The organism is Pseudomonas sp. zfem004 (assembly GCF_032621715.1).
Classification (GTDB): domain Bacteria; phylum Pseudomonadota; class Gammaproteobacteria; order Pseudomonadales; family Pseudomonadaceae; genus Aquipseudomonas; species Aquipseudomonas sichuanensis.
Genome location: NZ_JAVYJF010000002.1, coordinates 1 through 57,671, shown reverse-complemented (window position 1 = coordinate 57,671; position 57,671 = coordinate 1). Strand labels below are relative to the sequence as shown.

Here is a 57,671-nt window from a genome sequence, read left to right as displayed (position 1 = left end):
GCGACGCGGAAGGCTTCCAGCTCGGTGATGTCGGCCGAGTCGAACTGAGTGACGTGCGGCACGTTCAGCCAGCTGCGGTGCAGGTTGGCGGCGCCGACCTGCATCAGGCGGGTCAGGGCCACTTCTTCCACTTCGCCGAACTTGCTGAAGTCCACGGCCGGGATCGGCGGAATGCCTGCACCACCGGTGGCACCGGCGGCTGGAGCTTCCTTGGCCTTCTGCATCATGGCCTTGACGTAAACCTGAACGTCTTCTTTCAGGATACGGCCGTGCGGGCCGGTGGCGGCGACCGCACCCAGGTCGACGCCGAATTCACGGGCCAGCTGGCGAACAGCCGGGCCTGCGTGAACTTTGGCGTTGCTGCCGGCTGCCGGCGCGGTCGCGACCTGAGCAGGGGCGGCAGCAGGGGCCGGAGCAGCGGCTGGAGCGGCGGCCGGTGCAGGAGCGGCAGCCGGAGCAGCAGCGGCCGGAGCCGGTGCTGCAGCAGGGGCGGCGCCTGCGGCCTTGATCTTGAAGATCAGATCGCCGGTGCCGACTTCGTCTTCGAGCTTGCACAGCACGGCTTCGATCACGCCGGCGCTAGGCGACGGGATTTCCATGGAGGCCTTGTCGGACTCCAGGGTGATCAGCGACTGGTCGGCTTCGACGGTATCGCCGACCTTGACCAGCACTTCGATGATCTTGGCCTTGCCCGACGAGCCGATGTCCGGCACGTGGATGTCCTGCACGCTGGCAGCCACCGGGGCTGCTGCGGCTGGCGCGGCAGCAGGGGCGGCTTCGGCAGCCGGCGCCGGTGCGGCAGCCGGGGCAGCGGCGGCCGGAGCCTCGGGCGCCGAAGCGGCACCCTCGACTTCCAGTACCAGCAGCTCGTCGCCTTCTTTCAGGCGGTCGCCCAGCTTGACCTTCAGTTCCTTGACGATGCCGGCCTTGGGGGCCGGGATCTCCATGGAGGCCTTGTCGGACTCCAGGGTCAGCAGGCTCTGGTCGGCCTCGATACGGTCACCGACCTTGACGAACAGCTCGATGATTTCACCTTCACCGCTGCCGATGTCAGGTACGCGAATGAGTTCGCTCACTTAAAAATACTCCTCAGCAGTCCAGTGGGTTGCGCTTGTCCGGGTCGATGCCGAACTTGACGATGGCGTCAGCCACAACCTTGGGTTCGATCTCGCCACGGTCAGCCAGGGCTTCCAGGGCAGCCAGCACCACGAAGTGGCGGTCGACTTCGAAGAAGTGACGCAGCTTCTTGCGGCTGTCGCTGCGACCGTAACCGTCGGTACCCAGGACTTTGAATTCTTTGCTCGGTACCCACTGGCGAATCTGCTCGGCGAACAGCTTCATGTAGTCGGTGGAAGCGATGACCGGGCCTTTGCGGCCGGCCAGGCACTCTTCCACGTAGGTGGTCTGAGGCTTCTGGCCAGGCTTGAGGCGGTTGGCGCGTTCCACGGCCAGGCCGTCGCGACGCAGTTCGTTGAAGCTGGTGACGCTCCACACGTCGGCACCGACGTTGAACTCTTCACGCAGGATCTTCGCAGCTTCGCGGACTTCGCGCAGGATGGTGCCGGAGCCCATCAGCTGTACGTGGTGCGCGGCTTCGCGGGTGTCTTCCTCGAGCAGGTACATGCCCTTGATGATGCCTTCCTCGACACCGGCCGGCATGGCTGGCTGCTGGTAGGATTCGTTCATCACGGTGATGTAGTAGAAGATGTCCTGTTGCTCTTCGGTCATCTTCTTCATGCCGTCCTGGATGATCACCGCCAGCTCGTAGCCGTAGGTCGGATCGTAGGTGCGGCAGTTCGGGATGGTGCCCGCCATCATGTGGCTGTGACCGTCTTCGTGCTGCAGGCCTTCACCGTTGAGGGTGGTACGGCCGGCGGTACCGCCGATCAGGAAGCCACGGGTGCGGCTGTCGCCAGCGGCCCAGGCCAGGTCGCCGATACGCTGGAAGCCGAACATCGAGTAGAAGATGTAGAACGGCAGCATCGGCTGGTTGTGGCAGCTGTACGAAGTACCGGCAGCGATGAACGACGACATGGCGCCGGCTTCGTTGATGCCTTCTTCGAGGATCTGGCCCTTCTTGTCCTCGCGGTAGAACATCACCTGGTCTTTATCGACTGGCTCGTAGAGCTGACCGACCGACGAGTAGATGCCCAGCTGGCGGAACATGCCTTCCATACCGAAGGTACGGGCTTCGTCCGGGATGATCGGGACGATGCGCTGGCCGATTTCCTTGTCCTTGACCAGCTGCGCCAGGATGCGCACGAAGGCCATGGTGGTGGAGATTTCACGGTCGCCCGAGCCGTCGAGGATCGCCTTCAGGGTTTCCAGCGGCGGGGTCGGCACGCTGAAGCTCTGGGCACGGCGCTGTGGCACGAAACCACCCAGGGCGGCGCGGCGCTCGGCCAGGTACTTGGCTTCGGCGGAACCTTCTTCCGGCTTGAAGAACGGCAGGTTCTCGAGGTCGGCATCCTTGACCGGGATGTCGAAGCGGTCACGGAAGTGACGCAGGCTGTCGACGTCGACCTTCTTGGTATTGTGCGCGGTGTTCTTGGCTTCGCCAGCACCGGTGCCGTAACCCTTGATGGTCTTGGCCAGGATGACGGTCGGCTGCTCTTTGTGGTTCACAGCCTGGTGGTAAGCCGCGTAGACCTTGTACGGGTCGTGGCCGCCACGGTTGAGCTTCCAGATCTCCTCGTCGGACAGGTCTTCGACCATGGCCTTGAGCTCTGGGGTGTTGAAGAAGTTCTCACGAACGTACGCGCCGTCTTTGGCTTTGTAGTTCTGGTACTCGCCGTCGATGACTTCGTCCATGCGGCGCTGCAGGGCACCGTTGGTGTCCTTGGCCAGCAGTGGGTCCCAGAAGCGGCCCCAGACGACTTTGTTGACGTTCCAGCCACCGCCGCGGAACACGCCTTCGAGTTCCTGGATGATCTTGCCGTTGCCGCGAACCGGGCCGTCGAGGCGCTGCAGGTTGCAGTTGATGACGAAGATCAGGTTGTCCAGCTTCTCGCGGCCGGCCAGGGCGATCGCGCCCAGGGATTCCGGCTCGTCGCACTCGCCGTCGCCCATGAAGCACCAGACCTTCTGCTTGCCGGCCGGGATGAAGCCACGGGCTTCCAGGTACTTCATGAAGCGTGCCTGGTAGATCGCCTGGATCGGGCCCAGGCCCATCGAAACGGTCGGGAACTGCCAGAAGTCAGGCATCAGCCATGGGTGCGGGTACGAAGACAGGCCGTTGCCGTCCACTTCCTGACGGAAGTTGTTCATCTGGTCTTCGCTGATGCGGCCTTCCATGAAGGCGCGGGCGTAGACGCCTGGCGAGGCGTGGCCCTGGAAGAAGATCAGGTCGCCGCCGTGTTCTTCGGTCGGGGCCTGGAAGAAGTAGTTGAAGCCGATGTCGTACAGCGTGGCGCTGGAGGCGAAGCTCGAGATGTGGCCACCCAGGTCCGAGTCTTTCAGGTTGGTGCGCATGACCATGGCCAGGGCGTTCCAACGCACCATCGAGCGAATGCGGCGTTCCATGAACAGGTCGCCAGGCATGCGTGCTTCGTGGGTGACAGGGATGGTGTTGCGGTACGGCGTGGTGATGGCATACGGCAGCTGCGAACCACTGCGGGTGGCCAGCTCGCCCATACGGGTCATCAGGTAATGAGCGCGGTCTTCGCCTTCTTTGTCGAGGACCGACTCCAGGGCATCCAGCCATTCCTGGGTTTCGATTGGATCGAGGTCTTGCATGGCTTGCTCCAGGGCGGAAAGGCCACCAGAATCGGGGGCCTGAGTTTGCGACTGGCCTTATGGGCAGACGTCGTGAATTCTTGGATTACCGGACAGTCATCCGGCGCGGTGTAGTTTTACTACAAATGCTTTCGGATTTCATGCTTTTGCACGGCATGGGTAGTAGTAAAACTACACAAATGCGACGGTTTGTCGCATCCCGGGTTGTGGGGAAAAACGTTCCCGTCGGTTGAATCTGTGTTCGAGTTAGGTGTTTGTTGATGTTTCTTACTAGAAATTCAGAATTTTCAGCTATTTCTAACTTTTGTATGACAGTCCAACCGTGGTCCGGCCCCCGTTCGACCGCTCCAACCCCTCTCTTTCACGCCGATCAAGGATAGACCATGCGCCTGCCTTTGCCGCTCGATCTGCCTGCCGCCCTGCAACCGCTGGTTGCCCGCAATCAACAGTTCCTGCGCGATGCGCTGGCCGGGCACCCTGGGCTGAACCCGGACAGCTGGAGCGCCGAGCAGCGACGGCAGTTCGACCAGGTGTGCGCAGCGAGTGACTTCGTGCTGGCCCAGGCCCAGCGCGACCCGGCCATGCTGTTCGGCTTGCTGCAAGGTGGCGAGCTCGATCGGCCCTATGCCCCCGGCGAGCTGCGCGGGCAGATCAACGCCGTAACCCAGGCCGCCCAGAGCGAGGACGAACTGGCGCGCAACCTGCGCCGTGAGCGCAACCGCCAGCAGCTGCGCATCATCTGGCGCGACATCACCCGCAGTGCGGCCCTGGGCGAAACCTGCCGTGACCTGTCCGACCTTGCCGATGCCTGTATAGATGAAGCCTATGCCTGGCTTTACCCGCGCCACTGCCAGCAGTTCGGCACGCCCATCGGCAACCGCAGCGGCGAAGTGCAGCACATGGTGGTGCTGGGCATGGGCAAACTGGGCGCGGTGGAGCTCAACCTGTCTTCCGACATCGACCTGATCTTCGCCTTCCCCGAAGGCGGCGAGACCACCGGGGTCAAGCGTTCGCTGGACAACCAGGAGTTCTTCACCCGCTTGGGCCAGCGCCTGATCAAGGCGCTCGACCCGGTCACCGTCGACGGCTTCGTGTTCCGCGTCGACATGCGCCTGCGCCCTTATGGCTCGGCCGGCTCGCTGGTGCTGAGCTTCAATGCGCTGGAGCAGTACTACCAGGACCAGGGCCGCGACTGGGAACGCTACGCGATGATCAAGGCGCGGGTGGTGGCCGGCGACCAGGCGGCCGGCGCGCAGCTGCAGGAGATGCTGCGCCCGTTCGTGTACCGGCGTTACCTGGATTTCTCCGCCATCGAAGCGCTGCGCACCATGAAGCAGCTGATCCAGCAGGAAGTGCGGCGCAAAGGCATGGCCGACAACATCAAGCTCGGCGCCGGTGGCATCCGCGAGGTGGAGTTCATCGCCCAGGCCTTCCAACTGATCCACGGCGGGCGCGACCTGAGCCTGCAGCAACGGCCTTTGCTCAAAGTGCTGGCGACCCTGGAGGGGCAGGGCTACCTGCCGCCAGCGGTGGTCGCCGAGCTGCGCGAGGGCTATGAGTTCCTGCGCTACACCGAACATGCGATCCAGGCCATCGCCGACCGCCAGACCCAGATGCTGCCGGATGACGACACCGACCGTGAGCGCATTGCCTACATGCTCGGCTTTGCCGACTGGGCCAGCTTCCACGCGCAGCTGATGGAGTGGCGCGGGCGCATCGACTGGCACTTCCGCCAGGTGATCGCCGACCCCGATGAAGACGAAGCCGAAGGCGAGCTGGTGGTGGGCGGCGAATGGTCGCCGCTGTGGGAACAGGCCCAGGATGAAGAGGCGGCCTGTCGCCAACTCGAGGAAGCCGGCTTCAAACAGCCCGCCGATGCCCTGCGCCGTCTGACCGCCCTGCGCGTCAGCCCGTCGTTGCGCTCGATGCAGCGTATCGGCCGCGAACGCCTGGATGCCTTTATCCCGCGTCTGCTGGCCCAGGCGGTGGAGCACGACAACCCGGACCTGGTGCTGGAGCGGGTGCTGCCACTGGTCGAGGCCGTGGCCCGTCGTTCGGCCTATCTGGTGCTGCTCACCGAAAACCCTGGCGCCCTGCGCCGCTTGCTGACCCTGTGCGCGGCCAGCCCGTGGATCGCCGAGCAGATCGCCCGTTACCCCTTGCTGCTCGACGAACTGCTCAACGAAGGCCGCCTGTTCAGCCCGCCCCTGGCGCCGGAGCTGGCCGCCGAGCTGCGCGAGCGCCTGACCCGCATCCCCGAGGATGACCTTGAACAGCAGATGGAAGCGCTGCGCCACTTCAAGCTGGCCCACAGCCTGCGCGTGGCGGCGTCCGAGATCACCGGCAACCTGCCGTTGATGAAGGTCAGCGACTACCTGACCTGGTTGGCCGAAGCCATTCTCGACCAGGTGCTGGCCCTGGCCTGGCGCCAGACCGTCAGTCGCCATGGCCAGCCCAAGCGCAGTGATGGCAGCCTGTGTGACCCGGGCTTCATCATCGTCGGCTACGGCAAGGTCGGTGGCATCGAGCTGGGCCACGGCTCGGACCTGGACCTGGTGTTCATCCACGATGGCGACCCGCAGGCCGAGACCGATGGCGCCAAGCCCATCGACAGCGCGCAGTTCTTCACTCGCTTGGGCCAGCGCATCATTCACCTGCTGACCACCCAGACCAACTCCGGGCAGCTTTACGACGTCGACATGCGCCTGCGCCCGTCCGGCGCCTCGGGCCTCTTGGTCAGCTCGCTCGGCGCCTTCGAACGCTACCAGCAGAACGAAGCCTGGACCTGGGAGCATCAAGCGCTGGTACGCGCCCGTGTGCTGGTGGGTTGCAAGCAGGTGGCGGCGGCGTTCGAGACGGTGCGCGCGGGGGTGCTGGGCAAGGCCCGCGACCTGGACAAACTGCGCGCCGAAGTGAGCGAGATGCGCGCCAAGATGCGTGACAACCTGGGCACCAAGGGCACCGCTGCAGGTACCGCGGGCAACGCTTTCGATGCCGGGCAACCCTTCGATATCAAGCAGGATGCCGGCGGTATCGTCGATATCGAATTTATGGTGCAATACGCCGCTTTGGCCTGGTCCCACGACCACGCGGCCATACTGCGCTGGACCGACAACATCCGCATCCTCGAAGAGCTGGAGCAGGCCGGGCTGATGCCCGCCGCCGACGCCGTGCTGCTGCGCGAGGTGTACAAGGCGTTCCGCGCGGCCTCGCACCGCCAGGCCCTGCAGAAGCAGGCCGGGGTGATCGATGCGGCGCAGTTCGTCGATGAGCGCCGCGAGGTGCGGCGGATCTGGGGGGAATTGGGGTTGAGTTGAAGCATCGCGGGGCAAGCCCGCTCCCACGCTCTGTGGGAGCGGGCTTGCCCCGCGATTCGGACCCCAGTGGTACACTGCACGCCACATAGCCTGAATATAAAGAGGGGAGGCCAGGTTGTAACGCAGCCTGCAGCCTCCCCGAATGTTTCTGGATAAAGCATGAAAATACTGATCATTGGCCCCAGCTGGGTCGGCGACATGGTGATGGCGCAGACCTTGTTCCAGTGCCTGAAACAGCAGCACCCCGACTGCGTGATCGATGTGCTGGCCCCCGAGTGGAGCCGGCCGATCCTCGAGCGCATGCCCGAAGTGCGCCAGGCCTTGAGCTTCCCGCTCGGCCACGGCGCGCTGGAACTGGCTACCCGCCGGCGCATCGGCAAGTCGCTGGCCGGCCAGTACGACCAGGCGATCCTGCTGCCCAACTCGCTCAAGTCGGCGCTGGTGCCGTACTTCGCCGGCATCCCCAAGCGCACCGGCTGGCGCGGCGAAATGCGCTACCTGCTGCTCAACGACGTGCGCAAGCTGGACAAGGCGCGCTACCCGCTGATGATCGAGCGCTTCATGGCCCTGGCCTACGCACCGGGCACCGAACTGCCGCAACCTTACCCACGCCCCTGCCTGCAGATCGAGGCCCAGAGCCGCGACGCGGCCCTGGCCAAGTTCAACCTGCAACTGGACCGCCCGGTACTGGCCCTGTGCCCCGGCGCCGAGTTCGGCGAAGCCAAGCGCTGGCCGGCCGAGCATTACGCCGAAGTCGCCGATGCCATGATCCGCCAGGGCTGGCAGGTGTGGCTGTTCGGCTCGAAGAACGATCACCCGGTGGGCGAGCAGATTCGCGAGCGGCTGATCCCGGGCCTGCGTGAAGAGTCGTACAACCTGGCCGGCGAAACCTCGCTGGCCGAGGCCATCGACCTGATGTCCTGCGCCAATGCCGTGGTCTCCAACGACTCCGGCCTGATGCACGTGGCCGCGGCGTTGAACCGCCCGCTGGTGGCGGTGTACGGCTCGACTTCGCCGGGCTTCACCCCGCCGCTGGCCGAGCAGGTCGAGGTGGTGCGCACCGGCATCGAATGCAGCCCCTGCTTCGACCGCACCTGCCGCTTCGGCCACTACAATTGCCTGCGTCTGCTCGAGCCGGCCAAGGTGATCGCCGCCCTGCACCACCTGGGCGGGCCGAACCTGATCGATAGCGTGGCAGAGGTCGACTAGTGCGGGTCCTGATCATCAAGACGTCGTCCCTGGGCGACGTCATCCACACCCTCCCGGCGCTCACCGACGCCGCCCACGCCATCCCCGGCATCCGTTTCGACTGGGTGGTGGAAGAGGGCTTTGCCGAGATCCCCAGCTGGCACCCGGCGGTCGACCAGGTGATCCCGGTGGCCATCCGTCGCTGGCGCAAGAACCTCTGGCAGACCATCAAGAGCGGCGAGTTCAAGGCCTTCAAGCAACGCCTGCGCGAGCGTAAATACGACCTGGTGATCGACGCCCAGGGGCTGGTCAAATCGGCCTGGCTGACCCGCTACGTGAAAGCGCCGGTGGCCGGGCTCGACCGCTATTCGGCCCGTGAAGGCCTGGCCAGTCGCTTCTATGACCGGCGCCTGTCGGTCGCCGTCGGCCAGCACGCCGTCGAGCGCGTGCGCCAGCTGTTCGCCATGGCCCTGGCCTACGACCTGCCCGAGGGCCTGGGCAACTACGGCCTGGACCTCAACCGCCTGCAACTGCCGCCAGCGGCGCCCTACGTGGTGTTCCTGCATGGCACCACCTGGGCCACCAAGCACTGGCCGGAAGCCTACTGGCGCGAGCTGGCCGAGCGCATGGGCCGGCGCAAGCTGCAGGTGATGCTGCCGTGGGGCAACCCGGCGGAGAAGGCCCGCGCCGAGCGCATCGCCCAGGGCTTGAACAACTGCCAGGTACTGCCCAAGTTGAACCTGGTCGGCGTCGCCCGCGTGCTGGCGGCCGCCAAGGCCTGCGTGGCGGTCGATACCGGCCTGGGCCACTTGGCCGCTGCGCTGGATGTGCCGACCATTTCGCTGTTCGGCCCCACCAACCCTGGTTTGACCGGTGCCTACGGACGCGCCCAGATCCACCAGGCGAGCAACTTCTCCTGCGCCCCGTGCCTGCAGAAGAAGTGCACCTACAAACCGAGCGCCGAGGACCTGCGCCGGTTCGATCTCAAACGCGAGTGGCCGCTGTGCTTCACTCGCCTGAATCCCGAGCATGTAGCGGGCCGCTTGAGCGCGCTGCTGCTGGCTGAGGATGTTCGTTGATGCAACTGGCTTTCGTACTCTACAAATACTTCCCTTTTGGCGGGCTGCAGCGCGATTTCATGCGCATCGCCCTGGAGTGCCAGAAACGTGGCCACCAGATCCGCGTGTACACGCTGATCTGGGAAGGTGATATTCCGCCGGGCTTCGAGGTGCTGGTGGCGCCGGTAAAAGCGCTGTTCAACCACCGGCGCAACGAGAAGCTCAGCGCCTGGATGGCGGCGGACCTGGCCAAGCGCCCGGTCGACCGCCTGATCGGCTTCAACAAGATGCCTGGGCTGGACGTGTACTACGCCGCCGACGGCTGCTTCGAGGACAAGGCCCAGACCCTGCGCGGCGGCCTGTACCGCCGCTGGGGCCGCTACCGCCATTTCGCCGAGTACGAGCGGGCGGTGTTCGCCAAGGATGCCCGCACCGAGATCCTGATGATCTCCGAAGTGCAGCAGCCGCTGTTCATCAAGCACTACGACACCCCCGAGGCACGCTTTCACCTGCTGCCGCCGGGGATCTCCCAGGACCGCCGTCGCCCGGCCGATGCCGACGCCATCCGCGCCGACTTCCGCAAGGAATTCGGCCTGGCCGACGACGAGCTGCTGCTGGTGCAGATCGGCTCGGGCTTCAAGACCAAGGGTGTGGATCGCAGCCTCAAGGCCCTGGCCGCGCTGCCTTCGGCCCTGCGCAAGCGCACCCGGCTGATGGTCATCGGCCAGGACGACCCCAAGGTGTTCCAGCTGCAGAGCGCCACCCTGGGCCTGGGCGAGCAGGTGCAGTTCCTCAAGGGCCGCAGCGATATTCCGCGCTTCCTGCTGGGGGCCGACCTGCTGATCCACCCGGCGTACAACGAAAACACCGGCACCGTGCTGCTCGAAGCGCTGGTCGCCGGGTTGCCGGTGCTGGTCTCGAAGGTGTGCGGCTACGCCCACTACATCGCCGAGGCCGACAGCGGCCTGGTGCTGGACGACCCCTTCGAGCAGGAGCAGCTCAACAGCTACCTGCAACGCATGCTCGAAGACGCCGAGGCCCGCGCGGCCTGGTCGCGCAATGGCGTGGCCTTTGCCGACAGCGCCGACCTGTACAGCATGCCGCAGCATGCCGCCGACGTCATCCTCGGCCAGGAGACCGCATGAAGCTGATACTGGCCGAACCGTTCAAGCGCCTGTGGGCCGGGCGCGACCCGTTCGAGGCCGTCGAGCAGCTGCAGGGCGAGGTGTACCGCGAGCTGGAAGGCCGCCGCACGCTGCGTACCGAGGTCGATGGCGAGGGCTTTTTCGTCAAGATCCACCGTGGCATCGGCTGGGGCGAGATCTTCAAGAACCTGTTCAGCGCCAAGCTGCCGGTGCTCGGCGCCGGCCAGGAATGGCGGGCCATCCAGCGCCTGCACGAGGTCGGTGTGCCGACCATGACCGCAGTCGCCTACGGCGAGCGCGGCAGTAACCCGGCCACCCAGCACTCGTTCATCGTCACCGAAGAGCTGGCGCCGACCGTCAGCCTGGAAGACTTCAGCCTCGACTGGGTCCGCCAGCCGCCCGAGCCACGGCTCAAGCGTGCGCTGATCGCCGAGGTGGCGAAGATGACCGGCGGCATGCACCGCGCCGGGGTCAACCACCGCGACTGCTACATCTGCCATTTCCTGCTGCACACCGACCGCCCGGTGACGGCGGATGACTTCAAACTGTCGGTGATCGACCTGCACCGGGCACAGACCCGGGCGACAATCACCCGGCGCTGGCGCGACAAGGACCTGGCCGCGCTGTACTTCTCGGCACTGGACATCGGCCTGACCCGCCGTGACAAGCTGCGCTTCCTGCGCGGCTACTTCCAGCGCCCGTTGCGCGAAGTGCTCAAGGAGGAAGCCGCACTGCTGGCCTGGCTGCAAAGCAAGGCGCAGAAACTCTACGAACGCAAGCAACGCTATGGGGATGCGCTCTGATGGCGGGTTGGATACTGGCGCCGGGCTACGAATGGCTGGCGGCGGACTTCGGTAGCCTGGACACGGTATTCGCCCTGCAGGGCGAGCACCTGACCCGCGACCCGCTCAGCGAGGTCATCCGTGTGCAGCGCGACGGCGTCTGGTATTACGTCAAACGCTACACCGGTGCCGGCAAGCACATGCGTCGCTACCTGGGGCGCCCGCGGATCAAGGCCGAATGGCAGAACCTCAAGCAGTTCGCCAAATGGGGCATCCCCACCGCCGAGGTGGTTGCCTGGGGCCTGGAACGCAACGGCCTGGCCTTTGGTCGCGGGGCTATGATCACCCGCGAGCTGCCTAATACCGAAGACCTGTCGGCGCTGGCCGAGCGCAACGACCCACGGTTGAAAGATCGCGTCTGGGTCGACCATGTCAGCCGCCAGCTGGCCCGGCATACCCGCGAGATGCACGACCATCACTTCGCTCACAACGACCTGAAATGGCGCAACCTGCTGGTGGACGACCAAGGCACGCTGTTCTTCATCGACTGCCCGACCGGTGATTTCTGGCGCGGTTTCATGCTCCGTCACCGGCTGATCAAGGACCTGGCGTGCCTGGACAAGGTCGCCAAATACCACCTGTCGGCGACCCAGCGCCTGCGCTTCTACCTGCAGTACCGCCGGCACGCGCGCCTGACTGCCCGCGACAAGCGGCGCATTCGCCAGGTGCTGAGCTTTTTCGAGGGAAGGGAATGACCGATTACCTGGCCAGCGCCGACCAGGCGCTGCTCAAGCGCCATGGCCTGAGCGATTTCGAAGCACTGTGGGCCCTGCAGCTGGACGCCGTGGACGAGCCCAACACCGGCCGTGGCGGCTGGAGCAGCGTGTTCCGCCTGGAGCTGGAGGGCAAGGGCTACTACCTCAAGCGCCAGTGCGACTACTTGACCCGCAGCCTGCAACGGCCGTTTGGCGAACCGACCTTCGCCCGGGAATTTCGCAACATCAGCCGCTACCAGAAGCTGGAAATCCCGGCGTTGCAGGCGGTTTTCTTCGGCGAGCGCAAGCAGGCCGGCCAGCACCGGGCGATCCTGATGACCCGCGCGCTGGACGACTGGAGCGACCTTGAGCGTTTGCTGGAGCAATGGCCGCAGCTGCCCGAGGGGCAGCGCCGGGGCATCCTGCAGGCTTGCGGCCAACTGGCCCGCACCCTGCACGGCGCCGGGCAGATGCATGGCTGTTTCTACCCCAAGCACATCTTCCTGCGCGAGCGCCGCGAAGGCTGGCAGGCGCAGCTGATCGACCTGGAGAAGACCCGCCCGCTGCTGTTCGGTCAGCGCGACCGGGTCAAGGACCTGGAGCCGCTGTTGCGTCGCGCCCGTGCCTGGAGCGAGGCGGACGTGCGCGAACTGCTCGGTGCCTACCTGCAACAGCCGGTGGACAGCGCCCAGGTGAATGCCTGGCTGCAACGCCTGACGCAACGCCGTCGCCATAAAGAGGCCCGCTGATGCAACTGTCCGAATTGAAGGGCCTCGGGCGCAGCCCGTCGTTGCCGCTGACCGTCACCCTCGCCGATGCTGCGGGCAAAGCCGACCTGCAACTGCTCAGCCTGCTGCGCGTGCTGCCCGGCCAGCGCTATGTCGGCGCCGGTATCTGGCGCGGCACCCCGGTGCTGGCCAAGTTGCTGGTGGGTGGTAACGCCGCTCGGCATTTCCAGCGTGAGCTCGATGGCGTGCGCCTTTTGGCCGAACAAGGCCTGACCACGCCGCAATTGTTGGCCGATGGCCTGAAGGACGGCGAGGGCGGCTGGTTGCTGTTCGAGTTCCTCGATCACGCCGAAAGCCTGGCCGACGCCTGGGCCGCCGTTGAGCATCTGCCGATGCTCGCCGACGAGCAGCACGCGGTGCTGGGCGAGGCGCTCACGGCAGTGGCGCAGATGCACGCCAAGGGCCTGTGGCAGGAAGACCTGCACCTGGACAACCTGCTGCGCCAGGCCGGCCGGGTGTACCTGATCGATGGCGCTGGCATCAAGGCCGAAACGCCTGGCCAGCAACTGTCGCGTCAGCGTGTGCTGGAAAACCTCGGGGTGCTGTTCGCCCAATTGCCCAAGCGCCTGGAGCCGTTCATCGAAGAGGCGCTGGTGCATTATGTGATGGCCAACGCCGAGCACGCGCTGCCGCTCGAAGCTCTGCAGAAGCAGGTGGACAAGGTGCGCAACTGGCGCCTGAAGGATTACCTGGAGAAGGCCGGGCGCGAGTGCACGCTGTTCAGCGTCGCGCGCACCCTGTCGGGATTACGCGCGGTGCGTCGCCCAGAGGCCGAGGCACTGCTGCCGGTGCTGGAGCAGGCCGATGCGCTGATCGACCAGGGCCACCTGTACAAGACCGGTGGTGCGGCGAGCGTCGCGCGGATCGAGGTCGGCGGGCGCACGCTGGTGCTCAAACGCTACAACATCAAGAACACCGCGCACTGGTTCAAGCGCTTCTGGCGCCCGAGCCGAGCCTGGCATTCGTGGATCGAGGGCCACCGCCTGGAATTTCTCGAAATCGCCACGCCGCGCCCGCTGGCAGTGCTGGAAACCCGCACCCTGGGCCTGCGCAACCGCGCCTACCTGCTGACCGAGTATGTCGAGGGGCCGGACCTGACCGCGTGCTTTGCGCCGTTCGTGGACAGCGGCGAGGCGCCGGATGAGCAGGTCGAGGCGCTGGTGCAGCTGATGCAGCAGCTGATCCGCGAACGCATCAGCCACGGTGACTTCAAGGGCCACAACCTGTTCTGGGACAACGGCCGCTGGTCGCTGATCGACCTCGACGCCATGTGCCAGCACGCCACCCAGCTCAGCTTCGCCCCGGCATTCGGCCGTGACCGCGCGCGGCTGCTGCGCAACTGGCCGCGCAGCAGTGCGCTGTATCAGCGGCTGGACAAGGTGTTGCCGCGTTTGACGGAACACTGATCGAAGATCGTGGGAGCGGCGGTTCGGCGCTCCGACTTGCCCCGCGAACACCGGCTTAGCCGGTGCCATCCAATGTGCTGGCAGCATCGCGGGTCAAGCCCGCTCCCACGTCAAGCCCGCTCCCACGATCAAGTCCGTCGCCAGAACCCGCTCAGGCCCAGCACGGCCGAAGCCCCCAGGCCGATCCAGGCCAAGCTGTCCCAGATCCCATCCCCGAGCAGCGCGGCGAACAGCCCGACGACACTCAGCAACGCCACCAGCGCCGGCCAGGCGAAGATCCGCCCGGTGCTTTGCGAGTTGTGGCTCATGCCCGCGCCTCCTTCGGTTTGCGCTGCTTGCCCCACCACAGGTACAGGCCACTGCCGAGCACGATGATGGTCAGCACGTCGAGCACGGCCCAGAGAATCTGCATCGGCCGCCCGCCGTAGTCACCGAAATGCAGCGGCTGCGACAGGCCCATGGCGTCCATGTACCACGGACGCTCGCCGACGGCGGTCACCTGGAGCGTGCGGGCGTCGATCAGCACTGGGGTGAACAGGTGCGAGGTCAGCGGCGTGGCGCCGTTCATGAACACCGCGTAGTGGTGCTCGCTGGAGAAACGTGTGCCGGGGAAGGCGATGAAGTCCGGACGCATGCCAGGAGCGGCCTGTTCGGCGATGCGCAGCAGGTCCGTGGCAGGTGCGCGCTCGGTGAGGGGCGGCGCATCGCGGTAGGGCGCGACCATGGCCGCCAGGCTGTCGTTGCGCCAGGCGGCGATGACCAGGTCGGACAGCGCGCTGATCACCCCGGTGACGCCCACCACCAGCGCCCAGCTGAGGGTGACCACGCCGATCAGGTTGTGCAGGTCGAGCCAGCGCAGCCGTGATGATTTTTCGTGGCGCACGGTGGCGAACTTCAGGCGGCGCATGAACGGCGCGTAGAGCACGGTGCCGGAGATGATCGCCAGCACGAACAGCACGCCCATGAAGGCCAGTAGCAGCTTGCCCGGCAGCCCGGCGAGCATGTCCACGTGCAGGCGCAGCATGAGCATCATGAAGCCGCCGTTGGCCGCCGGCATGGCCACCGCCTCGCCGGTGCGGGCGTCGAGCATGAAGGTGTGCGAGTCGTTCGGGTCGGTGCCGGCGGTGGCGGCGGTGATCGCCACCACGCCGTTGGGTTCGTCCTTCTCGTAGCCGAAGTACTGCATCACCTCGCCGGGGCGGTGCTGCTCGGCCTTGAGCACCAGTTGCTGCAGGTCCAGGTGCGGAGTGCCCGGGGGCATTTCACGCAATTCGGGGGCTTCGCCCAGCAGGTGCTCGATTTCGTGGTGAAAGATCAGGGGCAGGCCGGTGAGGGCGAGCAGCAGCAGGAAGAGGGTGCAGATGAGGCTGGTCCAGGTGTGGATCGTTGACCAGCGGCGGATGGTTTGGCTTTTCATCACGGTTGAGCCTTTTGTCTCTATGTAACGCAATCGCGGGGCAAGCCCGCTCCCACGCAGGTGTTTTCATGCGTGGGAGCGGGCTTGCCCCGCGATGGCCATTACCACTTATAGGTGGCGCTGGCGACGACGCTGCGCTGGTCGCCGTAGTAGCAGTAGAAGCTGTCGCAGGTGGAGATGTAGTCCTTGTCGAACAGGTTGGTGGCGTTGAGCGCCACCGACGCGCCCTTGAGGCTGTTGTCCAGGCGGCCGAGGTCGTAGTGCACCGAGGCGTCGAACACCGTGTAGGCGTCGGCCTTGCCCAGCCAGGTGTTGCCCTGGTCGCCATAGGTATTGCCGGTGTAGCGCGCGCCGGCACCGATGCCGAAGCCATCGAGCACGCCGCTGTGCCAGGTGTAGTCGGCCCACAGCGAGGCTTGCTGGTTGGGCATCAGTTGCAGGCGGTTGCCTTTGTACTGGCCTTCCTGCACTTCGGACTTGGCCAGGGTGTAGGCGGCGATCACCTTGAGGTTTTCGGTCACGTCCGAGGTGGCTTCCAGCTCGAGGCCGCGCACCTTCACTTCGCCGGTCTGGCTGGTGACCGGCACCGCGCCGACGAAGCTGGTGACCGAGACGTTCTTCTGGGTCAGGTCATACACCGCTGCGCTGAGCAGGGTATTGGAGCCGGGTGGCTGGTACTTGATGCCCAGCTCCCACTGCTGGCCTTCGGTTGGCTTGAGCGAATTGGTCGAGGTGACGTCGGCCTTGCTGGTGGGCTGGAACGACTCGGCGTACGACAGGTAGGGCACGAAGCCCGAGTCGAACACGTAGCTGATCGCCGCGTTGCCGCTGAACTTGCGGTTGAGCTGGCTGTTGTCGGTGTCGTCCTTGATGAAGTGGGTATCGGTCTTCACCCAGTCCTGGCGCCCGCCCAGGGTCAGGCGCCAGTTGTCCAGGGCCATCTGGTCCTGGATGTACAGGCCGGTCTGGCGGGTTTTCTGGTCGTAGTCGTAGAACGCGTCGGAACGTGGCGGGCGGGTGATGGGCGCGCCGGTCACCGGGTTGTTCACATTGATGTTGGTAGCGGCGCCGAAGATCGCCGTGTAGTTGTTGTTCATGCGCTGGTGGTCCAGGCCGAGCAACAGGGTATGGCTGATGGCGCCCGTGTCGAAGTCGCCCTGCAGGTTGTTGTCGACGGCAAACTGGCTGATGTCCTCGTCGACGTTGGTGGTGCCACGGCCGGTGTTGCCTTCGTCGTCCACGACAAAGCCAAAGGCGGCGAAGGCCGGGTTGTAGCTGCGCACGGTGACGGTCTGGAACGACAGGTCCGACTTGGTGTAGCGCAGGTTCTGGCGGAACTGCCAGACATCGTTGATGCGGTGTTCGAACGCATAACCCAGGGCGTAGTAGGTGCGGTCGTAGAAGTCGTAGTCCGGATCGCCGAGGTTCTTGTGGTGGGAGATATCACCGAACGGCATCGAGATCTTGGTGCCCTGGATCGGGTAGAACTGGCTGGTGACGCCGGTGTCGTCACGGGTGAACTGGCTGAGGAAGGTCAGCTTGGTGTCGTCGTCGATGTTCCAGGTGAGGCTCGGTGCGATGTTGTAGCGCTTGTTCTCGATGTGGTCGATCTGCGTGTCGCTGTCGCGCACCACACCGCTGACGCCATAGAGGAACTGGCCCTGATCGTCGATCTTGCCGGTGCTGGCGAAGTTGATCTGGCGATGGTTGTCGCTGCCGTACTGCACCTGGATCTCGTGGGCGCTTTCGGCTTGCGGGCGGCGGCTGACCATGTCCAGCAGGCCGCCGGGCGGGGTCTGGCCATACACCGACGAGGCCGGGCCGCGCAGCAGGGCCAGGCGGTCGAGGTTCCAGGTTTCGGCTTTCGGGTTGGCGTACACGCCGCGGGGCAGCGGCAGGCCATCGAGGAACTGGGTCGGCTCGAAGCCGCGCACCAGCATCCAGTCATAGCGGGTGTCACTGCCGTAGCTGGCGGAGACGATGCCCGGCATGTATTTCACCGCGTCATCGAGGCTGTGCACGCCGCGGTCGTTCATCTGCTGGCGGGTGGCAACGGAGATCGAACGCGGAGCTTCCACCAGGGCGGTGTCGGTCTTGGTACCGGCGGCGGTGCGCTTGGCGAGGTAGCCGTCCACCGGGCCCCAGGCGCTTTCGCTGTCGCTGGCGGCGTTCACGGTGGTTTCCGGCAGGGCCAGGGCACTGTCGGGGACGGCCGCCAGGCTGTAGCTGCCGGCGCTGCTCTGTTGCAGTTGCAGCCCGGTGCCGCGCAGGGCGGCCTGCAGGGCGCCGAGGGCGTCGTACTGGCCGTTGACCGGGGCCGAGGTACGGCCGCTGACCAGTGCCGGGTCCAGGGCCAGGGTGATACCGGCCTGGCTGGCGATCTGGTTCAGGGTGCTGGCCAGCGGTGCGCCGGGCAGCGCATAGGTGCGCAGGGCCGACTGTTCGGCAGCGAACAGGGCAGGGCTGGCCAACGGGGCGGCCAGGCCGATGGCCAGGGCCATCAGGCTGGGGCGAAGCAAGGTATCAACAGCGCGGGACATGCGGCGGCTCCTCGACGGATAAGTGCTATCTGCTTCCTTGCCGAGTGAGTTTTGAAAAGTGACAGGGGGCTTTGAAAAAAAACCTCAACGGGCCATCGCGGGGCAAGCCCGCTCCCACGCGATGAACCTCAAGGCCGCTCCTGCAGGGGTTGCATTCAGCGTGGGCTGACGGTTACCCACCACGGCGTATGCCGCTCGATCTTCACCGGCAGGACCGGTTGCAGCGAGGCCAGCGCCAGGTCGGTGTTGGTCAGCGGGAAGCTGCCGCTCACGCGCAGGTCGGCGACCTCGTCGGCCACCCCCAGGTGGCCACTGCGGTACTGGCCGAGGGTGGCCACCAGGTCGGCCAGGCGCACGTTGTCGACCACCAGCATGCCGCGGGTCCAGGCATCGGCGCCGACCGCTACCGGGCCGACCGCGCCCAGGCCCTCGGTGCTCATCAGCACTTGCTGGCCTTCGCGCAGGACCTGCTCGTCGCCGCTGTCGCGGGGCTTGGCGGCCACCGACGATTGCAGGACTTCCAGGCGGGTGCCGTCGGCTTCGCGCTTGACCAGGAAACGTGTGCCCAGCGGGCGCAGGCGGCCATCGGCGGTGCGCACTTGCAGTGGGCGGCTGTCCTCGTGCCCGGTTTCCACGGATATCTCGCCCTGGTGCAGCACGATCAGCCGCTGTTCGCCCTTGAAGTCGATATCCACTGCGGTGTGGCTGTTCAGGCTCAGCAGCGTGCCGTCTTCCAGGCGCAGGGTGCGCAGTTCGCCGGTGGCGGTACGTTGGTCGGCCAGCCAGTAGTCCGGCGACAGCGAGGGCATGCCGGCCCAGGCCAGCACACCGCCGAGCAACAGCATGCCGGCCAGCCCGCCGAGGCGTCGGCGCATGCCGGTACGCGACTGCAACAGGGCATGGCGAGCGGGGCCGGCGGCGTTGTTGAAACGCTGGTCGAGCAGGCCCAGTTGCAGCCAGGCGCGGGCATGCTCTTCGTGGGCGGCATGCCAGCGCATGAATTCGTTGCGTTCGTCGGGGCTGCCGCTGCCTTCGTCCAGGCACAGCTTCCAGGCGATGGCGGCGTCCAGCACGGTGCTGGAAACGGGGGTGTTGTTCATGTCGGCTGCCCGTACAGGGCGATGTAGCACTGGCGCATGCCTTGGGCGATGTACTGGCGCACCCGGGAAACCGAAACCCCCAGGCGCTGGGCGATTTCGGCATGGCCGAGGCCGTCCAGGCGGTTGTGCAGGAACGCGGCGCGCGCCTTGCTCGACAGCTTGCCGAGCAGGCGGTCGATGGCCTTGAGGTCTTCGAGGATCAGGTGTTGCAGTTCTGGCGAGGGCTGCTCGGCTTCGGGCAGCAGCGCCAGTTCGGCGAGGTAGGCCTGTTCCAGTGCGGCGCGGCGGAAGTGGTCGAACAGCAGGCCCTTGGCCACGGCAACCAGGAATGCGCGGGGTTCGCGGGGGGCGTCCAGCTGTTCACGGCCGAGCAGGCGCACGAAGGTGTCCTGGCTCAGGTCTTCGGCGCGCTGGCGGCAGGCCGTGCTGCGTTGCAGCCAGGCCAGCAGCCAGCCGCGATGGTCGCGGTACAGCGCGCTGACCAGGTCGGCGTGTGGGCTTTGCGCAGACGTCAAGGAACGTCCCCCGATAAAGAATGCGTTAACTAACGATAATTATTCGCGATTGTGGCAGAGGCAGGGGTGGGGACGCAATTGACGCTTATCGGATTGCCATTACGGTTGGTGGGTTGCCGATGATTTGTGTAGGAGCGGCCTTGCCGGGGCGCCGGACCGGCCGGAAAGGGCTGCGTAGCAGCCCCGGCGATTCTGCATGATGCCGAGATCCTGGGGCCGCTGCGCGGCCCTTTCGCGGCACAAGGCCGCTCCTACAGTCCGTGACTTTGCACTTTGCGCCGACGCCACTGTTTGAGGCGCTGATCCAGCTGCAATGGGCTGTCCAGCTGCTGGCGGCGGGCCTGGCTGAACAGGATCAGGGCCAACTCGGCGGTGACCTGGGCGTCGGCACTGGCATGGTGGCGCGCGGGGACTTCGAGGCCGAAGCGGGCGATCCAGTCATCCAGCCCGGCCTCGCGCAACACGGTGTCGGGGTTGAGCATGGGGGCCAGCTCGGCCACATCGAAGAACGGGTGCTGCAGACGCAGGCCGAGGCTGTCCTTCAGCGCTCGCGCCAGCATGTGCTGGTCGAATGGAGCGTGGAAGGCCAGCACAGGGCTGTCGCCGATGAACGCCATGAGGTCGAGTAACGCTTCGGCCGGGTCACTGCCGGCGGCCAGGGCGCTGGGGCCGAGGCCGTGGATCAGCACGCTGGCGTTGGTCTTCTGCTCGGGGCGGTGCAGGGTGCGCTCGAACTGCTGGCCGAGGTCGATGGCACCGTCCTCTATGGCCACCGCGCCGATCGACAGCACCTGGTCGCGGTTGAGGTTCAGGCCGCTTGTCTCCAGGTCGAGCACCACCCAGCGCTGCTCACGCAGCGAGCATACGGCCAGTGGCGCAGGCCCAGGCAGGCTGGCCAGGCGCTGGCGCAGGTGCTCGTCCAGCGTGGGCGCCGGTGGGCGCAGCCAGGCGAACAGGTTCATAGCTGGTACCGCAAGGCCAGGTTGCTTTGCAGGCGCTGGGCCTGGCGCAGGGATTCGCGCAGGATGCGCCGGTCCAGGTGGTTGAGGCTGTCCGGGTCGAGGCGGTTGGAGTAGGCCAGGTTGGCGCGGGTCTGGCGCTGGTGCTGCTGCATGCGGGTCTGCTGGATGAAGTGGTAGGCCTCTTCGAAGGCGGCGCCGTCGAGGGCGTCGATGACGCCCTTGGCGACCAGCTCGCGCAGGCGCTCGAGGGTGTTGCAGGCCTTGATGCCATGGGCCAGGGCCAGCAGCCGCGCCCCGTCGACGAAGGGCGTCAGGCCCTGCACCTTGAGGTCGAGGGTGGCGGCCTTGTCGTCACCCTGGCGGGTCAGCACGAACTCGCGCAGGCGCCCCACCGGCGGGCGCTGGCGCAGGGCGTTGTCGGCCATCATGCGCTGGAAGATGCGGTTGTCGGCCACCTGCTCCAGCACGCCCTGGCGCAACTGTTCACAGCCCTGTTCATCGCCCCACACCACGCGCAGGTCGAAGTAGATGCTCGAGCCCAACAGGTTCTCTGGGCTGGCCTCGCGCACGAAGCCGGCGAAGCGCCGCGCCCACTCGCTGCGCGACAGGCACAGCTCGGGGTTGCCGGCCATCACGTTGCCCTTGCACAGGGTGAAGCCGCACTGGGCGAGGTTGTGGTTGATGTACTGGGCCAGCGGCAACAGCTTGGCGCGGATGGCGTCGGCCTCGGCGCGGTCGCGGGCTTCGAAGAGGATGCCGTTGTCCTGGTCGGTGTGCAGGGTCTGTTCGCGGCGGCCTTCGCTGCCGAAGCACAGCCAGCTGAACGGCACGCCGGGGTCGCCGCGCTCGGCGATGGCCAGTTCGATCACCCGGCACACGGTGTGGTCGTTGAGCAGGGTGATGATCTGGGTGATCTGGGTCGAGGAGGCGCCGTGGGCGAGCATGCGTTCGACCAGTTGGCCGATCTCGCCACGCAGCGACACCAGGCTGTCCAGCCGCGGGGCGTGGCGGATGGTGCGCGCCAGGTGCACCAGGTCGACCCGTTGCAGGGAGAACAGGTCGCGCTCGGAAATCACCCCGCACAGGCGCTGGTTGTCCACCAGGCAGACGTGGGCGATATGCCGTTCGGTCATGGCCATGGCGGCGTCGAAGGCGCTGGCCTGGGGGCTCAGGTAGAACGGCTTGGCGGTCATGTAGCGTTCGATCGGCGCAGTCAGCTCGGCGCTGGCATCGGCCACCACCTGGCGCAGGTCGCGCAGGGTGAAGATACCGGTGGGGTAGCGTTGCGGGTCGACGATGACGATGCTCCCGACCTGGTGTTCGTGCATCAAGCGCACCGCTTCGCGCAGGGGCGTGTCGGGGCTGCACACCACGGGATGGCGCATGGCCAGTTCGCCCAGCGGGGTGTTCAGCGAGTACTGGGTGCCCAAGGTCTCGACCGCTTTCTGGCGCACCTGCTGGTTGACCTGGTCGAGCAGGCTGCTGACCCCGCGCAGGGCGAAGTCGCGGAACACGTCGGACAGCGAGAACACGCGGATGAACGCGGCTTTGTTCAATTGCAGGCAGAAGGTGTCTTCGCCCGCCAGGTGCTCGGTACGGGTGGCGCGCTCGCCCAACAGCGCGGCCAGCGGGAAGCACTCGCCGCCGGTGATCTCGAAGGTGGTCTCGGTGCCCGGCCGGGTGACATGCTGGCGCTCGCCGACCACACGGCCCTGCTTGACGATGTAGAAGTGCTCGACCGGGCCGTCGCTGGGCTTGATGATACTTTCGCCAGCCGCGTAGAAGCGCAGCTGGCACTGCTCCACCAGGTAGGCCAGGTGGCTCTGTTCCATCTGGTTGAACGGCGCAAAGCGCTGCAGCAACTGCAGGGTGCCCTGGATGTTCTGCTGCACTGCTGTCCTGCCGGCCTGGGTGTAGGCGTCCTTTTTGCTCATGAAGCTGACCGTTTCGCTACGCCGAACTATATATATCTATCTATAGGGCTCGGCTTTGTTGTTCTCGGCCTCCATGGTCGGCTGGCCGCCTTTTGGTGCCCATTGGACGTAAGTCTAGAGGCACTGATGGCAAGGCCCCGACGAAAGGCGAACCGGGTGGTATGGGTTTAGGGTCTTAAGGTTTGAGCGAGATTTTCGACGAGACGACCATGGCTGAGCATGACGACATTCTGAGTGACGCCGAGCGTGAGGCGTTGGCCGTGGTGAGCGCGCCGGTGGCGCCCAAACCGGTGGTGCTGGTGGTGGATGACAACCCGGTGAACAGCCAGGCGCTGAGCTTGTACCTGAAAAGCCGGGGCATCGACTGCATGACCGCCGACGGCGCGCAGGAGGCAATGTTGAAGCTGCATTACGAGCGTCGGATTGCGCTGATGATCACTGATTTGCGCATGGAGCCGAAGGATGGCCTGGAGTTGATCCAGCAAATCCGGGCGTCGACGCGGGCTGACTTGCCGATCGTTGTGGTGTCTGGGGAGTCGGAAGTGTCCGAGGCCGTCAAGGCAATGCACTTGGGCGTGGTGGACTTTCTGGTGAAACCCCTGGATGGCGACAAGTTGCAGGCGTTGCTTGGGCTGGTCAAGCGGGAGCTGAAACTGGAGCAGGGTTGAAAACGATCGCGGGGCAAGCCCGCTCCCACGCCATTACCCCATTTTCAGGATTGGGCGTGGGAGCGGGCTTGCCCCGCGATGCGTTGCTGGCTAGTTACAGCCCGTTACGCGCCTTGAACTCGCGGCGACGACGGTGCAGCACTGGCTCGGTGTAGCCGTTCGGCTGCTTGGCGCCTTCAACCACCAGCTCGATCGCTGCCTGGAACGCGATGTTGTCATCGAAGTTCGGCGCCATCGGGCGGTACTGGGCATCGCCGGCGTTCTGCTTGTCCACCACCGCGGCCATGCGCTTGAGGCTTTCCAGCACCTGCTCCTGGGTGACCACACCATGGCGCAGCCAGTTGGCCAGCAGTTGGGCCGAGATGCGCAGGGTGGCGCGGTCTTCCATCAGGCCGACGTCGTTGATGTCCGGCACCTTCGAGCAGCCCACGCCGTGGTCGATCCAGCGCACCACGTAGCCGAGGATGCCCTGGGCGTTGTTGTCCAGCTCGTTGCGGATCTCGTCGGCCGACCAGTTGGTGTCGGCGGCCAGCGGGATGGTCAGGATGTCGTCCACCGAAGCCGGGGTGCGCTGGGCCAGCTCGCGCTGACGAGCCTGCACGTCGACCTTGTGGTAGTGCAGGGCGTGCAGGGTGGCGGCGGTCGGCGATGGCACCCAGGCGGTGTTGGCGCCGGCCAGTGGGTGGGCGATCTTCTGCTCGAGCATCGCGGCCATCAGGTCGGGCATGGCCCACATGCCTTTGCCGATCTGCGCACGGCCTTGCAGGCCGGTGGCCAGGCCCACGTCGACGTTGTTGTTCTCGTAGGCGCCGATCCACTTCTCGTTCTTCATGGCGCCCTTGCGCACCACGGCGCCGGCTTCCATGGAGGTGTGGATTTCGTCACCGGTGCGGTCGAGGAAGCCGGTGTTGATGAACACCACGCGCTCGGCGGCGGCCTTGATGCAGGACTTGAGGTTGACCGTGGTGCGGCGCTCCTCGTCCATGATGCCGACCTTGACGGTGTTGCGCTTCATGCCCAGCAGGTCTTCGACGCGGCTGAAGATTTCGGCGGCGAAGGCCACTTCTTCCGGGCCGTGCATCTTCGGCTTGACGATGTACACGCTGCCGCTGCGGGTGTTCTTGCGGCTGGTGTTGCCGTTGAGGTTGTGCAGGGCGATCAGGTTGGTGAACAGGCCGTCCTGGATGCCTTCGGGGATTTCGTTGCCCTGGGCGTCGAGGATCGCCGGGTTGGTCATCAGGTGACCGACGTTGCGCACGAACAGCAGCGAACGGCCGTGCAGGGTGACGCTGCCGCCGTTGGGGGCTGCGTACTCGCGGTCCGGGTTCATGGTGCGGGTGAAGGTCTTGCCGCCTTTGCTCACGTTCTCGGCCAGGTCGCCTTTCATCAGGCCCAGCCAGTTGCGGTAGACGATCACCTTGTCGGCGGCGTCGACGGCGGCGACCGAGTCTTCGCAGTCCATGATGGTGGTCAGCGCCGATTCCATCAGGATGTCCTTCACGCCGGCGGCGTCGGTGCTGCCGACCGGGGTGCTGGCATCGACCTGGATCTCGAAGTGCAGGCCGTTGTGCTTGAGCAGCACGGCGGTCGGTGCGGCGGCATCGCCGTGGAAACCGATCAGTTGGGCGTCGTCACGCAGGCCGCTGTTGCTGCCGCCCTTGAGGGCCACGACCAGCTTGCCGGCTTCGATGCGGTAGGCGGTGGAGTCGACGTGAGAGCCTGCCGCCAGCGGCGCGGCTTCGTCGAGGAAGGCGCGGGCGAAGGCGATCACTTTGTTGCCACGCAGCTTGTTGTAGCCCTGGCCCTTTTCAGCGCCGCCTTCATCGCTGATCGCGTCGGTGCCGTACAGCGCGTCATACAGCGAGCCCCAGCGGGCGTTGGCGGCGTTCAGGGCGAAACGCGCGTTCATCACCGGCACCACCAGCTGTGGGCCGGCCATGTGAGCGATTTCTTCGTCGACGTTTTGCGTGGTGGCCTGGAAATCGTCTGCTTGTGGCAGCAGGTAGCCGATTTCCTGGAGGAATGCTTTGTAGGCTGCGGCGTCATGGGCCTGGCCTTTGCGTGCCTGGTGCCAGGCATCGATCTTGGCTTGCAGCTCGTCGCGCTTGGCGAGCAGGGCTTTGTTCTTGGGAGCGAGGTCTTTGATGATCTCTGCCGCCCCGGCCCAGAACTTTTCGGCTTCGATGCCGGTTCCAGGGATCGCTTCGTTATTGACGAAGTCGTACAGGGCCTTGGCGACCTGAAGGCCACCGACTTGAACGTATCCAGTCATTGCTTGCCTCACCTCTGCTCAGCTATTTCGCTTTCGCTCTTCTGTATTAAGCCTGTAGCGCTTCTCTAAACACGGCACCAGTGCATGCACTCGCTGGGCGAGCGCGGCTGGGTGCGGCTCGCCAGACTGGCTGGCGGGCGGTTCGCGTATTTTCACAGGCGCCTTGGCAGACATCCAAACGACGCTTTGTAGTCCGCGTCGACGCATACTACATGAAGCAGCAGGCAGGTAAACATCAGACTAAAAGCGTCGCTGCGTGACCGATAAGTCGCGTATGGTCACGCCGGGAGAGAGTATGTTCGCAAAAAACAGGTGGATTGTTCCAGATAAATCTTGAAACAGTACACGATTGGTCGGCGAGACTGTCCTGCGGCAGGTTGCCGCGCCTTGCCTATACTGATTCGGTCCCTGTTGTTCGGCCGTTTGACACGGCCCTGACCGAACCTGAAGGAGTGGCCTGTGGACCATCTCGTACTCACCGTGATCGCCCCCGACAAGGCCGGGCAGGTCGAACGTATTGCCCAGTGCATCGCCGATCACAGCGGCAACTGGCTGGAGAGCCGCATGTCGCGCATGGCCGGGCAGTTCGCCGGGATCCTGCGGGTGGCGGTGCCTGCAGAGAACTACGACGAACTGGTCGAGTCGCTCAATAAACTGTCGAAATACGATATTCGCGTGCTGATCGCCGAGAGCGGCATCGAGCCGTCCTGCACCTGGAGGCCGATCGCCATGGAGCTGGTGGGCAACGACCGGCCAGGCATTGTCCGTGATATCACCCGCTTGCTGGCGGAGCAAGGGGTCAACGTCGAGCGTTTGAGCACCGAGGTAAGGCCGGCGCCGATGAGCAGCGAGCCGCTGTTCCATGCCGATGCCCTGCTGGCGTTGCCGTTGACCTTGTCGTTGGATGATTTGCAGAAGCGGCTGGAGAGCCTGGCGGATGATTTGATGGTGGAGTTGAAGTTGCGGCCGGAGGATTGACTGCAGGCCATCGCGGGGCAAGCCCGCTCCCACAAGTGCCCCCGTGATCGGGTTATCCCGATTTAACGGGGACGCTCCTGTGGATAACCTGGGGGCGCTACGCTGGAGGCCAGTAACGGCAAGGCCTGGCGATATTTGAGCAAAAAACATCCACTAATCAGTAGCTTGTGCACAAACCACGGGGACGAGGGTGTGGATAACCTCTGGAGCGCTTGCTGCAGGCCGCGCACCGCATGGCCTGCAGGGGTTTGAGCATTATTTGATCAGCCGCGCTTGCGCAAACTGATCCAGGCATCGACGCTGTAAACGGCCAGGCCCGCCCAGATACAGGCGAAAGCCATCAACGTGCTCGGCGACAAATGCTCGCCAAACAGCAGCACCGCCTGCAGCAGCACCAGGGTCGGCGCCAGATACTGCAGGAAGCCCAGGGTGGTGTACGGCAAGTGACGGGCGGCGGCGTTGAAGCACACCAACGGCACCAGGGTCACCGGGCCGGCGGCGATCAGCCACAGCGCTTCGCTGCTGCTGAAGAAGTCCAGGCTGGCGCTGTTGGCGGTAGGGTGCAGCAGCAGCCAGCCGATGGCCAATGGCACCAGCATCCAGGTTTCCACCACCAGCCCCGGCAACGCGGCCACTGGCGCCTGTTTACGAATCAAACCATAGAAGCCGAACGACAGCGCCAGTGCCAGCGACACCCATGGCAGGCTGCCGACCTGCCACACCTGCTGTGCCACACCCAATGCCGCCAGCCCTACCGCCAGCCATTGCAGACGGCGCAGGCGCTCGCCGAGCAGCAGCATGCCCAGCAGTACGTTGATCAGCGGGTTGATGTAGTAGCCAAGGCTGGCTTCGAGCATGCGCCCGTTGTTCACGGCCCAGACGTAAGTCAGCCAGTTGCCGGCGATCAGCGTGCCGCTCAGGGCCAGGATGGCCAGGCGGCGCGGGTTGTCGCGCAGTTCGCGCCACCAGCCGGGGTGTTTCCACACCAGTAGCAACAACGAGCCGAACAGCGCCGACCACAGCACCCGGTGGACGATGATTTCCACCGCCGGGACGCTCTGGATGGCTTTGAAGTACAGGGGGAACAGGCCCCAGATTATGTAGGCGCCGAGGCCCAGAAGGTACCCGCGGCGCGGGTTGGCGGCGTGCATGCAGAATCCTTGCTTAGGTAGCTAAATAACGCGACGCCTATTGTAGGCAGAGGCGGCTGCGCTTCTAGAACAATTTCAACGGTTGTTCATCCAGCGCAGCCATCTGTTCGCGCAGAGCGAGGATCTGGTCGCCCCAGTAACGCGGCTGGCCGAACCAGGGGAAGCTCGGCGGGAACGCCGGGTCGTCCCAGCGCCGCGCCAGCCAGGCACTGTAGTGCAACTGGCGCAGGGCGCGCAGTGGCTCGATCAGGGCCAGTTCGCGCGGGTCGAAATCGTGGAATTCGTTGTAGCCGTCGATCAGTTCGGCCAACTGGCCCAGGCGCTCTTCGCGGCTGCCGGCGAGCATCATCCACAGGTCTTGTACCGCCGGGCCCATGCGGCAATCGTCGAGGTCGACTACGTGGTAGGCCTCGTCGCGGTGCATCAGGTTGCCGGGGTGCAGGTCGCCGTGCAGGCGGATGGTCTGGTGAGGGGTGCGGGCGTAGATGTCCTCGACTCTTTTGAGCAGGTCGCGGGCCACGGACTCGAAGGCCGGCAGCAATTCACGCGGGACGAAGCCGCCGTCCAGCAGGGTGTCCAGCGAGGCATGGCCAAAGTTATCCACCGCAAGGTGTTCGCGGTGCACGAACGGCCGGGTGGCGGCGACGGCGTGCAGGCGCCCGAGCAACTGGCCAAGGCGGTAGAGCTGGTCAAGGTTGCCGGGCTCCGGGGCATGGCCGCCACGGCGTGGGAACAGGGCAAAGCGGAAGCTGCCGTGCTCGAACAGAGAACGGCCTTCGTGTTGCAGCGGCGCCACCACAGGTACTTCGCAGTCGGCCAGCTCGGCGCTGAAGGCGTGTTCTTCGAGGATGGCCGCATCGCTCCAGCGCCCAGGGCGATAGAACTTGGCGATCAGCGGCTGCGCGTCCTCGATGCCCACCTGGTACACGCGGTTTTCGTAGCTGTTGAGTGCCAGCACCCGGGCGTCACTGAGAAAACCCAGGCTTTCCACGGCATCGAGCACGAGGTCGGGGGTGAGGGTGTCGAAGGGGTGGGACATGGGGGCTCCAGGCACGGGGACAGCGTAGGCGCATGGTAGCGCATCCGGCCCGGGCTCATCGCCTGCTGGAGGGCGCGGCGGTGGCTTACCTGACATTTTTGCCAGTACCCACATCCGGCGTACTGATTTAGCGTGCAGGTCAATCGCTCGCGCAGCCAGGTCGTAGCGTTCGAACGGTCAGACCCCGGTCGGTCCAGCTGGAGGGCCAGGTACCGGGCAGTCGCCACGTCATGATGCGTGGCTTCGACTTGGAGAAGCTCCATGCGCCGTCTTGTTGCGTTCTGCCTTGCGTCATTGCTGGTCGTCGGGTTGGTGATGGGCTACCTGGCATACACATCTCGGCCCCCGAAAAACCCTGAGCCTAATCAGCAGGCGACACCTGAGCAGTGCCAGGCCGAGCGTTTTTCGCTGCCTGCAGAGAACGCCGGCAAGTACGCCAATGGGGCGCTGGTCACCAATACCAACCATGCCGGCCAGGAGCATGCCTACGAGTGCAAGGTGGCGGGGTGGTGCAACCAGATCCCCTACGCCCCCTTGCTCCAAGCACAATGGACAAGAAATCTGGCCCAATGCCTGGGGCGACCTCGGCGAGTGCGTCGCGCAACCCAAGGTCAACAGCCTGACACTGTCCTTCGAGACCGTTGTCGGCAAGGTGCCGTTCAAGACCACGGCCAAGGGTGTCGGCCCGCAGAACGAGCGCAACCTGCAGGTGACTGGCCTGCTGCGCTGCAAGGGCGAGGAAATTCCGTTCTCGGCCATGTCCACCGAGGAGCTGACCCTGAGCGACCTCAAGCCTTGCCGCTACGACCTGATCGTGAATGCGGCGCAGGGCTACCTGCCGCTGACCACGCCGGATCAGATCGAGTTCAAGGAGGGAGAGCCCGAGCAGAAGGTCTTTGCGGTCAAGTTCCGCCAGCCGCTCGATCTGCAGAAACTGGTGACCCTGCCGGGCGTGAAGATCGAGCTGTTCGCCACCGGGTTGTTCCAGCCCCGGCAAATGGCCATGGGCAACAAGGTGCTGTATGTGGGCTCCAGCGCAATTCCGGTGTATCTCTACGAACGTAAGACCGCTGGCGCCATCTATGCGTTGCCGTTGGACGATGCCGGCAAGCCCACGGGCATCTACGTACTGGCCAGCGGGCTCGAAGAGCCGCATGGCGTGGTGTATCGCGACGGTGACCTGTACTTCTCCACGTCCGGCAAGCTGTACCGCGTGCGCAACGTCGACCAGCACTACCGCGATGCCAGCCCCGAGGCGGTGCTGGACTTCCCGGCCGATGGCCGCGATTTCCCGTTGCTGCGGCCAGGGCAGCGCATCTGGCACCAGAAGCACCCGTTGCAGTTCAACCCCCTCGACAGCACCGACAAGGCGCTGTACACGGCTGTCGGTATCCCCTGCAACAGCTGCATCATTCCGGCCGACGCACGCTATGGCACCATGCTGCGCTACGACTTGCAGACCGGTGCGTCGAAGGTGATCGCCAAGGGTGTACGCAACGCCGTGGGTTTTGCCTGGGGCGAGCAAGGCAACCTCTGGTTCGGTGACAACAACCGTGACACTTACCCTAACTCCGACGAGATCAACATGATCCCCAAGGAACAGCAGGCGGGTGAGCCACTGCATTTCGGCGTGCCTTACTTCTACGGGCGCGACACCCCCGGTTTCACGGCGCAAGAGTACCAGGAGCCTGGCTCGATCACGCCACCGCTGGCTGACGGCGCAATCGTCTCCGACAAACCCTTGCATCAGCTCAAGCCGGAGGACTACCGGGCCCCAGCTTATGAGCTCGGCAGCAACACCGCGCCGTTGGGAATCGCGTTCTGGAGGGGCTTCTACAACGATACGCAACCCGGCAAGACCTACGAGCGCTTGTTGGTGGCCGTGCATGGCACTGGCTTGAAAGCGAGCCCTGGTATGGAGCTGCGCATGCTCAACGTCGAAAACGACAGCAAGGTGGTCAGCCAGATACCGCTGGTGACCGGCTGGGGCGGCTCGACGGAAGCGTTCAACGTGTATTGCCTGGATGATTCCTGCCTGGGACGACCAACCGACATGTTGGTGCTGGGCGACAACTCGCTGCTGGTGTCCGACGACCTGGCCGGCGTGATTTACCGCATCACCTTCGACCCGCGACAGCTCACCGGCAAGGCGTCGCTGCAACTGCGACCGACCGAGGCGCCCAATGAGCAAGTGCGGCCGCTGATGATCAGCGGCACGCTGACCGACGACAAAGGGGGGCGTCGTCGCTTCGATGTAGCGTGGGGCAACAAGCCACTGTTCATCATGGGCCTGGGAACAGGGCACTACACGATCACACTCGACAACGTCGGTGAGCTGATCCCCAAGACCCGGCAGACACAGGTAGCGCTGGTCGATGGTACTGCGCTGCAGAGCATCGATCTGGAGTACATGGAGCGACCACCGTTCGAACCGATCCAGGCCACCCTGGTGGCACCTGCCAGGCCCACTGCCAGTGGCAATGTGTCCGAGCAGTGGGAGGTTACCCTGATCGAGAACGGCAGCGCGCGGACTGTCAGCGTGCCATGGGGCGGTCAGGAGATCTTGTTGCTGTCGGTGGGCGATCACACCTTCAACTTCCCCTACTACCAGGGACAGTTGCCGGAACCCACCCAACAGGTGGTGAGCATCGTCGTACAGAGCAAGGACCCGGTCACTGTGACGGCGCGCTATCAAGCCGTGCCTGAGCTGGGCAAGCAACTGGTGGCAACGACCTGCTCCAATTGCCATACCGTGCAGTATTTCCAGGACGCCAACCGGGCGATCAACTGGAGCCTGGCGGGCCGTGAGGCACTGGTGCAGCAGATTCGCGGCATGAGCGTGCGCGGTCATTGCGACGCCTCGTGCGCGGGGCAGATTGCCGACTACTTTTACGACGACCTGTGGGCCGGCTACCTGGACCCCGGCCAGGCCTACGGCAAACGCCAGTTGCGCCTGTTGACCCGGGACGAGTACCTCAACAGCGTGCGTGACCTGTTCGGCGTCGAGTTGCAGGCCGACGAACTGCCTGCCAACAAGTTCGATCGACACTTCAAGTACCCCGGCGAGGCTGATCGAGGGGTGATTCAGGCAGATGACCTGAAGACCCTGTACGACGTTGCCTGGAAAGTGGCCAGGGAGGCCAGCAACAGCGTGGCCGACCTGAGCGTCGAGGCGCTGGGGCACCGAGTGTTCCGCAGGCCGCTGACCAGTGATGAGCGCAGTCGCTATGAGCGCTTGCTGGCCGAACATGATCGGGCCTCGCTGGTGGCCGCGATGTTGTTGTCGCCGCACTTCCTCTACCGCTCCGAGCTTGGGGTGGCCGCTGGCAAGGATGCCAGTTACCCATTGACGGCTAACGAGCGGGCAACCGCGCTCTCCTACACACTGTTGGGCACTACCCCCAACGACGAGCTGATGACGGAGGCAGAAGCGGGTAAGTTGGAAACGCCCGCGCAAATCGGTGCGGTGGCCGAGCGGCTGCTGAAAGAACCGCAGGGGGCCGTACAGTTCAACCGCTTCATCAGCTACTACCTGAGAACCGATCGTGGCAGCCAGGAAAAGCCCGGGCTGAGCGAGGCTGTGATCAAGAGCATGCAGGCCGAGCAGGCGGCGCTGGTGGGGCAGGTGATTGCCGACGGTGGTTCGTTCGAGGCGCTGTTCAACCCTGGCTATACCTACGTCGACAAGGGCCTGGCCAGGCATTACGGCCTGGCGGAACCGGCGGGTAGCGGTATGCAGCGGCTGCAAGTGGACGACAAGCGCGGCGGGCTGTTGCACTTGGGCATCACCCAGGCGGCCAACTCCGACTACCAGGTCACCTCGCTGGTCAAGCGCGGCATCATGATTCGCGAGCAGCTGCTGTGCCGCGAGTTCGGTGCACCGGTGGATGCCGACCCGGTGGAGCCGCAGTACCCGCCCAAGGCCATCAGTACGCGTGAGCGGTGGGACCTGGTCAACGGGGAGCACGCGTCCGAGGGACGCTGCTGGCAGTGCCACAAGTACATGAACGACACAGGTTCGAGCATGGAGCACTACGACGCTGCCGGACGTTACCGTGACCAGGAACAGGCCTACAACCACGCCCAGTATCCGGTGAATGTACCGATCGACGCGGCCGGTCCATTCATCAGCAACACCGGCGCCGAGGAGTGGGGGCCGGTCGGCAACGTACGCGACCTTGCCCGCCTGCTGCCGGGTAACAGCACGGCGCAGACCTGCATGGCCGACAGCTACTTCCGCTTCATGTTCGGCAACAAGGTTTCGGGCGGCTCCGTGGGCACCCTGAAGGCCGCCTCTCAGTCGCTCAAGGACAATGGCTCGCTGATCCAGATGATTCGCGAACTGGCCACTTCACCTGTGTTCCTCAACCGCCACGAGGAGAACTGACATGGACCTTCTCAAGAGTCGCCGGCGTTTCCTGATGCAGCTGGCCGCGGCCGGTACCTTGCTGCCGCTCAGCAGCAGCGGGTTCGCGCAGTATCTGTTGCAAGGGCAGCGGCAGGAGCCACGGTTGAAGGTGGTGTTTTTCATCGTCCCGGACGGGCTGGCGGTGGATGCCTACAGTGGTGCCGAGCACAATGGCAAAGGGCTGTGGTTCCCCAGTGCGCAGGGGGAGGATACGGCGGACTTCGAACTTAACGAGGTCAGCAGGGAACTGGCGGACTATCGCGCGCAGTCGTTGTACCTGCAGGGCATCATCCTGGCGAGCGGCACTGGAGGGCACAACGGTTGGTTGTACGCCATGCGTGACAGCCAGGGCAGCAAGAGTTCCATCGACCGTATTCTCGGCGATGCCATGCCCGGTAACCAACCTGCGCACCGCAGTCTGTTCGCGGGGCCGCATGCGGGCATCGATGGCACACCCTGGTATGTGTCGTGGGAGGGCGACAAGATCCGCACGCCGCAGCAGAACCCGGTACGGCTTTACGAGTCAGTTTTCGGTGGTGCTACCCGTGAGGCGCGCGATCGTCAGTTGCGCAATGCCCATGTATTCGACCCCATCCGTGCCGATATCGCCGAGCTGCGCGGACGCGTGGCCGGCGCGCAGCGGGCCAAACTGGAAACGCATCTGGATGCGCTGGAGCAGGTGGCCAAGGACCTGGAGGAGGCCGTGCCTTCGCTGTGCGAGCCGGTGCGGCCGGAGGAGCACCCGATCAGTTCCGCGCAGTATCGCAACCAGATCCAGGCGGCCCATCACCAGGTGGTAGCCACAGCGCTGGGATGCGGTGTGACCCGCGTGGCCACGATTCAGGTTGGACGCTCGGCGGAGTCGCTGAATATTCTCGATGTGAGCGCCAGTACCAACCCCCATGACTGTGCCCACCGATACGCCGGTGAGGCGGTCTGGAAAGGTTCCCGGCAATGGTATGTGCGTCAGGCGAAACTGTTCATGGATGAGCTGGCCAAGCATGCCGACCCCGATGTGCCGGGCGACAATCTGCTCAAGCACACCCTGGTGGTGCTGACCAGCGAGATGGCCGACGGTGCCCCGGAGCACATGCTGAACATGCCCATCGTACTGATGGGCGGCGCCAGTGGCCTGTTGCGCAACGGCACCGGCAATGGCCGCTATTTCAACATCAAGGCGCAAGGTGACCGGCCGCACTGGACCGGTGGCAAGTACGTGGACATGCAACGCATCTGGGCCACGATCGCCCGGGCGGCCGGCACCACGGTGCCCTATGCCGGCGATGTGTCACCGGTGACCGGCATCTTCAGCAACGTGAGCTAGTCACGCCGGCACCCCCAGCAGTACGAACGAGGGCTGGAACTGCACCCGGACTCCGGCGTCGGTGCCCAGCCCCTGGGCTGCCAGCCATTCGGCCTCGGCGAAGGCACACAGGGTTTGCCCGTTGCCCAGGCTCAGGTGGACTTCGCTCGGGCCGTAGCTGGCTGCCAGTACTTCGCTGATGCTCGTCTGCAGGCAGTTGCTACCGGGTTCGGGGGTGTCTGCGTCAGCCAGCAGGTGCACCCAGCCAGCCTTGAGCAAGGCCACCACCGGGCTGCCCAGAGTCAGGCCCAGGTGTTCGGTGCTGTCCTGGGTAATCAGCGCTTCGATCTCGAGGCCGCCGCCCAGGGCCAGGCTGACCCGATCGTAGCGGCCTTCGCGGCGCAGGCCGCTGACCTGCCCCTGCAATTGATTGCGCGCACTGGTGCGCAACATCAGGCGGCCGAGCAGGTCGAGGTCGCTGCTGTGCTCGGCGGCTTCCAGCAGTTCGCTCTGCAGCGCCTGCAGACGCTGGTACAGGCGCAATACCCGTTCCCCCTCTGCCGACAACCGCGCGCCACCACCGCCACGGCCCCCGGTGCTGCGTTCCACCAATGGCTGCGTGGCCAGGTTGTTGAGCTCGTCGATGGCGTCCCAGGCGGCCTTGTAGCTGATGCCGGCGGCCTTGGCGGCGCGGGTGATCGAGCCTTGTTCGGCCACATGCTGCAGCAGGGCGATGCGCTGTGGGCGGCGGGCGATGTGCTGGGTGAGTAGGGCGGGCAGGGACATGGGCGGGTTTCGGTTGTGCGGAAGATTGCCCGACGTTGCCGCCCGCACCCGGTCAAGTCAAGCCTGATCGGGCCGGGGCGTGCGCGCCAGGCAATAGATGTCGACGCGCCGGGCGCCCTGTTTGCGCAGCAGGCTGGCGATGGCCTGGGCGGTGGCGCCGGTGGTCAGCACATCATCGATTACCGCCAGGTGCAGGCCTTCGACTTCTGCGCCCGGAGCGAGGGAAAAGGCCTGGCGCAGGTTGCGCCGCCGGGCCTTGGCCCCCAGGGCCTGCTGGGCCTGGGTGTCGCGCGTGCGTTCGAGAAGCTGTTCATCGCAGGGCAGTTGCAGTTGAGTGGCCAGCCAGCGGGCCAGCATCCCCGCCTGGTTGAAGCCGCGTTGGCGCAGGCGGCGGCTGGCCAGGGGGACGGGCAACAACCGATCTGGCCGCGGCAGGTGTTCGTTGAAGCGATGCTCCAGGGCCTGGCCGAGCAACTGCGCCATCAGGCGGCCCAGCGGCCACTGGCTGTTGTGCTTGAAGCGACTGATCAGGCTGTCGACCGGAAAGCCGTAATGCCACAACGCAACGACCTGCTGGAATGCCGGTGCGCGGCGCCGGCAGCTGGCGCAGGCAAAGCCGTCCATCGGCAGTGGCAGCGCGCAGCGGCGGCACTGTTCCTGGAGCCAGGGCAGTTCGCTTTCGCAGGCCATGCACAGTGGCCAGGGCTGTTGCGCGGGTTCGTCGCAAAGCAAGCAGTTGTGATCAATATTTATACACTTGTAAACCAGTGATTTTATGTTTGGTTGACAGTTCATGGTCCTTCCGTGACTATGCGGGCTATCCGTGATGCGCTGGCGGGCTTTCCTGTCCCGGCGTCAGTCAGACCATAGATAAGGAAACGCCGATGAGCGCCAGCACAATTGCAACCACACGTCACGACTGGTCCCTGGCCGAGGTCAAGGCGCTGTTCCAGCAGCCTTTCAACGACCTGCTGTTCCAGGCGCAGACCATGCATCGCGCGCACTTCGACCCCAACCGCGTGCAGGTATCGACCTTGCTGTCGATCAAGACCGGCGCCTGCCCGGAAGACTGCAAGTACTGCCCGCAGTCCGGCCACTACAACACCGGGCTGGAAAAACAGAAGCTGATGGAAGTGCAGAAGGTGCTGGAAGAAGCCGCCCGGGCCAAGGCCATCGGCTCCACCCGGTTCTGCATGGGCGCTGCGTGGAAGCACCCGTCGGCCAAGGACATGCCCTACGTGCTGGAGATGGTCAAAGGGGTCAAGGCCATGGGCCTGGAAACCTGCATGACCCTCGGCAAGCTCGACCAGGAGCAGACCCAGGCCCTGGCCCAGGCCGGCCTGGACTACTACAACCACAACCTCGATACCTCGCCGGAGTTCTACGGCAGCATCATCACCACCCGCACCTACAGCGAGCGCCTGCAGACCCTGGCCTACGTACGTGATGCCGGCATGAAGATCTGCTCCGGCGGCATCCTCGGCATGGGCGAGTCGCTGGACGACCGCGCAGGCCTGCTGATCCAGCTGGCCAACCTGCCTGAGCACCCGGAATCGGTGCCGATCAACATGCTGGTAAAAGTCGCCGGCACGCCGTTGGCTGAAGAGGAAGATGTCGACCCGTTCGATTTCATCCGCATGCTGGCCGTGGCCCGCATCCTCATGCCCAAGTCCCACGTGCGCTTGTCCGCCGGCCGTGAACAGATGAACGAGCAGATGCAGGCCCTGGCCTTCATGGCTGGCGCCAACTCGATCTTCTACGGCGAAAAACTGCTGACCACCGCCAACCCGCAGGCCGACAAGGACATGCAGCTGTTCGCTCGCCTCGGCATCAAGCCCGAAGCCCGCGAGGAGCACGCCGACGAAGTGCATCAGGCCGCCATCGAGCAGGCAGTGGTCGAGCAGCGCAACAGCGCACTGTTCTACGACGCAGCCTCGGCCTGAGCATGGGCTTCGACCTCGCCGCGCGGCTGGCCGAACGGCGTGCCGCGGACCTTTACCGTCAGCGGCCACTGCTGCAGAGCCCGCAGGGGCCGCAGGTGGTGGTCGACGGCCAGCCGCTGCTGGCCTTCTGCAGCAACGACTACCTGGGCCTTGCCAACCACCCCGAGGTGATCAAGGCCTGGTGCGACGGCGCCGAGCGCTGGGGTGTCGGCGGCGGCGCCTCGCACCTGGTGATCGGCCACAGCACACCGCACCATCAGGTCGAAGAGGCACTGGCCGAATTGACCGGGCGCCCGCGGGCGCTGTTGTTCTCCACCGGCTACATGGCCAACCTTGGCGCCATCACCGCGCTGGTGGGGCAGGGCGACACGGTGCTGCAGGACCGCCTCAACCATGCCTCGTTGCTGGATGGCGGGCTGCTCAGCGGGGCGCGTTTCAGTCGCTACCTGCACAACGATCCGGCCAGCCTGGCCAGCCGCCTGGGCAAGGCCACCGGCAATACGCTGGTGGTCACCGATGGCGTGTTCAGCATGGACGGCGACTGCGCCGACCTGCCGGCCCTGGCTGAAGTGGCCCGCGCTCATGGTGCCTGGCTGATGGTCGATGATGCCCATGGCCTGGGTACCCTGGGTGCCAAGGGGGGCGGCATCGTCGAGCACTTCGGGCTGGGTATCGAGGAGGTGCCGGTGCTGATCGGCACGCTGGGCAAAGCCTGTGGCACGGCGGGCGCCTTCGTCGCCGGCAGCGACGAGCTGATCGAGGCGTTGGTGCAATTCGCCCGCCCCTACATCTACACCACCAGTCAGCCACCGGCGTTGGCCTGCGCCACGCTCAAGGCGCTGGAGTTGCTGCGCCGGGAAAACTGGCGGCGCGAGCACCTGGCGGCGTTGATCCGCCAGTTCCGCGAGGGCGCCGAGCAGATCGGCCTTACGCTGATGGACAGCCACACGGCGATCCAGCCGATCCTGATCGGTGATGCCGCCCGGGCGATGGCGTTGTCGCGCCGGTTGCGCGAGCGTGGCCTGCTGGTGACGGCGATTCGCCCGCCCACAGTACCTGCTGGCAGCGCGCGCCTGCGGGTGACGCTGAGCGCCGCCCACAGTGAGGCGCAGGTGCAGCTATTGTTGAATGCATTGGCCGAGTGTTATCCACAACTGGAGGCCGCCGATGCGTAACCGTTTGATCCTTCTACCCGGCTGGGGCCTGGGCACCGCGTCGCTGGAGCCGCTGGCCGCCAGTCTGCGGGCACAAGATGTGCGCCTGCAGGTGGAGCTGATGCCGCTGCCGGAGCTGCCCCACAGCGATGTGCAGGCCTGGGTCGAACACCTTGACCGGCAGTTGCCGACCGATGCCTGGCTGGGTGGCTGGTCGCTGGGGGGCATGCTTGCCAGCGCGCTGGCACACAAGCGTGGCGACCACTGCTGCGGGCTGCTCACCCTGGCCAGCAATCCCAGTTTCGTCGCCCGGCCAGACTGGCCCCATGGGATGGCGGCGGACACCTTTGGCACCTTCCTCGATGGCTGCCGCAGCCATACGCAGGTCACCCTCAAGCGCTTTCGCACCCTGTGCAGCGACGGCGCGCTGCAGCCGCGCACCTTGTTGCGGCAGTTGGGGGTGGGCGTGCCCGATACCGACCCGTTGTACCTGGCCACCTGCCTGGAAGTGTTGGCCAAGCTGGATACCCGCGCGGCACTGGAGCAATACGGCGGCCCGCAACTGCACCTGTTTGCCGGCAGTGACGCGTTGGTTCCGGCGGAGGCGGCCAAGGCGTTGAGCGAGTTGTTGCCGGATGTGGAAGTCGGCCTGGTCGAAGATAGTTCCCACGCCTTCCTGCTGGAGTATCCGCAGGAGCTGGCGGCGGGCATCAAGAGTTTTTTGCATGAGAGTGGCGATGACTGACCTTTCCCAGCCGAGCCTGCCCGGCGGCCTGCCAGACAAACGCCAGGTGGCGGCTTCGTTCTCCCGTGCCGCCGCCAGCTACGACAGTGTCGCAGCCTTGCAGCGTGCGGTGGGGATGGCCCTGCTGGACAAACTGCCGGACGACCTGGCGCCTGAGCGCTGGCTTGACCTGGGCAGCGGCACAGGGCACTTCAGCCGGGTGCTGGCGGCGCGTTTCGCCGGTGCCAGCGGCGTGGCCATGGATATCGCCGAGGGCATGCTGCGCCATGCCCGTGAGCAAGGGGGTGCGCAGTATCACGTGGCGGGTGATGCCGAGCGCCTGCCGCTGGCCGATGGCAGTGTCGACTTGCTGTTCAGCAGCCTGGCGGTGCAGTGGTGCGGCCAGTTCGGCAGTGTCCTGAGCGAGGCCGGGCGGGTGTTGCGCCCGGGCGGTGTGATGGCGTTCAGCAGCCTGTGTGTCGGTACGCTCGATGAGCTGCGCGCCAGTTGGCAGGCGGTAGACGGCATGGTCCACGTCAACCGCTTCCGCCATTTCGAGGACTACCAGCGCCTGTGCGCGGACAGCGGCCTGGAACTGGTCGGCCTGGAGCGCCGCTCCCATGTGCTGCACTACCCGGACGTGCGCAGCCTGACCCACGAACTCAAGGCCCTCGGTGCGCACAACCTCAACCCAGGGCGCCCTTCAGGGCTCACCGGGCGGGCGCGGATGCAGGGGCTGCTGCAAGCTTACGAGCAGTTCCGTCAGCCCCAGGGGCTGCCGGCCACCTACCAGGTGGTCTATGGTGTGCTGCGTCAATCTGCGGCAGAGGGGCAGTAACATGAGCCAGGCCTATTTCATCGCCGGCACCGACACTGACGTCGGCAAGACCACCATCGCCGCCGGCCTGCTGCATGCGGCGCGACAGCATGGCTTGAGTACCCTGGCAGCCAAGCCGGTGGCATCCGGTTGTGCGGTCACCCCCAAGGGTTTGCGCAACAGCGATGCCCTGGCGCTTATCGATGAAAGCTCGATCAAGCTGCCTTATGAGGAGGTGAACCCGTTCGCCTTCGAGCCTGCCATTGCGCCCCATGTCGCCGCACGGGAAGCGGGGGTGGCACTTGAGGTGCAGACGTTGCGCGATGCCATGAGGCATGTGCTTGATCAAGGCGCCGATTTCACCCTGGTGGAGGGGGCCGGTGGTTGGCGCGTGCCGTTGTCCAACCATGCCAACTTGTCGGACCTGGCGATTGCCTTGAGGCTGCCGGTGATCCTGGTGGTCGGCGTGCGCCTCGGGTGTATCAACCACGCCCTGCTCAGTGCCGAGGCGATCGCCCGGGATGGCCTGCAACTGGCCGGTTGGGTGGCGAATATCGTCGACCCGCGGACATCGCGGCTGGAAGACAACCTTTCCAGCCTGGCCGAGCGGCTGCCTGCGCCTTGCCTGGGACGGGTGCCATGGCTCAAGCAGGCGAGTGCGGATGCGGTGGCTGCGCATCTGCAGCTGGATCTACTGGACTAGACGGCCTGTCGGATGGCGGCATGATCCGGGTCTATTGGCTGGCACTAGGCTATTAGGGATTTAAACGGGCCTTTTTCCGGCCGGCCTGCTTTAATAAGCCCTGTTCATTACCCAGCGTCACGGAGTCCTGACATGGAAATCAACGCAAGCTCCGCCTTCTACGCAGGCCTGGGGGCCATCCAGAACGGGCAGAACCGCGTCGACCAGGCTGCCCAGCAGATCGCCAGTGGCGCGGTCGAGCGTGGCAACACCAGCCAGTCCACCGACTACCAGGCCGAGCGCCTGCGTGGCGTCGACCGCAGCCAGCAGATGGACCTCGCCACCAGCACCGTGCAACTGGCGCTGGGCAAGCAGGAGGTCGAACTGGGCGTGAAAGTCGCCAAGGCCTCGGACGAAATGCTCGGTCGGTTCATCGACACCTACGCCTGATCGTCACCTAACATTCTGCAACATCGCGGGGCAAGCCCGCTCCCACGCCCCGCCCATCGGCATTGCGTGGGAGCGGGCTTGCCCCGCGATGCGTTTAGAGGGTGCTGGCGTAAATGTCATGTTGGGCGGCGTAAATGCCGTTGAGCCTTCCTTGACATCACTGCTACCTAAACGTAAGTTTCAAACAACTGTTTGATCGATAGCCGCCAAGCGTTGGTCGGTGTCAGCGGTCTCCCCAGAGAACTCATCACAGAGGTTCATCGCAATGCCTGATTACAAAGCCCCCTTGCGTGATATCCGCTTCGTCCGCGACGAACTGCTTGGCTATGAGGCGCACTACGCGAGCCTGCCGGCCTGCCAGGAAGCCACGCTAGACATGGTGGACGCGATTCTTGAAGAAGGCGCGAAATTCTGTGAGCAGGTATTGGCCCCGTTGAACCGTGTCGGTGACCTGGAAGGTTGCACCTGGAGCGAGTCGGGCGTGAAAACGCCGACCGGCTTCAAGCAAGCCTACGAGCAATTCGTCGAAGGCGGCTGGCCGAGCCTGGCCCATGACGTCGAGCACGGCGGCCAGGGCCTGCCTGAATCGCTGGGCCTGGCCCTGAGCGAGATGGTCGGTGAGTCGAACTGGTCGTGGGGCATGTACCCAGGCCTGTCCCACGGCGCGATGAACACCATCTCCGAACACGGCACCCCCGAGCAGCAGCACACCTACCTGACCAAGCTGGTATCCGGTGAGTGGACCGGCACCATGTGCCTGACCGAACCGCACTGCGGCACTGACCTGGGCATGCTGCGCACCAAGGCCGAGCCTCAGGCCGACGGCAGCTACAAGGTTTCCGGCACCAAGATCTTCATCTCGGCCGGTGAACACGACATGGCCGACAACATCGTCCACATCGTCCTGGCCCGCCTGCCCGATGCGCCTGCCGGCACCAAAGGCATTTCGCTGTTCATCGTGCCCAAGTTCCTGCCAAACGCCGAAGGCGGCGTCGGTGAGCGCAACGGCGTGAGCTGCGGCTCGCTCGAGCACAAGATGGGCATCCACGGCAACGCCACCTGCGTAATGAACTTCGACAGCGCCACCGGCTACCTGATCGGCCCAGCCAACAAGGGCCTGAACTGCATGTTCACCTTCATGAACACCGCACGCCTGGGCACCGCGCTGCAAGGCCTGGCCCACGCTGAAGTGGCGTTCCAGGGCGGCCTGAAGTACGCCCGCGATCGCCTGCAGATGCGCTCCCTGACCGGCCCGAAAGCGCCTGAAAAGGCGGCCGACCCGATCATCGTCCACCCCGACGTACGCCGCATGCTGCTGACCATGAAGGCCTTCGCCGAAGGTAACCGTGCGATGGTCTACTTCACCGCTCAGCAGGTGGATATCGTCAAGTACAGCCAGGATGAAGAGGCCAAGAAAAAGGCCGACGCACTGCTGGCCTTCCTCACCCCGATCGCCAAGGCCTTCATGACCGAAGTCGGCTTCGAAGCCGCCAACCACGGCGTGCAGATCTACGGTGGCCACGGCTTCATCGCCGAGTGGGGCATGGAGCAGAACGTACGCGACAGCCGCATTTCCATGCTGTACGAAGGCACCACCGGCATCCAGGCCCTCGACCTGCTCGGCCGCAAGGTGCTGATGACCCAGGGCGAGGCGCTCAAGGGCTTCACCAAGATCGTCCACAAGTTCTGCCAGTCGCAGGAAGGCAACGAAGCGACCAAGGAGTTCGTCGAGCCGCTGGCCGCGATCAACAAGGAGTGGGGCGAGCTGACCATGAAGATCGGCATGGCGGCGATGAAGGATCGCGAGGAAGTCGGTGCCGCTTCGGTGGATTACCTGATGTACTCCGGCTACGCCTGCCTGGCCTACTTCTGGGCTGACATCGCTCGCCTGGCCGCCGAGAAGCTGGCTGCCGGCACCAGCGAAGAGGCGTTCTACACCGCCAAGCTGCAGACTGCGCGCTTCTACTTCCAGCGCATCCTGCCGCGCACCCGCACGCATGTCGCGGCGATCCTGTCCGGTGCCGACAACCTGATGGCGATGAAGGAAGAGGACTTCGGTCTGTCCTACTAAGCCCGCTGGCTGTAGCAAAACCGCCTGCCGTTATCGGCAGGCGGTTTTTTTTCGTCCGTCGATTGAGCTGGCCATTGGGTAGGGGCTCAGGCATCTCCAATGCGATCTCGAAGCAACCCCGTTCTTACAAAAAGAACGGAAAAGTCTGCACAGATGTCGCATCCAGTAACGAGTGTGCCTCAAGCATGCACACTTGCCTGCCGTTAACCCGACGTCAAAATTTCATCTATTCAGGTGCACAGTAGATGAAGTAGGGGCACAATGCCATTATTGATCTGCCGGGTCGGAGATTACCCTTGTTTCGTCTATCCGCTGTACGCGCGAGCCACTTCCTGCCTTCGCTGATTCTGTTGCTGTCGGGCCTTGCCGCGGCCTATGTGAGGGACCTGAGTGTCTTCTTCACATCGCTGTTCAATGTGCTGCCCACCTTGGTCCTGCTGCTGGGCGGGGCCTATTGCGCGGTGTATCGCCGGCAGCGCGAGCTGTTCCTGATGGTCACGGTATACATCGGCTATTTCCTGCTCGACACCCAGACCGACTTCTACCGCGACAATGGCCGGGTGCGCGAGGATGCCGCGGTGATCTTCCACCTGGTCTGCCTGCTGCTCCCGGCGTTGTTCGGCCTGTACGCGGCCTGGCAGGAACGAACCCACCTGGCCCAGGACATGCTCGCCCGCTTTGCCGTGCTGTTCGCTGTCGGCAGCGTGGCGCTGGCGCTGGAGCAGAGCTTCCCCGAGGCCCTGTTGGGCTGGCTGGCGGAGATCCGCTGGCCGTCGCTGCATGGCCAGTGGATGAGCCTTATCCAGTTGGCCTACCCGCTGTTCATCGCCGTGTTCATCCTGCTGGTGGTGCAGTACCTGCGCGAGCCCCGGCCCTTGCATGCGGCACAGGTCATCGGGTTGATCGGTATCTTCTGGATGCTGCCCAAGACCTTCATCCTGCCGTTCACCCTGAACATCATGTGCAGCCAGGTGATGCTGATGATCGCGGCTGCAGTCTCCCACGAGGCCTATCAGATGGCCTTCCGTGACGAACTGACCGGCCTGCCGGGGCGCCGCGCATTGAACGAGCGCATGCAGCGTCTGGGGCGCAACTACGTGATCGCCATGAGCGACGTCGACCATTTCAAGAAATTCAACGATACCCATGGCCATGACGTCGGCGACCAGGTGCTGCGCCTGGTTGCCAGCCGCCTGTCCAAAGTCACCGGTGGTGGCCGAGCCTACCGCTATGGCGGCGAGGAGTTTGCCCTGGTGTTCGCCGGCAAGACTGCCGAGGAATGCCTGCCGCACCTGGAGGCGGTACGCGAGATGATCGCCAACTACGCCATCCAGTTGCGCGACCAGAGCAACCGCCCACAGGACGATGGCGCCGGCCGACAGCGCCGTGGCGGAAGCGGCAGCAGTACGGTCTCGGTCACCATCAGCATCGGTATCGCCGAGCGTCAGCTTGATCATCGCAACCCCGAGCAAGTGCTCAAGTCCGCGGACCAGGCCCTGTACAGCGCCAAGGGCGCGGGGCGTAACTGTGTGATGACCTTCGGCCAGCAATCACAGCGCGGTGCCATTCGAATGGCGTGACCGTTACTGACTATTCAGTCGCATTATGACCCTATGTCTCGAAAAAGTTGTTCGGTTACACTGGCTACAACCCAGTGCCGCGGTCCCGTCGGACCGCCCCGACCCTTATAGCGAGAGGTTGTCATGGCTGAATATAAAGCGCCCCTGCGCGATATGCGCTTCGTTCTCAATGAAGTCTTCGACGTGGCCGCACTCTGGTCGCAGCTGCCCGCCCTGGCCGAGACGGTCGATGCCGACACCGCCATGGCCGTGCTGGAAGAGGCCGGCAAGGTCACCAGCAAGACCATTGCCCCGCTGAGCCGTGCCGCCGACGAAGAAGGCTGCCACTGGGACAACGGCGTAGTGCGCACCCCGGCAGGCTTCATCGAGGCCTACCAGACCTTTGCCGAAGGTGGCTGGGTGGGCGTGGGTGGCGATCCGCAGTTCGGCGGCATGGGCATGCCCAAGGCGATCTCCGCCCAGGTCGAAGAGATGGTCAACGCATCGAGCCTGGCGTTCGGCCTGTACCCGATGCTCACCGCCGGTGCCTGCCTGTCGATCAACGCCCACGCCAGTGAAGCGCTGAAGGAAAAATACCTGCCGAACATGTACGCCGGGGTCTGGGCCGGTTCCATGTGCCTGACCGAGCCCCACGCCGGTACCGACCTGGGCATCATCCGCACCAAGGCCGAACCGCAGGCCGACGGCAGCTACAAGGTCAGCGGCACCAAGATCTTCATCACCGGTGGCGAGCACGACCTCACCGAGAACATCATCCACCTGGTGCTGGCCAAGCTGCCGGATGCCCCGGCCGGCCCCAAGGGCATTTCGCTGTTCCTGGTGCCCAAGTTCCTGGTCAACGAAGACGGCAGCCTCGGTGCGCGCAACCCGGCCAACTGCGGCTCGATCGAGCACAAGATGGGCATCCAGGCCTCGGCCACCTGCGTGATGAACTTCGACGAGGCCGTCGGCTATATCGTGGGCGAACCGAACAAGGGCCTGGCCGCCATGTTCACCATGATGAACTACGAGCGCCTGGGTGTTGGCATCCAAGGCCTGGCCTCGGCCGAGCGCTCGTACCAAAATGCCGTCGAGTACGCCCGTGACCGCTTGCAGAGCCGCGCACCGACCGGGCCGCAGGCCAAGGACAAGGTCGCTGATCCGATCATCGTCCACCCGGACGTGCGTCGCATGCTGCTGACCATGAAGGCGCTGATCGAGGGTGGCCGGGCCTTCTCGAGCTACGTGGCGCTGCAACTCGACAGCGCCAAGTACAGCGAAGACGCCGCGACCCGCAAGCGCAGCGAAGAACTGGTGGCCCTGCTGACGCCAGTGGCCAAGGCCTTCCTCACCGACCTGGGCCTGGAATGCACCGTGCACGGCCAGCAAGTGTTCGGTGGCCACGGCTATATCCGTGAGTGGGGCCAGGAGCAACTGGTGCGTGATGTGCGCATCACCCAGATCTACGAAGGCACCAACGGCATCCAGGCCCTGGACCTGGTCGGTCGCAAGGTGGTGGCAAGCGGCGGCGCCTACTACCAGCTGTTTGCCGACGAGATCCGCCAGTTTGTCGCCGCCGCGGGCAGCGATTTGGCTGAGTTCACCAAGCCGCTGGCGGCCTCCCTCGACCAGCTCGACGAACTGACGGCCTGGGTGCTGGACAAGGCCAAGGGCAACCCCAACGAGATCGGTGCGGCGTCGGTGGAGTACCTGCACGCGTTCGGCTACGTCGCCTATGCCTACATGTGGGCGCTGATGGCCCGTGCGGCCAAGGCGGGTGAGGGCGATGCCGACTTCTACGGGGCCAAGCTGGGTACAGCGCGGTTCTACTTCGCGCGGCTGTTGCCACGGCTGCATTCGCTGGTGGCTTCGGTGAAGGCGGGTAGCGATTCGCTCTATCTGTTGGACGCTGAACAGTTCTGATCTATCTGTGGGCTGCCCTGCGCCCCACTCCAGGCTGTCCGACGCCTCGATCGGCAACACTTGAGCAGGGCCACGATTTTCGTGGCCCTGCTTGTAGGAATGCTGTTGAGGTGGTGTGAGATTGATCGGAAAGCTGGAAGCATCACCTCCCTCTGACCTCGCTGTTTGCCTATGGATCTTTTTGTAAGCTTTGTCTTACATGACGTGGTGACTTTTCGCCTCTTTCCTAAGATTGGATCCACGATTACTCTTTCTTACATGGACGTAGCGCAGGAAGCGCAATGGACAAACAGGGACACGAAAGGATCCTGCCAGGATGGTGGGGAGATAGGGATGTCAAAGGGAAACAGTCTAGGAAACCTCGCTTCGGCGGGGTTTTCTTTGTGCGCGTGTTTTTCAGCCGAGCACGTCCAGCGGTGATACGCCCAGCGGGCGCGCGTCGGTCTCTGCTTCCAGCAGGGTGCGCAGCAGCTCCACAGACGCCTGCTGGCGCTGGGCGTCGCGGAATACCAGGCCGACCTTCAGCGGTATCCGCGGCTCGCTCAAGGGCTTCCACAGCAGTGCCTGGTCATCCTCGGCAGCCTCCTTGGCCCGCCCTGGCAGGACGGTGGCCAGCGCCGTGTGTGCCAGGCTGTCGAGAATCCCCGCCATATTGTTCATCTCCGCCTGTACCTGTGGCCTGCGGCCCAGGTTGGCCAGTTGCGCCTTCCAGATCTGGCGGATCTGGAACTCCTCACCCAGCATCAGCATCGGCAGTTCGGCCGCCTGGCGTAGCGAGACCTTCTTGAAGTCTTTCAAGGGGTGGGTATTGGGGATGACCAGCTGCAACTCGTCCTCATACAGCAATAAGCCATGCAGCCCCGGTTGGCGCGGCGGCAGGTAGCTGATCCCGATATCCAGGTTGCCGTTGAGCAAGCGTCGCTCGATCTCCAGCCCCGACAGTTCATAGATCTGCACCACAAGGTGCGGCTGAGCCTTGCGCACGCGTTCCAGCAACTGCGGCACCAGGCTTGGGCGCACGGTCTGCAGCACGCCGATGGCCAGGGTACGCAGCGACTGGCCCTTGAAGTTGCGCATGGCTTCGTGGGCCTGCTGCAGGCCGTCGAGCAGGGGCAGGGCGTGGTTGTAAAGAGTGTGGGCGGCCAGGGTTGGCAGCAGGCGTTTGTTGCTGCGTTCGAACAGGCGCAGGTCGAGGCTGTGCTCGAGCTGACGGATCTGTTGCGACAGGGCTGGCTGGGAGAGTGACAGGCGTTCGGCGGCGCGGCCCACATGGCCTTCTTCATACACCGCGACGAAGTAACGCAGTTGGCGAAAATCCATAAGTGATACTTATCGAAAAAGCTGAAAAAACCAAATGGCCCCGAAGCGCCCCGACGCCTAGTCTATCGCCGTATTCCAGTGGGTTACAGCGATCATCGACGCGATTGTTACCCCGGATGAAAAACACTTTTGATAGGCAAGGCAAAATATCCAATCCGGCATTCGACCGGAGGCCTTGACCGCCGCCAACCGTGAATGGCTGGAGCCCTGATGAACCTGTTCAACCTGCGCCGCCCGGCCCCTGCCGTGGCAGCGCCCAAGCCTGTTGCGGCGCCCGAGCTGGCCACGGCGCAGTTATCGCGCGAACGGCTGATGTCCGGCAGCGCGCGCGCGGCGCAGGTGTTCGTGCGCGGCCAGGGCTCCTGGCTGTGGGACAGTGAAGGGCATGCCTACCTGGACTTCACCCAGGGCGGCGCGGTCAACAGCCTCGGCCACAGCCCGAGCGTGCTGGTCAAAGCGCTGGGCAACCAGGCCCAGGCATTGATCAACCCGGGCGCGGGCTACCACAGCCGCAGCCTGCTCAAGCTGGTCGAGCTTCTGTGCCAGAGCACCGGCAGCGACCAGGCCTACCTGCTCAACAGCGGCGCCGAGGCCTGTGAAGGGGCGATCAAGCTGGCGCGCAAGTGGGGGCAACTGCACCGTAACGGCGCCTACCACATCATTACCGCCAGCCAGGGCTGCCACGGGCGAAGCCTGGGTGCGCTGTCGGCCTCCGACCCGCTGCCGTGCAACCGCTGCGAGCCGGGGCTGCCGGGTTTCAGCAAGGTGCCGTTCAACGACCTGGCCGCGCTGCATGCGGCGGTGGACTCGCGCACCGTGGCGATCATGCTCGAACCTATCCAGGGTGAGGCCGGCGTGATCCCGGCCACCCGCGAATACCTCAAGGGTGTCGAGCAGCTGTGCCGTGAGCTGGGCATCCTGCTGATCCTCGACGAGGTGCAAACCGGCGTAGGGCGTTGCGGTGCCCTGTTGGCGGAACACACCTACGGCGTGCGGGCCGACATCGTCACCCTGGGCAAGGGCCTGGGTGGCGGTGTGCCGCTGGCGGCGTTGCTGGCCCGTGGATCGGCCTGCTGCGCCGCCCCCGGCGAGCTGGAAGGCAGCCACCACGGCAACGCACTGATGACCGCCGCCGGGCTTGCGGTGCTGCAGACCGTGCTGGAGCCGGGGTTCTGCGAGCAGGTGCAGGACAGCGGCCGGCACCTGCGCGACGGCCTCAGCCGCCTGGCCGGGCGCTATGGCCAGGGCGAAGTGCGCGGCCAGGGCCTGCTGTGGGGCCTGCAGTTGCGCGATGACGCCGCCGCAGCCCTGGTCGAGGCCGCGCTGCACGAAGGGCTGCTGCTCAATGCACCGCAGGCCGATGTGGTGCGCTTCTCGCCGGCCCTTACCGTGAGCAAGGGCAACATCGACGAGATGCTCCTGCGCCTGGCCCGCGCCTTTGCCCGCTTGCACGCCCAGCAAGCCAACCGCCGCGAAGTGCCGGCCTGACGAATTCAACGAACCGTCTCGCGTTTCTGCGCATCGCCCTTGGCCTGTAGTGTTTGGCTCGGGGCGTTTTTTTTGCCTGGCGTTCAGTGATGGAACCACTGCGCGGTGCAGCTAGTCTTTGTTGAAACCCTTCAAGGAGCGTTTCGCATGGATTTCATTCGCATCATCATCGCCATCATCCTGCCTCCGCTGGGGGTCTTCCTCCAGGTGGGTTTTGGTGGGGCGTTCTGGCTGAACATCCTGCTGACCTTGCTGGGGTACATTCCGGGCATCGTGCATGCGGTGTACATCATCGCCAAGCGTTGAGGCCTGGGTGGCCTCATCGCCGGCAAGCCGGCTCCCACAGGCAAAGTGCAGGTCTTGAGTTCGGCGCGGTCAGGTGGGAGCCGGCTTGCCGGCGAAAGGGCCGCAAGGCCGCCCCACTCATCTACCGGCCCAACACCCGGCAATAGAACTTCCACTCCTCCTCCAGCGCATGCGCCAGGTTCGCCGCCTGGCGAAAGCCATGTCGCTCGCCGGGATAGAAATGCCCCTCGGCCTCGATGCCGTTGGCCGTGAGGGCGTCGAGCATGCTGCGGGTCTGATCCGGTACCACCACCGCGTCCAGCTCGCCCTGGAAGAACACCACCGGCACCTTGATCCGCCCGGCGTTTAGCAGAGGCGTGCGCTGGCGATAACGTTCGGCATCGCGCAGCGGGTCGCCGATCAGCCAGTCGAGGTAATCGCCCTCGAACTTGTGGGTCGCACGGCCAAGTGCCTCAGGGTCGCTGACGCCATAAAGGCTGGCACCGGCACGGAAGACCTCGTGGAACGCCAAGGCGCACAAAGTGGTATAGCCCCCGGCGCTGCCGCCCCTGATAAAGGCCTGGCTCGGGTCGATCAGGCCACGCGAAGCGAGGTGGGCGACGGCGGCGCAGGCATCCTCCACGTCGCTCTCGCCCCAGCGCAGATGCAAGGCCTGGCGGTAGGCACGGCCATAGCCGCTGCTGCCGCGGTAGTTGAGGTCGGCGACGGCGAAACCGCGCTGGGTCCAGTACTGGATGCGCGGGTCGAGCACCGGGTAGCAGGCCGAGGTCGGGCCGCCGTGGATGAACACCAGCAGTGGCGACGCTGTGGTACCGGCCATGGCGGGGTAGAAGAAGCCGTGGGCCACGCCATCACCGCTGGCGTAGCGCATCGGCTGCGGGGTGCTGATATGCGCGGCGGGCAGTACTTCAGCGCCGCCAGCCAGTACCTGGACCTCATGGCTGCTGCGGTCGATGGCGATCACTGTCGGCGGGCTGATCGGCGACGCGGCGATGGCGTAGATATGCCTGGCATCCATGGCCAAGCTGCGAAAGCGCGTATAGGTGCTGGCGTATCGCGTCATCTCGCCCGTATGGCTGTGTAGCCCGAGCTGGCCGAAGCCGTCCTCGAACCAGCTGGCCAGGTAGCTTTGCGGGCCAAGCGCCAGCCAGGTGCAGGGCCCCAGTTGCCAGGGGGCCGCTGCGTGGTCGGCGCTTGCCGAGGGCAGGCGTTGCCAGTGCCCATCGACCTCACCCCACGGTTGCCAGTAACCGTCGAGGTCAGACAGGCAGTACAAGCGGCCCTGGGTATCGAAGCGCGGTTGTTGCAGGGACTCTGCACCACCGGCAATGCAGTGTGGCGCTCCCCACCCACCGCTTGCATCGCGCTCGCGACACATCAGGCGGGTGAGGGTCCAGGGTTGCTGCGGGCGGTCCCATTCAATCCAGGCCAGGCGGCAGCCATCGGTGCTGATGGCCGGCGTGGCATAGAAGTCGGCCCCTTCGGCGAGCACATCGCGCCGGCCTTCGGCAAGGGCAACCAAGCGGTGCTCGACATCGGTGCCATGACGCTCCTCGACCGCCAGCATTTCACCCTTGTGCCATAGCAGGTCGCCGTAACGGCAATCGGTGTACTGGGTCAGCCTGTGAGGTGGCGTGCCGTCGAGCGCCTGGAGATAGACCTGTTGATCATTCTCGTTGACGAACGCCAGACCATCACCGGCGAGGCAGAAGCTGCCGCCACCATATTCGTACACCCGGCTGCGCACACTGAAACCATCGGGGGTGAGGCAGTGGGCCTGTTGGTTGCGCCAGTGCCAGATACGGCAAGCGCCGTCGGCCGGGCGGAACTCGTTCCAGAACAACCCCTGCTCACCGGCCTTGAGCTCGGCGAAATCGGTGCCGGCGGCCACCGCCTGTGCGGCGCTGAACTCAGCCGCGGGCGATGACATGGGAGTTGCGCTCATTGCGGAAGGTCAGCTCTTCGATGGCAAGGGTGGCGTGCTCGGCCTCCTCGCGGGCCTTGAGGATGATGCCGTGGTCCGGCGACTTGCCGCACACCGGGTCGGCCTTGCTGGCATCGCCGGTGAGCATGAACGCCTGGCAGCGGCAGCCGCCGAAGTCCTTTTCCTTCTCGTCGCACGAACGGCAGGGTTCGGGCATCCACTCATAACCGCGGAAGCGATTGAAACCGAACGAGTCGTACCAGATGTGCCGCAGGTCATGCTCGCGCACATTGGGGAACTGCACCGGCAACTGGCGTGCGCCGTGGCACGGCAGGGCGGTACCGTCGGGGGTGATGGTCAGGAACAGGCTGCCCCAGCCGTTCATGCAGGCTTTGGGGCGCTCTTCGTAGTAGTCCGGGGTGACGAAGATCAGCTTGCAGGGGTGATCTTCGGCCTTGAGCTTGGCGCGGTATTCGTTGGTGATGCGCTCGGCGCGCTCCAGCTGTTCGCGGGTTGGCAGCAGGCCCAGGCGGTTGAGCTGCGCCCAGCCGTAGAACTGGCAGGTGGCGAGCTCGACGAAGTCGGCCTCCAGGGCGATGCACAGCTCGATGATGCGGTCGATCTTGTCGATGTTGTGCCGGTGCGTGACGAAGTTGAGCACCATCGGGTAGCCGTGGGCCTTCACTGCCCTGGCCATCGCCAGCTTCTGCGCGAACGCCTTCTTGGAGCCGGCCAGCAGGTTGTTCACCTGCTCGTCGCTGGCCTGGAAGCTGATCTGGATATGGTCCAGCCCGGCCTGCTTGAAGGCGGCGATCTTCTGCTCGGTGAGGCCGATGCCGGAGGTGATCAGGTTGGTGTAGTAACCCAGGCGGCGGGCTTCACCGATCAGTTCGGCGAGGTCCTGGCGCACCAGCGGCTCGCCGCCGGAAAAGCCGATTTGCGCAGCGCCCATCTCGCGGGCTTCGGCCATCACCTTGAACCACTGCTCGGTGCTCAGCTCCTTGCCCTGCTCGGCGAAGTCCAGCGGGTTGGAGCAGTACGGGCACTGCAGCGGGCAGCGGTAGGTGAGCTCGGCCAGCAGCCACAAGGGCAGGCCGACCGGCACCTCAGGCGAGGGTGATCCAGTGTTCGGCACGGGCCACCTCCATGAATTGCTCGATATCGTCGGCGACTTCGGGCACACCGGGGAACTGCTGTTCAAGCTCGCTGATGATCGCCGCAACGCTGCGCTGGCCATCGACCAGCCCGCCGATCAGGCCGGCGCTGTCGTTGAGCTTGATCATGCCTTCGGGGTACAGCAGCACATGGCCCTTCTGTGCCGGTTCGTACTGGAAACGGTAGCCGGGGCGCCAGGCGGGCACCCGTTCACGATTGAAACTCATAGGGCGATCCCCTTGTGCCAGACCCGTTCAGCCGTGACGCTGTGATAGGGCGGGCGGTTCAGTTCATAGGCCATGCTCATGGCGTCGAGCATGCTCCAGAGGATATCCAGCTTGAACTGCAGGATCTCAAGCATGCGCTCCTGCCCGGCACGGGTGGTGTAGTGCTGCAGGGTAATCGCCAGGCCGTGTTCCACATCGCGGCGGGCCTGGCCCAGGCGGGTGCGGAAGTACTCATAGCCGGCCGGGTCGATCCACGGATAGTGCTGCGGCCAGCTGTCCAGCCGCGACTGGTGGATCTGCGGGGCGAACAGTTCGGTCAGCGAGCTGCTGGCGGCCTCCTGCCAGCTGGCGCGGCGGGCGAAATTGACGTAGGCGTCGACGGCAAAACGCACGCCGGGCAGCACCAGCTCCTGGCTGCGCAACTGGTCCGGGTCCAGGCCCACGGCCTGGCCCAGGCGCAGCCAGGCCTCGATGCCGCCGTCCTCGCCCGGGGCGCCGTCATGGTCGAGCAGGCGCTGGATCCACTCGCGGCGCACTTCGCGGTCCGGGCAGTTGGCCAGGATCGCCGCATCCTTCATCGGGATGTTGACCTGGTAATAGAAGCGGTTGGCCACCCAGCCCTGGATCTGCTCGCGGCTGGCGCGGCCCTGGTACATCGCCACGTGATACGGGTGATGGATGTGGTAATAGGCGCCCTTGGCGCGCAGGGCCTGCTCGAATTCGGCAGGGGACATCGGTGTTGCGTCATTCATTCAGCGCACTCCCTTGGAATGAACCATCGGCCCCTGTGGGAGCGGGTTTACCCGCGAATGCTTTGGTGCATTCACTGCCGCATTCGCGGGTGAACCCGCTCCCACAGGCTTGTGCAATACCTTCACAATTCGATGCTCATGCCATCGAAGGCCACTTCCACACCCCGACGCTGCACCTCGGCCCTTTCTGGCGAGTCTTCGTCGAGGATCGGGTTGGTGTTGTTGATGTGGATAAGCACCTTGCGCTGGCGTGGGAAGCCGTCCAGCACTTCGAGCATGCCGCCCGGGCCGTTCTGCGCCAGGTGGCCCATCTCGCGGCCGGTGCGGGTGCCGACACCGCGACGCTGCATTTCATCATCCTCCCACAGGGTGCCGTCGACCAGCAGGCAGTCGGCGCCGTGCATCATCTGCAGCAGCTTGTCGTCGACCTGGCCCAGACCCGGCGCATAGAACAGTTTGCCGCCGGTGCGGGTGTCTTCCACCAGCAGGCCCAGATTGTCGCCCGGGTGCGGGTCGAAACGGTGCGGCGAGTAGGGCGGTGCGGCGCTGCGCAGGGGGAAGGGGGTGAAGCGCAGGTTGGGGCAGGCGTCGATCACGAAGCTGCCTTCGAGCTCGATGCGGTTCCAGATGAGGCCACCGTTCCAGTGGCTGAGCATGGTGAACAGCGGGAAGCCGGTGGTCAGGTCCTGGTGGACCATGTCGGTGCACCACACCTTGTGCGGGCAGCCTTCGCGCAGGCTGAGCAGGCCGGTGGTGTGGTCGATCTGGCTGTCGAGCAGAACGATCGCGTCGATGCCGGTATCGCGCAGGGCGCGGGCCGGCTGCATGGGCGCAAAGGCCTGCAACTGGGCGCGGATGTCGGGCGAGGCGTTGCACAGGATCCAGTGCTCGCCGTCGTCGGACAGCGCGATGGAAGACTGGGTGCGCGCAGTGGCGCGCAAGGTGCCGTCGCGGTAACCCTTGCAGTTGGCGCAGTTGCAGTTCCACTGCGGGAACCCACCACCGGCGGCAGAGCCGAGAATCTGGATGTACATGGCCACTCTCTATCCGATAAACCGTGTCCGAAAACAAAAACGCCCCGGCGGGCCGAGGCGTTGAACCGCAGAGCTGCTTAGCGGCTGGCGAAGTACATGGTGACTTCGAAGCCGATACGCAGGTCGGTGTAAGCGGGTTTGGTCCACATGGGATGTCTCCTTCCGGATGGGGTTGAGTTGAACAGCTGATGATTGGGTACCGCCTGAAACAGGCAGTTCCATTAGCCGGGGTTGCGCTATCTTACAAGAATTATATGTACCGAAAGGTTAATTCTTCGAAAAGCGCCGTTACATTCCGGGTAACAATCCAACTGCACCTACTGCCAGCGAGCGTCCGGTGCTGCGGCATTACCCAGGCAGAGCCAGCCGTGGCGGGCACTGATCAGCTGCTGCAACAAATCGTCCAGAAAGTCCTGCTCGTTATTGAGAATAGACCAGCTTGTGTAGGAAAGGTCTGGGTTGTGCTGTGCGATGTGCGCCTGCCAAGCCCACTCCGCCACCTCGGCGTTGCCCATGCTGGCTTCGTCGAATTGCTCGGCGAGTTGCCGGCGGCTCTGGGTATCCAGGCTGATGCCTTGGTGCAGGAGGCCCAGCAGGTGGCCGAGGATCTGCTCATGGCTGGCGTGGGGTGATTGCACGCCAAACAGCAGCCCGCCGACGCCCTCGACCTGACGGAAGGTACTGAACACGGCGTACCCCAGTTGCAACTCCACCCGCAGGCGCTGGTACACCGGGCCTTGCAGCAGGTGTGCGAGCAGGCGGCCGGCCGGCTGCAACTCAGCCGGCAACGGGCAGAACAGCAGCAGTGCCGGCTCGCTGCCCGACGTGGGTACCTGCCGCCACTGCCGGCCAGTGATCGCCACCTTCGCCCGGGGGGCGCCGGGTTGGCCCATGACCCCCTGCAATGCAGCCCCCAGGGCGTTGTGCTGCGTTGCCGCGAAGCCCACTGCCAGGCCCTGCCAGTGGGCCTGTTGCCACAGCGAGTCGAGCAAGGGCTGGGTGAGGATGCAGGATGGCTGCGGTTGTTCCTCACCGGCCATCAGCGCATCCGGCAATGCCTTGAGCAGGGCGCGTATCGGGATCAGTTCCGGTTCCACGGCAGCAGGGGCAGTCCAGTGCTCGGCGGCGGGTCTGTGCATGATTGCGAGGGTTTCTTCGATACCTCTGATCACCGCTGTCGGCTGACCGGCGGCCTGCAGTTGCCAGTACTCACCGCTGGCACTGAAGCGCAACTGTAGGGCAACACGCTCGGCGCGCTCCTGCAGCGGTTGCAAGGCGCGTTCGATGATTGCCTGGAAGCGAACGCGCAGCGGCGATGGGATGTGCCAACGCAAGTAGAGGCTGGCGAACTGGCGGGTGGGCGGCAGGTTGTTGTCGAGGGTCAGGGCCGTGGGCAGTGGTGCGCTGTGGGCAGGCATCGTGCTGTCCAGCAGCGGCTCTGCGGGTGGCAACTGCCAGCGGCCGCTGTTTGCGTGGGGCAAGCTGTCCAGCAACCTGGCGAAGGCCGCAAGGCCTTGCTCATCGAGCTTCTCGAAGGGCTGGCCACTGCTGTCGCGGCGCGCAAGTTCGAGCGCGCTGCAGCTTTGCTTGCGGCAATGCTGCAACTGGGCGTAGGCATCGTTCAACTGTTCGGCCGGCTGCCTGCGGATGAAGCCCAGCCAGCCGTGCAGCAGCGACTGTGCCCTGTGCAGTGAGGCTGCGGCGGGCAGCTGCAGCTGGATATGCCAAAGCATCTGCCCGGCGTGGGCATACAGCAATTGCGTGGTGCAGCCCTGCAGCCAGCCGCGTTGGCGCAGTTCGGCCAACCAGCCGCCTGGTCGGCTGTCGTTGAGCAGGGTCAGCAGCAGGTCCAGTGCCTGTTCTGCCGCCGCGGGCAGGCCTTCATGGGCGAACAGCAGGTCATGGCGCGAGCCGCTGGCTGCGGGGGGACGCAGCTGCCCGTCGAGTAGGTTCACAGGGGGATCCCGCTGCTCACGCACACCTGCCGGGAACAGCGCACCGAACTGTTTGCCCAGTTGCTCCAGCTCGTCCAGCGGCTGCGGCCCGGCCAGGCTCAGGGTCACCTGCCCGCCTTGGTAGAAACGCCGATGGAAAGCGTTCAGTGCCTGCTGGAAGCCGCGAGCGTGCAGCGTCAGGCTGTGCCGGTTGCCCGCATGGAACCCACTGAGCGGATGGTGCGCCGACACCGACTGCAGCAGGTTGAACTGGCGCTGGGCTTCGGGGTTGCGCGACCAGGCGATGAACTCGGCGTGGATGACCTCGCGTTCGCGACGCTGGCGTTCCAGGCCGAGGTCCGGTTCGACGAGCATCTGGCACAGGCGCTCCAAGCCACCGGCCATTGCCATGGGCGGTACCTCGAAGAAGTAATCGGTGGTGCGCTCACGGGTGCTGGCGTTCACCTGGCCGCCCAGGCTCTGCACGTAGCGCATCAGGCCGTCTTGCAACGGGAAGCGGGCAGTGCCGAGGAAGAACAGGTGTTCGAGGAAATGGGCCAGGCCCGGCCATTTGGCAGGTGCGTCATGGCTGCCGGCGTGTACTCGCAAGGCTGCAGCGGCGCGCTTGAGGCGCGGGGCGTGGCGCAGGGTCAGGTGCAGGCCGTTGGGCAGGGTCAGGTGACGGGTAGTGTCGGGCATGGCGTCATGCTAGCGCGCCAAGGCGGTGTTGTCTGTGCTGGCCCATTCGCCGCCTAGCAGGCTCCCATAGGATTGCACATAACTTACTGATTTAGCGGGACCTGTAGGAGCGGCTTTGAACTGGTCAAGTAATTTTGGACACCGGTTAAGGTTCATGCCGCTGCCTTGAGCTTTTCCTCCATGGCTACTGGCGTTTCATAGCCGTTGTAGCTGTGGAGGCGCTTGAGGTTGTAGCGCATCAGATAAGCCTGGATGTCCACTC

The 57,671-nt window shown here is 65.0% G+C and carries 45 protein-coding genes (1 of these 45 running past the window's edge); 23 read left to right on the top strand and 22 right to left on the bottom strand.

What is annotated here, in order from left to right; genetic code table 11:
- A protein-coding gene (gene aceF, locus RTH46_RS02490) for a dihydrolipoyllysine-residue acetyltransferase (RefSeq protein WP_316904982.1) crosses the window boundary here: on the bottom strand, positions 1-1,076 show its 5' portion. 559 nt of this gene lie to the left of the window's left edge; only the first 1,076 of its 1,635 coding nucleotides appear in the window; its start codon is at positions 1,074-1,076; the stop codon falls past the left edge of the window.
- A 13-nt stretch (positions 1,077-1,089) separates the two neighbouring features.
- Entirely contained in the window at positions 1,090-3,735 is a 2,646-nt protein-coding gene (gene aceE, locus RTH46_RS02485) for a pyruvate dehydrogenase (acetyl-transferring), homodimeric type (RefSeq protein ID WP_153786048.1), read from the bottom strand.
- 383 nt (positions 3,736-4,118) lie between these two features.
- Here aceE and glnE point away from each other — a divergent pair, with 383 nt between their 5' ends.
- From glnE to RTH46_RS02445, 8 genes are all read left to right on the top strand, one after another.
- The gene (gene glnE / locus RTH46_RS02480) at positions 4,119-7,052 is read left to right on the top strand and encodes a bifunctional [glutamate--ammonia ligase]-adenylyl-L-tyrosine phosphorylase/[glutamate--ammonia-ligase] adenylyltransferase (RefSeq protein WP_316904981.1); all 2,934 of its coding nucleotides are present in this window, start codon (positions 4,119-4,121) and stop codon (positions 7,050-7,052) included.
- A 159-nt stretch (positions 7,053-7,211) separates the two neighbouring features.
- On the top strand, positions 7,212-8,261 hold the full coding sequence (gene waaF / locus RTH46_RS02475) for a lipopolysaccharide heptosyltransferase II (RefSeq protein ID WP_316904980.1): 1,050 nt from the start codon (positions 7,212-7,214) through the stop codon (positions 8,259-8,261).
- Positions 8,261-9,319, top strand: a complete 1,059-nt coding sequence (gene waaC / locus RTH46_RS02470; protein WP_153786045.1) for a lipopolysaccharide heptosyltransferase I — start codon at positions 8,261-8,263, stop codon at positions 9,317-9,319. Before waaF ends, waaC begins: the two co-directional genes overlap by 1 nt.
- Positions 9,319-10,443, top strand: a complete 1,125-nt coding sequence (locus RTH46_RS02465; RefSeq protein ID WP_316904979.1) for a glycosyltransferase family 4 protein — start codon at positions 9,319-9,321, stop codon at positions 10,441-10,443. The genes waaC and RTH46_RS02465 overlap by 1 nt, the downstream gene beginning before the upstream one ends.
- A complete protein-coding gene (rfaP, locus tag RTH46_RS02460) occupies positions 10,440-11,246 on the top strand; it encodes a lipopolysaccharide core heptose(I) kinase RfaP (RefSeq protein WP_153786043.1) in 807 nt (268 codons plus the stop codon). Before RTH46_RS02465 ends, rfaP begins: the two co-directional genes overlap by 4 nt.
- The gene (locus RTH46_RS02455; RefSeq protein ID WP_316904978.1) at positions 11,246-11,980 is read left to right on the top strand and encodes a lipopolysaccharide kinase InaA family protein; all 735 of its coding nucleotides are present in this window, start codon (positions 11,246-11,248) and stop codon (positions 11,978-11,980) included. The genes rfaP and RTH46_RS02455 overlap by 1 nt, the downstream gene beginning before the upstream one ends.
- Positions 11,977-12,729 (top strand): lipopolysaccharide kinase InaA family protein, encoded by a 753-nt coding sequence (locus RTH46_RS02450; RefSeq protein ID WP_153786041.1) that lies wholly within the window; start codon positions 11,977-11,979, stop codon positions 12,727-12,729. Before RTH46_RS02455 ends, RTH46_RS02450 begins: the two co-directional genes overlap by 4 nt.
- Positions 12,729-14,174, top strand: coding sequence for a lipopolysaccharide kinase InaA family protein (locus RTH46_RS02445; RefSeq protein WP_153786040.1), 1,446 nt, complete (start codon positions 12,729-12,731; stop codon positions 14,172-14,174). The genes RTH46_RS02450 and RTH46_RS02445 overlap by 1 nt, the downstream gene beginning before the upstream one ends.
- A 128-nt stretch (positions 14,175-14,302) precedes the next feature.
- Here the strand turns inward: RTH46_RS02445 and RTH46_RS02440 are convergent, their stop codons facing one another.
- The 7 genes from RTH46_RS02440 to RTH46_RS02410 form a co-directional block, all read right to left on the bottom strand.
- The gene (locus tag RTH46_RS02440) at positions 14,303-14,482 is read right to left on the bottom strand and encodes a hypothetical protein (protein WP_153786039.1); all 180 of its coding nucleotides are present in this window, start codon (positions 14,480-14,482) and stop codon (positions 14,303-14,305) included.
- The gene (locus RTH46_RS02435) at positions 14,479-15,591 is read right to left on the bottom strand and encodes a PepSY-associated TM helix domain-containing protein (RefSeq protein WP_153786038.1); all 1,113 of its coding nucleotides are present in this window, start codon (positions 15,589-15,591) and stop codon (positions 14,479-14,481) included. The genes RTH46_RS02440 and RTH46_RS02435 overlap by 4 nt, the downstream gene beginning before the upstream one ends.
- A 101-nt stretch (positions 15,592-15,692) precedes the next feature.
- A complete protein-coding gene (locus RTH46_RS02430) occupies positions 15,693-18,131 on the bottom strand; it encodes a TonB-dependent siderophore receptor (RefSeq protein ID WP_316904977.1) in 2,439 nt (812 codons plus the stop codon).
- 155 nt (positions 18,132-18,286) lie between these two features.
- Entirely contained in the window at positions 18,287-19,231 is a 945-nt protein-coding gene (locus RTH46_RS02425) for a FecR domain-containing protein (protein WP_153786036.1), read from the bottom strand.
- Positions 19,228-19,746, bottom strand: a complete 519-nt coding sequence (locus RTH46_RS02420) for an RNA polymerase sigma factor (protein WP_153786035.1) — start codon at positions 19,744-19,746, stop codon at positions 19,228-19,230. Before RTH46_RS02420 ends, RTH46_RS02425 begins: the two co-directional genes overlap by 4 nt.
- A 251-nt stretch (positions 19,747-19,997) precedes the next feature.
- Entirely contained in the window at positions 19,998-20,708 is a 711-nt protein-coding gene (locus RTH46_RS02415; RefSeq protein WP_153786034.1) for a PolC-type DNA polymerase III, read from the bottom strand.
- Complete coding sequence (locus tag RTH46_RS02410) at positions 20,705-22,642, bottom strand: DUF294 nucleotidyltransferase-like domain-containing protein (RefSeq protein ID WP_316904976.1); 1,938 nt, start codon at positions 22,640-22,642, stop codon at positions 20,705-20,707. The genes RTH46_RS02415 and RTH46_RS02410 overlap by 4 nt, the downstream gene beginning before the upstream one ends.
- A 209-nt stretch (positions 22,643-22,851) precedes the next feature.
- Here RTH46_RS02410 and RTH46_RS02405 point away from each other — a divergent pair, with 209 nt between their 5' ends.
- On the top strand, positions 22,852-23,310 hold the full coding sequence (locus RTH46_RS02405; RefSeq protein ID WP_153786032.1) for a PleD family two-component system response regulator: 459 nt from the start codon (positions 22,852-22,854) through the stop codon (positions 23,308-23,310).
- Between the two features lie 94 nt (positions 23,311-23,404).
- Here the strand turns inward: RTH46_RS02405 and RTH46_RS02400 are convergent, their stop codons facing one another.
- Positions 23,405-25,582 carry a malate synthase G gene (locus RTH46_RS02400; RefSeq protein ID WP_316904975.1) on the bottom strand — a complete coding sequence of 726 codons (2,178 nt, stop codon included), beginning with the start codon at positions 25,580-25,582 and terminating at the stop codon, positions 23,405-23,407.
- Between the two features lie 459 nt (positions 25,583-26,041).
- Between RTH46_RS02400 and RTH46_RS02395 the strand changes: the two genes are divergently transcribed.
- Entirely contained in the window at positions 26,042-26,560 is a 519-nt protein-coding gene (locus RTH46_RS02395; protein ID WP_153786030.1) for a glycine cleavage system protein R, read from the top strand.
- A 263-nt stretch (positions 26,561-26,823) separates the two neighbouring features.
- On the opposite strand, the gene rarD is transcribed toward RTH46_RS02395, so the two are convergent.
- Together rarD and RTH46_RS02385 are read right to left on the bottom strand one after the other, a co-directional pair.
- Positions 26,824-27,711 (bottom strand): EamA family transporter RarD, encoded by an 888-nt coding sequence (gene rarD / locus RTH46_RS02390; protein WP_316904974.1) that lies wholly within the window; start codon positions 27,709-27,711, stop codon positions 26,824-26,826.
- 64 nt (positions 27,712-27,775) lie between these two features.
- Positions 27,776-28,750 carry a serine/threonine protein kinase gene (locus tag RTH46_RS02385; RefSeq protein ID WP_153786028.1) on the bottom strand — a complete coding sequence of 325 codons (975 nt, stop codon included), beginning with the start codon at positions 28,748-28,750 and terminating at the stop codon, positions 27,776-27,778.
- Positions 28,751-29,231: 481 nt separating this feature from the next.
- Between RTH46_RS02385 and RTH46_RS02380 the strand changes: the two genes are divergently transcribed.
- Together RTH46_RS02380 and RTH46_RS02375 are read left to right on the top strand one after the other, a co-directional pair.
- Positions 29,232-33,137 (top strand): DUF1592 domain-containing protein, encoded by a 3,906-nt coding sequence (locus RTH46_RS02380; protein ID WP_316904973.1) that lies wholly within the window; start codon positions 29,232-29,234, stop codon positions 33,135-33,137.
- A 1-nt stretch (position 33,138) separates the two neighbouring features.
- Positions 33,139-34,482, top strand: coding sequence for a DUF1552 domain-containing protein (locus tag RTH46_RS02375; protein ID WP_316904972.1), 1,344 nt, complete (start codon positions 33,139-33,141; stop codon positions 34,480-34,482).
- On the opposite strand, the gene RTH46_RS02370 is transcribed toward RTH46_RS02375, so the two are convergent.
- On the bottom strand, positions 34,483-35,247 hold the full coding sequence (locus tag RTH46_RS02370) for a TOBE domain-containing protein (RefSeq protein ID WP_316904971.1): 765 nt from the start codon (positions 35,245-35,247) through the stop codon (positions 34,483-34,485).
- A 57-nt stretch (positions 35,248-35,304) separates the two neighbouring features.
- Positions 35,305-36,042, bottom strand: coding sequence for a ComF family protein (locus tag RTH46_RS02365; RefSeq protein ID WP_153786024.1), 738 nt, complete (start codon positions 36,040-36,042; stop codon positions 35,305-35,307).
- 89 nt (positions 36,043-36,131) lie between these two features.
- Between RTH46_RS02365 and bioB the strand changes: the two genes are divergently transcribed.
- The 9 genes from bioB (at position 36,132) to RTH46_RS02320 (ending at position 46,570) form a co-directional block, all read left to right on the top strand.
- Complete coding sequence (bioB, locus tag RTH46_RS02360; RefSeq protein ID WP_153786023.1) at positions 36,132-37,190, top strand: biotin synthase BioB; 1,059 nt, start codon at positions 36,132-36,134, stop codon at positions 37,188-37,190.
- Between the two features lie 2 nt (positions 37,191-37,192).
- Positions 37,193-38,365: an 8-amino-7-oxononanoate synthase gene (bioF, locus tag RTH46_RS02355; RefSeq protein WP_316904970.1), complete on the top strand. Its 1,173-nt coding sequence runs from the start codon at positions 37,193-37,195 to the stop codon at positions 38,363-38,365.
- Positions 38,358-39,089, top strand: coding sequence for an alpha/beta fold hydrolase (locus RTH46_RS02350; protein WP_316904969.1), 732 nt, complete (start codon positions 38,358-38,360; stop codon positions 39,087-39,089). The genes bioF and RTH46_RS02350 overlap by 8 nt, the downstream gene beginning before the upstream one ends.
- Positions 39,082-39,906, top strand: a complete 825-nt coding sequence (bioC, locus tag RTH46_RS02345) for a malonyl-ACP O-methyltransferase BioC (RefSeq protein WP_316904968.1) — start codon at positions 39,082-39,084, stop codon at positions 39,904-39,906. The genes RTH46_RS02350 and bioC overlap by 8 nt, the downstream gene beginning before the upstream one ends.
- A gap of 1 nt (position 39,907) precedes the next feature.
- Positions 39,908-40,588 carry a dethiobiotin synthase gene (gene bioD / locus RTH46_RS02340; RefSeq protein WP_153786019.1) on the top strand — a complete coding sequence of 227 codons (681 nt, stop codon included), beginning with the start codon at positions 39,908-39,910 and terminating at the stop codon, positions 40,586-40,588.
- A 132-nt stretch (positions 40,589-40,720) separates the two neighbouring features.
- On the top strand, positions 40,721-41,017 hold the full coding sequence (locus RTH46_RS02335; protein WP_125462323.1) for a pyrroloquinoline quinone biosynthesis protein PqqE: 297 nt from the start codon (positions 40,721-40,723) through the stop codon (positions 41,015-41,017).
- 265 nt (positions 41,018-41,282) lie between these two features.
- Entirely contained in the window at positions 41,283-43,088 is a 1,806-nt protein-coding gene (locus tag RTH46_RS02330) for a phenylacyl-CoA dehydrogenase (protein ID WP_316904967.1), read from the top strand.
- Positions 43,089-43,384: 296 nt separating this feature from the next.
- Positions 43,385-44,668: a sensor domain-containing diguanylate cyclase gene (locus RTH46_RS02325; protein ID WP_153786017.1), complete on the top strand. Its 1,284-nt coding sequence runs from the start codon at positions 43,385-43,387 to the stop codon at positions 44,666-44,668.
- A gap of 123 nt (positions 44,669-44,791) precedes the next feature.
- Positions 44,792-46,570, top strand: a complete 1,779-nt coding sequence (locus RTH46_RS02320) for an acyl-CoA dehydrogenase C-terminal domain-containing protein (protein ID WP_153786016.1) — start codon at positions 44,792-44,794, stop codon at positions 46,568-46,570.
- A 396-nt stretch (positions 46,571-46,966) separates the two neighbouring features.
- Here RTH46_RS02320 and RTH46_RS02315 read toward each other — a convergent pair whose 3' ends face one another.
- Positions 46,967-47,890, bottom strand: a complete 924-nt coding sequence (locus RTH46_RS02315; RefSeq protein WP_316904966.1) for a LysR family transcriptional regulator — start codon at positions 47,888-47,890, stop codon at positions 46,967-46,969.
- Positions 47,891-48,100: 210 nt separating this feature from the next.
- Here RTH46_RS02315 and RTH46_RS02310 point away from each other — a divergent pair, with 210 nt between their 5' ends.
- Positions 48,101-49,378 (top strand): aspartate aminotransferase family protein, encoded by a 1,278-nt coding sequence (locus tag RTH46_RS02310; protein ID WP_316904965.1) that lies wholly within the window; start codon positions 48,101-48,103, stop codon positions 49,376-49,378.
- 147 nt (positions 49,379-49,525) lie between these two features.
- Positions 49,526-49,684: a YqaE/Pmp3 family membrane protein gene (locus RTH46_RS02305; RefSeq protein ID WP_009681539.1), complete on the top strand. Its 159-nt coding sequence runs from the start codon at positions 49,526-49,528 to the stop codon at positions 49,682-49,684.
- Between the two features lie 121 nt (positions 49,685-49,805).
- Here the strand turns inward: RTH46_RS02305 and RTH46_RS02300 are convergent, their stop codons facing one another.
- The 7 genes from RTH46_RS02300 to pqqF form a co-directional block, all read right to left on the bottom strand.
- Positions 49,806-51,629, bottom strand: coding sequence for a S9 family peptidase (locus tag RTH46_RS02300; protein ID WP_316904964.1), 1,824 nt, complete (start codon positions 51,627-51,629; stop codon positions 49,806-49,808).
- Complete coding sequence (gene pqqE / locus RTH46_RS02295; protein WP_316904963.1) at positions 51,595-52,743, bottom strand: pyrroloquinoline quinone biosynthesis protein PqqE; 1,149 nt, start codon at positions 52,741-52,743, stop codon at positions 51,595-51,597. The genes RTH46_RS02300 and pqqE overlap by 35 nt, the downstream gene beginning before the upstream one ends.
- A complete protein-coding gene (gene pqqD / locus RTH46_RS02290) occupies positions 52,715-52,990 on the bottom strand; it encodes a pyrroloquinoline quinone biosynthesis peptide chaperone PqqD (RefSeq protein ID WP_279846017.1) in 276 nt (91 codons plus the stop codon). Before pqqD ends, pqqE begins: the two co-directional genes overlap by 29 nt.
- The gene (gene pqqC / locus RTH46_RS02285; RefSeq protein ID WP_153786010.1) at positions 52,987-53,742 is read right to left on the bottom strand and encodes a pyrroloquinoline-quinone synthase PqqC; all 756 of its coding nucleotides are present in this window, start codon (positions 53,740-53,742) and stop codon (positions 52,987-52,989) included. Before pqqC ends, pqqD begins: the two co-directional genes overlap by 4 nt.
- A 122-nt stretch (positions 53,743-53,864) precedes the next feature.
- The gene (gene pqqB, locus RTH46_RS02280) at positions 53,865-54,776 is read right to left on the bottom strand and encodes a pyrroloquinoline quinone biosynthesis protein PqqB (protein WP_153786009.1); all 912 of its coding nucleotides are present in this window, start codon (positions 54,774-54,776) and stop codon (positions 53,865-53,867) included.
- 77 nt (positions 54,777-54,853) lie between these two features.
- Positions 54,854-54,925 carry a pyrroloquinoline quinone precursor peptide PqqA gene (gene pqqA / locus RTH46_RS02275; protein ID WP_008365141.1) on the bottom strand — a complete coding sequence of 24 codons (72 nt, stop codon included), beginning with the start codon at positions 54,923-54,925 and terminating at the stop codon, positions 54,854-54,856.
- A 168-nt stretch (positions 54,926-55,093) separates the two neighbouring features.
- Entirely contained in the window at positions 55,094-57,409 is a 2,316-nt protein-coding gene (pqqF, locus tag RTH46_RS02270) for a pyrroloquinoline quinone biosynthesis protein PqqF (protein WP_316904962.1), read from the bottom strand.
- Between the last annotated feature and the right edge of the window lie 262 nt (positions 57,410-57,671).

Bases quoted from the DNA above. Each gene is read 5' to 3' on its own strand.
- RTH46_RS02370 (WP_316904971.1), bottom strand. From the start codon at position 35,247: ATGTCCCTGCCCGCCCTACTCACCCAGCACATCGCCCGCCGCCCACAG.
- pqqD (WP_279846017.1), bottom strand. From the start codon at position 52,990: ATGAGTTTCAATCGTGAACGGGTGCCCGCCTGGCGCCCCGGCTACCGT.
- RTH46_RS02385 (WP_153786028.1), bottom strand. From the start codon at position 28,750: ATGTCCCACCCCTTCGACACCCTCACCCCCGACCTCGTGCTCGATGCC.
- aceE (WP_153786048.1), bottom strand. From the start codon at position 3,735: ATGCAAGACCTCGATCCAATCGAAACCCAGGAATGGCTGGATGCCCTG.
- RTH46_RS02335 (WP_125462323.1), top strand. From the start codon at position 40,721: ATGGAAATCAACGCAAGCTCCGCCTTCTACGCAGGCCTGGGGGCCATC.
- RTH46_RS02365 (WP_153786024.1), bottom strand. From the start codon at position 36,042: ATGAACTGTCAACCAAACATAAAATCACTGGTTTACAAGTGTATAAAT.
- RTH46_RS02405 (WP_153786032.1), top strand. From the start codon at position 22,852: ATGGCTGAGCATGACGACATTCTGAGTGACGCCGAGCGTGAGGCGTTG.
- RTH46_RS02465 (WP_316904979.1), top strand. From the start codon at position 9,319: ATGCAACTGGCTTTCGTACTCTACAAATACTTCCCTTTTGGCGGGCTG.
- RTH46_RS02320 (WP_153786016.1), top strand. From the start codon at position 44,792: ATGGCTGAATATAAAGCGCCCCTGCGCGATATGCGCTTCGTTCTCAAT.
- RTH46_RS02430 (WP_316904977.1), bottom strand. From the start codon at position 18,131: ATGTCCCGCGCTGTTGATACCTTGCTTCGCCCCAGCCTGATGGCCCTG.
- RTH46_RS02400 (WP_316904975.1), bottom strand. From the start codon at position 25,582: ATGACTGGATACGTTCAAGTCGGTGGCCTTCAGGTCGCCAAGGCCCTG.
- pqqB (WP_153786009.1), bottom strand. From the start codon at position 54,776: ATGTACATCCAGATTCTCGGCTCTGCCGCCGGTGGTGGGTTCCCGCAG.
- pqqC (WP_153786010.1), bottom strand. From the start codon at position 53,742: ATGAATGACGCAACACCGATGTCCCCTGCCGAATTCGAGCAGGCCCTG.
- pqqF (WP_316904962.1), bottom strand. From the start codon at position 57,409: ATGCCCGACACTACCCGTCACCTGACCCTGCCCAACGGCCTGCACCTG.
- rfaP (WP_153786043.1), top strand. From the start codon at position 10,440: ATGAAGCTGATACTGGCCGAACCGTTCAAGCGCCTGTGGGCCGGGCGC.
- RTH46_RS02350 (WP_316904969.1), top strand. From the start codon at position 38,358: ATGCGTAACCGTTTGATCCTTCTACCCGGCTGGGGCCTGGGCACCGCG.
- RTH46_RS02315 (WP_316904966.1), bottom strand. From the start codon at position 47,890: ATGGATTTTCGCCAACTGCGTTACTTCGTCGCGGTGTATGAAGAAGGC.
- RTH46_RS02375 (WP_316904972.1), top strand. From the start codon at position 33,139: ATGGACCTTCTCAAGAGTCGCCGGCGTTTCCTGATGCAGCTGGCCGCG.
- RTH46_RS02310 (WP_316904965.1), top strand. From the start codon at position 48,101: ATGAACCTGTTCAACCTGCGCCGCCCGGCCCCTGCCGTGGCAGCGCCC.
- RTH46_RS02445 (WP_153786040.1), top strand. From the start codon at position 12,729: ATGCAACTGTCCGAATTGAAGGGCCTCGGGCGCAGCCCGTCGTTGCCG.
- bioB (WP_153786023.1), top strand. From the start codon at position 36,132: ATGAGCGCCAGCACAATTGCAACCACACGTCACGACTGGTCCCTGGCC.
- RTH46_RS02415 (WP_153786034.1), bottom strand. From the start codon at position 20,708: ATGAACCTGTTCGCCTGGCTGCGCCCACCGGCGCCCACGCTGGACGAG.
- waaF (WP_316904980.1), top strand. From the start codon at position 7,212: ATGAAAATACTGATCATTGGCCCCAGCTGGGTCGGCGACATGGTGATG.
- RTH46_RS02440 (WP_153786039.1), bottom strand. From the start codon at position 14,482: ATGAGCCACAACTCGCAAAGCACCGGGCGGATCTTCGCCTGGCCGGCG.
- RTH46_RS02435 (WP_153786038.1), bottom strand. From the start codon at position 15,591: ATGAAAAGCCAAACCATCCGCCGCTGGTCAACGATCCACACCTGGACC.
- RTH46_RS02455 (WP_316904978.1), top strand. From the start codon at position 11,246: ATGGCGGGTTGGATACTGGCGCCGGGCTACGAATGGCTGGCGGCGGAC.
- RTH46_RS02450 (WP_153786041.1), top strand. From the start codon at position 11,977: ATGACCGATTACCTGGCCAGCGCCGACCAGGCGCTGCTCAAGCGCCAT.
- bioF (WP_316904970.1), top strand. From the start codon at position 37,193: ATGGGCTTCGACCTCGCCGCGCGGCTGGCCGAACGGCGTGCCGCGGAC.
- rarD (WP_316904974.1), bottom strand. From the start codon at position 27,711: ATGCACGCCGCCAACCCGCGCCGCGGGTACCTTCTGGGCCTCGGCGCC.
- bioC (WP_316904968.1), top strand. From the start codon at position 39,082: ATGACTGACCTTTCCCAGCCGAGCCTGCCCGGCGGCCTGCCAGACAAA.
- RTH46_RS02425 (WP_153786036.1), bottom strand. From the start codon at position 19,231: ATGAACAACACCCCCGTTTCCAGCACCGTGCTGGACGCCGCCATCGCC.
- RTH46_RS02410 (WP_316904976.1), bottom strand. From the start codon at position 22,642: ATGAGCAAAAAGGACGCCTACACCCAGGCCGGCAGGACAGCAGTGCAG.
- glnE (WP_316904981.1), top strand. From the start codon at position 4,119: ATGCGCCTGCCTTTGCCGCTCGATCTGCCTGCCGCCCTGCAACCGCTG.
- RTH46_RS02300 (WP_316904964.1), bottom strand. From the start codon at position 51,629: ATGAGCGCAACTCCCATGTCATCGCCCGCGGCTGAGTTCAGCGCCGCA.
- RTH46_RS02330 (WP_316904967.1), top strand. From the start codon at position 41,283: ATGCCTGATTACAAAGCCCCCTTGCGTGATATCCGCTTCGTCCGCGAC.
- RTH46_RS02380 (WP_316904973.1), top strand. From the start codon at position 29,232: ATGCCTACGAGTGCAAGGTGGCGGGGTGGTGCAACCAGATCCCCTACG.
- RTH46_RS02305 (WP_009681539.1), top strand. From the start codon at position 49,526: ATGGATTTCATTCGCATCATCATCGCCATCATCCTGCCTCCGCTGGGG.
- bioD (WP_153786019.1), top strand. From the start codon at position 39,908: ATGAGCCAGGCCTATTTCATCGCCGGCACCGACACTGACGTCGGCAAG.